The sequence below is a fragment of the Thalassotalea litorea genome, from assembly GCF_005843925.1.
GTDB classification, from domain to species: domain Bacteria; phylum Pseudomonadota; class Gammaproteobacteria; order Enterobacterales; family Alteromonadaceae; genus Thalassotalea_A; species Thalassotalea_A litorea_A.
Genome location: NZ_VCBC01000019.1, coordinates 1 through 49,690, shown reverse-complemented (window position 1 = coordinate 49,690; position 49,690 = coordinate 1). Strand labels below are relative to the sequence as shown.

Here is a 49,690-nt window from a genome sequence, read left to right as displayed (position 1 = left end):
CATACGATTAATATTTCGAAATTGTCTGACGGTGTAAAATCTTTGCAAGCTATCGCTTACGATACGCAAGGGAATAGCACAGAAACGGTGGAAATGAGCATCCGCACTGAGCGGTAAATAAACACCCGGTTCAAAACCAAACCGATATACAAAAGCCCCGCAAGGGGCTTTTTTTATGATCGAAATACATTAAAAATGGCTGTGCAAGCTTGTGCCAGTATTATTGCGCTCGACACCAAGACACCAAGACAGCAAGTTTTTACGAATTGAATTGAAATTAAATGAGCGGGTGTAACATGCGATTGCGCCACGCCATGGGGCACGGTATTTATTATCACCACTCATCCCTTATAACTTTTCTGACACATCTTGATAATAATTTACTTTGTAAATTGTTGTTATTGCGATTAAATTGCAATAACACACCTTTGAAGGAGCGAGTGCGTGTCAGTGCCATCAATTGAACAAAACATGATTAAGTCCTATGTCTTGAAATTAACCTGTCCAGACAGGCTTGGGGTTATGGCAAAAATCACCGGGCATTTATATCACCACGGTGCCTTTATCAACAACGCACGCCATTATGCCGATTCAGATAAACAACGATTTAATATGCGTATCGAATTTGATGATCGCCAGCTATCGTGCAGCCCAGAAAGGTTTGAGAAGGATTTTGACGACTTTGCCCAAGCCATGCAAATGACCTATCACCTCAGATGTGCCAAAACGCGGCCTAAGATAATGATCATGGTTAGCAAGGATGATCATTGTCTTAATCTGTTGTTAACGAAATGGCGCTCAGGTGTACTCAAAGCGGATATTTGTGCCATTGTTTCGAATCATCAAAATGCGAAAGACTTGGCACATTTTTATGGCATTGATTTTCATTACCTGCCGGTAGATAAAACCAATAAGCCGGAGCAGGAAGCGCAATTGTGGCAATTATTCAGTCAATATCAGGCCGATCTTTTGGTACTTGCTCGCTACATGCAAATTCTCTCCGATGACTTATGCGCAAAACTTATTGGCAAAGCCATCAATATCCACCATTCCTTTTTGCCGGGGTTTAAAGGCGCAAAACCTTATCAACAAGCCCATGATCGGGGCGTGAAGATTATTGGCGCTACGGCGCATTATGTGACCAAAGATTTGGATGAAGGACCAATCATTGTTCAGGAAGTCAAACCGGTAGATCATGCAACAACCGTGCGCGATATGATAGAAATAGGGCATGACATTGAAGCCACAGCACTTGCTCGCGCAGTACGTTGGCATGTTGAAGACAGGATATTGTTAAATGATCATCGCACCGTGGTATTGTAATACCAATCACATTAAATTATTGCTCACTCAGTGAGAATTTAAAGGCTTTTAGACAAGGCTTTGATTGCAGAGAATGGTTATTCCGCTCTCAAAAACAGCCAAAATCAGCCAAAATCAGTAACGCAGGATAAACGCCTTTAAAACTCACCCGTTGTAACTGAACCTCTGCCCTAACTCTGAATTGTGCACAAACTTAATGTGATTGGTATAAGAGAAAATTAATACAGGCGGATATCGATTAGGGCTCTTGAGGTTTTGATAAGCAGCGCGTACCATCGCTGAAAACAAAAACCACAGGATTGCCTTTATGACCTGGCTGAAAACCCTATTTTTTACTTTAATCGCACTTTTCATCGCGGTACTTCTTCTTTTAAAACCCATTGCTGGCGTATCACCCATGTCGCTTGGCGCTGCAGCCGATGTTGCTACTGGGCTTGGGGCTAAGATTGCATGCTCCGGGCGCTATATTACGGGTCTTGATGATAGCCAGGTGATGGCTGATTTGGCATCTTATTCGCCGGCATACTCATTGGTCGAAGTTGACTATGACGATAAACAGAAAAAAGCTTATGCAAACCTGTTAGGTTTGTCGCCAATGAGCGCTACGTTTCGAGACGGCATTGGTTGTACGCTGGATATTGGTGATACGAAAGCACTTGATGAGGTAAAGGTTGTTGCCATTAAAGCCTCTGAGCAATCCTGGCCAGAGGGTAGTGCGCTCAATGATATCGATGCCGATCTACAAACTCGTATTGAAGAACTCGTCGCCGAAGATAATGCCCAGGGGTACCAAACTCGTTCATTACTGGTTGTTAAACATGGGAAAGTGGTGAGTTACGCAACCCAAGAAGGCTTTGAACAACATACACCTCATCTTGGTTGGTCAATGGGCAAAAGCTTTACCGCAATGATGGTTGGTAACTTAATATATCAGCAGCAGCTTGCACTAAACGAAAATCAGTTATTTGCAGCCTGGCAACACGATGAGCGTCGCGACATTGACCTAGAGAGCTTATTGCAAATGTCATCGGGGCTTGATTTTGATGAGACCTATGCGCCAGGCAGTGATTCAACCCGCATGCTGTTTTATACCTATTCTGCATCAGATATTTCGATTCAAAGCCCATTAATATACCCACCAGGTGAACATTTTTATTACTCTTCCGGTACCACTAACCTATTGTCCAGACTGGTTTTTGAAACCTTAGGTGGCAGTGTTCAACAGCAAATGGACTATTTGTATGAGCAATGGTTTGAGCCGCTTAATATGGCGCAATCGACATTCGAACCGGATCCAAGCGGTGTGTTAGTGGGTAGTTCATACATCTACGCCAGTGCCCCCGATTGGGCAAAACTCGGTCAGGTCATGTTAAATGGCGGCGAACTAAACGGTTCGCGTTTTTTGAGTAAAGAGTGGGTTGCTCAGGCGCAATCCGCAAATTCATCGAAAAATGATCCGCGCTATGGTTATCAGTTCTGGTTAAATGGTGGCGGCAGTGAATTACGTTGGCAGGATTTGCCTGAAGATGCGTATGCGATGTCAGGTAATCGGTCGCAGATAGTGATGATGATCCCGTCTCAAGATTTGATTATTGTTCGCCTTGGCTGGAGCGCTGAGCCATATCCTACCTCAGAAAAACTGGCCAAAATAATTTCAATAACGAACTAAATGGAATACCAATGATCAGGTGCTGGTGTTATCAGTACCTGATGTTGTAATCCTTTCAGGCATTGTTCAAACCTTATCATTATCATTATCATTATCGATGTGACGTGGTTGATATTCCTTTATTGCCCCATAAAACTCTGGTTTGATTTCCGCATCAGGCCTCACAATAGCCATAGAGTGATTTTTAACCAGATGCGGGGTGAATATATTGTCATTTTTATCGATAGAAAGATCCGGCTTTTTTGCCAAATCTATCGCCAGTTGAGTTGCGCGTTCAGCCATCTTTTTAATTGGAGTATGTATGGTGTGAAAGTTTGGAACGGTCATTTTACTATATGTTGAATCATTAAAACCGATTACAGACACCTCTTGAGGAATCGATATCCCTTGCTTTTGTAAGAAGTTAATTGCGCCATATGCAATCGCATCATTGAAACAAATTACGGCAGTAAATTTTTGGCCAGATGCTAATAAATTATAAATCGCATCTTGCCCTCCTTGTATAGTGCCATCGGTTTGCTCAATGAGTCCTGCTGAGAGTTTAATACCCCTGGCTTTTAAGATTTGTTTAAAATATGAAAAACGTCTACTTGAATGCAGTAACGAATGCGGTAAATCAAGTATGGCAATATGTTGGTGTTGGAATTTAACTAACTCGTCAACCATTAGTTGCGCCGCAACTTGATCGTCTAACCAAATACATCGTTGCTCAATCTCTTTGATTTTTCTGTCAAAAATGACTAATCCTGGGACTTTGTCCGTGTACTCTACGATCCGCTGATCGCTGATAGATGTGGAGAAAAGAATAACCGACTGGTAACGTTGCTGTATTAACGTATTTAACGCGGCTAACTCTTTATCTTGATCAAAAGAAGAGGAGTTTAACACAATTTGAACCTCATTATTTGAGGTGACGTTTTCAATACCACTGACAATTGATGAAAAGTAGGGGGTAATTATATTTGGTAAAATTACGCCAATTGCAGACAAATTACCTTTATTAAGTGCTCTTGCATTTTGGTTGGGGTAGTAGTTCAGTTCGTTAATGGCCGTTTGGATTTTCTCTCTGGCGAGCGTACTAACGCCAGGTTTGTTATTCAGTACTCTAGAAACCAACGCCGGTGAAACGCCAGCTTTTAAAGCAACATCCTTAATTGTTTTCATTATGAGGGCTCACTATCGTTTGAGTGCTCGAACGGAGCTTCAAAACTGGAAAGTATTGGTATCCCGATTCGTTAAGATTATTTTGTTGGGATATTATATTCCATGCAACTTCTACTGCTTTTCTGGCCATGATGTTGACGGGGTAATGAATGGTAGTTAATGGCGGTTCACATTTTTGTGCGATGACTAAATCGTCAAAACCAACCACCGATATTTGTTGAGGTATACATATGCCAGCTTGCCTTAGCTTAGCAATGACTCCAACAGCCATCGAATCGTTAAAGCATAATACGGCGCTAAACGTCTGCGTCTTTTTCAATAATTGTTCCGCACAACTATAGCCTCCCCAAAAGTTACTTTCACCATATTCAATATTGGTTTGGTTTAATTGTCGTCGATGCTTTTCGAACGTACTTTTAATGCCATTTAATCTTTTTTTGGCGTCTACAGGTTTATTATTTGCAGATACAATCGCAATATTTTGGTGACCATTGGACAGCAAATATTCCGTAGCCAAGGCAGCTCCTGCCTGGTTATCAAAACTAAGGCAACGGCTAGCGATATCAGAGATAAATCGATTTAATACAATTAATCCTTTTACCTCTTTACTTAACTGCAAAAGTTCCAGGTCTGAGAGCGCAACACTGTAAATTATGACTGAGTTGCAGCCGTCAGCTTGCAGACGCAGTACCGCCTGAATTTCTTTGCTTTTATTACTGCAACCCGTACTTACCAATACCTGAATACCTAATTGCCGGGCGAAGTGTTCTACTTCATGAACTATCGTCGCATTGAACGGATCGGATAACTCAGACAGTACAACGCCAATCATGACCTTGTCGTCTTTGACTAATTGCCTCGCATTGGCATTTGGAATGTACTTAAGGTCCACAATGGCTTGCTGGACCTTCAATTTAGTTTCAAGCGTTACATGTTCTGGGGTGTTTACTACCCTGGAAACGGTCGCAGTCGATACATTCGCCAATCTTGCAACGTCTTTAATTGTCGGCATAGATTTATCATTACTTAGGTATTTCGATAACTCTAGAACAAATCAAAATCAATGTAAAACGTTTACATTGATTTTGGGTTAGTTATGATTTTTATGGTGTTGTAAGTTATTGAAACTCCCGACTAGCCCTGTCTTTTCGCTTTTTATATGCGGTAAATGCGGAGTTTCTAGAAATTACATCTGCATTTTTCTTGTTTGATTTGTGTGCTCCGTTTACATTGATTGTTAACAATTAACTTTTCTGTGGTTTGTTGTATAGCTACAACGCATTAAACTCAATGGGATAGTTATATGCCGTCGGCGAACTATAAAAATATGAAAAATGCCGACAATAAATATAACGGGGCGATTAAATGAAGAAACTGAAATGGATAACATTATTGACTGCAGTTGGCATCGGGGGAGTACCTGCCTATGCGAATCAAGTAAAGGTTGATGTAAACTTAAACATAAAACATGAAGTAAATGGAGTCTCAGACTTCAACCGTAAAAAACACATTACGGTCCACTCTTCGTTCACTGAAAGTGATTGGCACAACGAAGCAGAGACGATGAATTACCTTATGAATGACCTTGATGTATATTTTGGTCGTGATAACGGTATGGCAACATGGATATTTAAAGCGACCGCGCAAGATCCAAACACCCCAGGCAAGCCTCATATTGAAGACTTGGCTAATTTTGGTCAGTGGCATAAAGACAATATGTATGACAACTTGCCAGAGTCATTACGTGCTTATGAGAACCGAAGTGATGAAATGATCATGGGCATTACACCTCATGGTCCTTTCCCAACCCAGTCATATTGGGAAAAAGACTTAGCGGGCAAAGACGATGAAGCTGGAAAATATGTATTACGTCATATAGAAGACGGTGCAGAATGGGTCGGAGAATATTTAGATCAATTCATGCGCAAATCCGGTGAGACAAGCGGCGTGTTAATGCCCAAATACTGGGAAGTGATTAACGAACCCGATATGGACATTAATGTCGGTCGAACCTTTGTTATGTCAAGTTTTGAGCAATTGTTTGAATACCATAATTTAGTTGCTGATCAGATCAAAACAAAACTACCAGAAACCGAGCGCCCTTTAATCGGTGGTATGACATGGGGTTTACATGATTTAGAAAATGGCGATTTGTCAGAGCGTTTTCCGACTCAGGATAGAGCGGTTCGAAGTCGTTATGCGTATGAAGAGGGCGATTTAGAAGACTTCTTGCAAGCCATAACGACCTCTGAGTATTGGGTAACTCAAGACGATAAATACTTCCAATGGGATGCTATCTGGAAAGGCTTCATGGATGCATCTGGTCACAATATGGATTTTTATTCTCTTCATTTATATGACTGGGCCCACTTAGGCGAAGATCCTCGTCAAGGCAGTACGTTCCGTCGAGGTATGAAAACAGAAGCCATATTAGATATGGTGGAATGGTACGACGCACAAGTTAATGGTGCGGATAATCTTAAACCCTGGGTGATCTCGGAATATGGTGCCATAGCGTCAAAACACGGAAAATTAGAGTTTCTTGCAAATGATTACCGATACTCTGACTGGTTACACCTGAGAACATTCAACCAAATGTTTATGCAGATCTTAACTCGGCCATCGCAAGTGGTTAAGTCTATGCCATTTGCGCCTATCAAAGCCAAATGGGGATTATTAACCGGTCCAAATGGAGAAGCTATTCGATACGAAGCGGCGTTAATGCACACAGACGAAGCACTCTCTGCAAACTACGACACGGCTGATTGGTATGTTACCGACAAAATTCAGTGGTATGAGTTATGGTCAGATGTGAAAGGTACACGGATTGATACCCATTCAAGTGATCCGGATGTACAGGTTGATGCTTATGTTGACGGCAATCATACCTATCTTATTTTAAACAATCTCGAGTGGTACAACATTCCGGTAGACCTTTCATTTATTGGCGCAAATAACAATAATGTCGTAAGCGTCAATATGAAACATTCCTATTTAGCCGAAGGGTTAAGCCCAACCAATTTAGGCCGACCCATTTTAGCAGAGGCTAGAATGGACGCTCTGCCTGAGTCTGTGACATTAGAACCAGGCTCAACCATTATTCTTGATATTGAATATCATGATGAAATCTCTATCACTTCTACAATGACAGAGAAGAAGTTCTATGGGGAAAGTTTATCGGGGGCCGGCAAAGGTGAAGCTGCAAAGGGTCAGGTACATCGAATATTAGGTACAAATATGACAGGCAACATTAATAATGTCGTCGTACCTAAGTTTGGTGAAGCTCGATTAAGAATCGCAGCAGAATTTTATCCTTTCCATGCGTCAAAACCGGCTAACAATACATTTACCATAAATGGTAATACGATTGAGGTGCCAACTCAGGTTAATGCAAATGCCAGTGGTTTAATGACTGAACATTATGACTACATGGGCCCAGAAGTTGATGAAACTAGTGTTTCTTTAAACTTGATAGATATCCCGATTCCATTAGAGTATTTACAAGAAAACAATGAAGTGACGGCATCCGTAGCTTCTGCACGTGCATTTACTGCGATCAGTTTATCAATTTGGAGCGCTGAACAAGAAATAGTTCGTTCTGCAAATGAAGCGTGTGAAACCGCATGCACAATACCCTATGAATTGACGATAACTGGGGAGTCGAGCGTTTTATACGGAGAAACGATCAAGCTAACGGCAAACGTTTTGCCATTAAATGCAGAAAATAAAAACGTTATTTGGTCTACGTCTGACGTTAAAGTCGCTGCCGTAGATCAAAATGGTTTGGTCACTGCTACTGGCACTGGCTCTGCAACCATTTCCGCAATAACTGCGCAAGGAATGTTAGAGTCAGTACATCAAGTGAATGTCATTACTGTTGCTCCAACACACATTGAAATAAACCCTGTCAGTGTTAATTTAGCGCTGAATGAAACGTTAAAGCTTAATGCAACAATCACTCCGAATAATGCCACGATTAAGGCAATAACATGGCATTCATCCAATGATGAAGTGGTGTCGGTTGATAACAGCGGTTTGATAACCGCGTTAGCAAACGGCGTTGCGGATATTACAGTTACTACCGTAGATGGCAACATTACAGATGTCGTAACAGTATCTGTTGCAAGTATTCCTTTAGAGTCCATTAATTTGGCAAGTAATGCGGTAATTGTATTGCCGGGCACGTATCAAGCTAAGGTTGATTTTATCCCAAGCAATGCCACAGACACGTCTGTAACATGGCAGTCCGATAATTATACGATTGCAACGGTTGACGCAGATGGTTTGATCACTGCTGTTGCACCAGGGGCGACTACGATAACGATTACTTCGACAGATGGAAATCACAGTCAAGATATTATCGTAAATGTAATAGAGGCATCGTCAATTCCATCTGATGGTTTTGTTGTCGAAGCCGAAACCATGACAGCAACCGGTGGTACCTATGACGGTTTTACCGCAAGTTCCGTGGGTATTAACAATAATCAGTCTGGCGACTGGGCTGAATACCAAGTTAACTTCCCTGAAGCGGGTGTGTATCAATTAACATTGGATGCCGGAACACCAACAGCACCAGTTAATGGCGCGTCTGTTTATGTAAACGGTGTATTTTCTGGCTCTGCAGAGATACTTACGTCTGGTGACTGGGATGTCATGTTAAGTAATGTGATAAGTCAAAATGTTCTTATTTCATCTGCAGGTACACATACCATTCGTATTGAAAGCGTCGGGGCTGCAGGTAAGTGGCAGTGGAACGCGGATAAATTAACCTTTGCGTTGTTAAGTCCACTGGATCCTGAGTTGGCACCCGAGCTCGAACCCGAGTCTCCGACGGATCCTGACGTACCGGCATCACTCACTTTGCACAATGCACAACAATATCTAAACACGGATTATATTGTCGGAGATGTTCTTTCGGTCTCTGCGGATTACCATGCGGGTACGAATCAAACGGTAACGTCCGAAAATGGTGGGGTTAAGTTTTATCTTCGTGAAATGACTTCTACCTGGAGTTTGGTTAATGATTACGAGGCATTTGATGCGTCCGCTATTGATAAAGAATCTGGGGTAGCAAGTGCGAATATATCTTTAGCAAACTTAACGCCTTCAGCCGAATTGCCTGCTGGAAATTTCTACTTCCTGTTTGCAAGCTTTGTCTCTAGTGACGGACAAACCTACAAAATTCCAGGTGTGAGTCCCATTACTATATTGGCGGACGGTGAAAATGAGCCAGAAGAGCCAACGGAACCGACGGATCCTGAAATCCCATCTGAACCTGGATTTGGTGTAGACGATGTAAATAAATATTTAACCAGCGTTTTTGCAATAGGTGGCAACATTGACTTAACCGCGGTTTACTCAGCGGGTACTGGCAATACGGTGGTGGAGAGTGCCTTTGGAGGCGTTAATGGTGGATTATTATTTATCATTCAAGAGTTAAGAGCGGATGGCTCCCAAGTTAAGCGCGTCGTGGTTGGTGATTCAAGCTCTATTGGTCAACAAAGTGGCACACTCAATATTAGTCTACCGCTAGTTCACCCAACCCAGGGCGATTTAAAATTAACCTCTGAATTAAACGCAGGGCATTATTACAACCTGACAGCTCGTTTTAAATCGAGTGATGGTAGTACGCAAATTCTACCGGGTATTTCTCCAATAATTATTGGTGAAGTTGCTTCGTCACCGGATCCAGAAGACCCAACAGATCCAGAAGAGCCAACCGATCCTGACACACCAACGGATCCGGAAGAGCCGATTGACAATGGTGACCTTGTCGACGGTGATGCGTTCACTATTGAAGCAGAATCCTTTAATGAAACTGGCGGACGTGTAGCTGGCGTTACTATCGGCGAGCGAGGCATCCCAACAGACAGACGTATAGTGACTGACAGTAACCAAAACGGTGACTGGGTAGATTACTATATAGAATTTCCAAGTGATGGCTTCTATCGCATCGAAATGGTCGCTTCTAGTCAAAATATTAATTCACAGGCTGCAACCTATGTTGACGGAGTCTTGATAGACGAAGTTCCCGTACTCACTGGAAATCAAGGGGTATTTGATAGTTTTGTACTTGCGGATCCTGTGTTTGTTACGGCAGGGGTTCATACGGTTCGTATCGAAGCGACTTCAGCTGCTGGCAATGGTTGGATGTGGTTCGGTGATACGGTAACGTTCACGCATTTAATCGCTGATACACCGAATGTGGAATCTAGCTTTAGTTTTGCAAATAAGCAGGCGCTAATCTCGACGGTTTATACGGTTGGTGGCGAGTTAGTTGTTGAAACAACCTTCGAAGCAGGAAGTGACAATGTCGTTTCTGATGCGTTTGCTGGTATCGAATACATGTTAATGGAAATGACCGCTGATCTTGATGTAATGAATACGGTTTCTGTCTATGACGGTGATGCTATCGGCCAACAAACGGGTACCTCAACGGTGACAATGTCTTTAGCTGGTTTAACGCCTTCAAATGCGTTATCGAGTGGGAATTATTACTATTTATTTGCTCGTTTTGATAGAAGTGTTAATGGTGAACAGCGCCTAGAAGGTATTTCACCAATCATCATAGAATCAGATTTTGACCAAGATGGAATTGCTGACTCTTTGGATGCCGATGATGATAATGATGGCGTTGAAGATTTAGTGGATAGTTTCCCAATGGACGACACTGAATGGATTGATACTGACGGCGACGGTACAGGTAACAATGCTGATACAGATGATGACAATGATAACGTTGATGATGTATCTGATGCGTTTCCTTTAGATGCTTCTGAGTCACTAGACACGGATAATGATGGCCTTGGAAATAATGCAGACTCTGACGACGACAATGATGGCGTTGCAGATATATTAGATGCTTTCCCTTTGGATGATGCAGAGTCGGCGGATTTTGATGGTGATCGAATTGGCGACAATGCCGACACTGACGATGACAATGACGGCGTAAAAGATGACTTTGATGAACATGCTGGTGTGGTGAGCGGAAATGTTTTTCTTGAAGGCATTGATACTGGCATCGAAGATCGTGTGAATGCAAAGGGTGTACCGTTAAGTGTTGAACTTAACCAGTTATTAATCATCTGTGAAGGTAAAAACGCGGCAATAGATATGGGTTGTGGTATGAGCAACTTGAATAAATTGCGTAAAGAAGGCCGTATAAGCAGTAGTGAAGTACACCAGATCAATCGTGTTTTAATCACACTGAAGCGAAATTAAAATCACAATTATTAACCATTGCACAAAAAGCCTACTCTACCTATCAGAGTAGGCTCTTTTTTTTCAAATAGAACAATGAATTAAAATCTAGACCAAGACAAAAAGCAGGACAACAACAATGAGTAAGACAGTAACTCGACGTGATACATTTAAATTTATTGCCGCTGGGTTAGCAGCAACGAGCGTAGCTTGTTCAACAAAAACCGTTAAAGCACCCACAACAAGACCTGTATTGCTTAACCCGATTAACGATCGCTGGAGTAACACTCATGATAGAGTTTGGTTAGGTGGTGAATACTGGGCGAATCCAATGGAAGATTGGCGAATCAGCAATGGCGCGGCAGAGTGTGTCACTACCGGCGGCCAGCGAAGTGTGCACGCTTTACAACATCAGTTGGTGGATACTTCGAAAACCTTCAAAACTTCCGTTCGCGTTAAATTACTCGAAACGGGTAAAGAAGATGGTGGTGTTGCTATTCGGTTAGGTGTGCGCAGTGAAATCAACGAATACCGCAGTAATTGCTTTGTACAACAAGGGTTGGATATTGGTGTCATTAACAATCAAATCGCACTGGGCAGTAAACGAAAATCACTGACAAGAGCCATCAATAATGACGAAATTGACATAATCATTACGGGCTCTCCTCAAGCTCAGTTAGTTGCGCTTAATGTGGAAATAATATCCGTTTCTAGCGGGGAGTCACTTGGTCAAATGGAGGCATTGGTAGGAACTGAAGAGTTGCTAGGCAATATTGCTGTCGTGAGTAATTTTAATATTCCTTCTTTTGATTCTGGACCGAATCAATCACGTAGCGATGCTGGTCGATATCAATTTAGCAACTGGCATATTGAAGGTGAAGCGTTTAGCAATAACGTAGAGCAAAAATTTGGCCCAATCCTCTGGACAATGTATACCTTAAGCGATAGCAGAAGTGATGAAGGATTCATTATGAAGCTTAGCGCGCTTACCGGACCTTTAGGAGAAAAAGATTCAAAAGACGTGGTTTTGCAAGTACGTAAAAATGGCAAGTGGGTAGAAATAAGTAAGGCGGATCTTGATACCGATGGGTGGGTCGCTACTTTTAGAATACCTAATTGGGACGAAAGCCAGGCAACGCCTTACCGAGTCATATACAAGGAAAGTCAGGTTGATGGTTCGTTAAAACCCGATGTGTATGAAGGCACCATTAAAGCAAATCCGGCAGGCAGAAAAATGCGTATGGCGGCGCTTACTTGCCAAAATGATTATGCGTTCCCTTATGAGCCCGTTGCGAAAAATGTCGCCAAATTAGATCCCGATTTAGTCTTTTTCTCTGGTGATCAACTTTATGAATCTCATGGCGGATTTGGCATTATTCGCGTGCCCGCTAAAATGGCAATTTTAAATTACCTGCGTAAATACTATCAATTTGGGTGGGCGTTCAGAGACGCAATGCGGAATGCGCCTACCATTTGTTTACCTGATGATCATGATGTATTGCAAGGCAACCTTTGGGGAGAAGGAGGCGCGGCAATGCCAATGGCGGCACATGATGAGAATCGTGTCGATAAAGCTGGTGGCTACATTGAGCCTATTAAAATGGTTAACGTGGTTCATCAAACGCATACTGCGCATCATATGGAACCCATTGAGCCAAATCCGTCGAAACGAGGCATGAGTGTATACTACGGTGAATTGATTTATGGTGATGTTAGTTTTGCTATTGTTGCGGATAGACAATGGAAAAGCGGCCCGGAAAGACTAAACGTTATTGTTGGAACATCGGGCAATGACGAAGAACCTAATTTTATTAACCCCAAATGGAACTCAAACGATTTACATTTATTGGGCGATCGTCAGGAGCAATTTTTAAAACGTTGGGCACAAGATTGGCGAGGACATAAATTAAAGGCGTTGTTATCACAAACGATTTTTGCCAGTTTAGCCACTCACCAGATGAATCCGCAACACTATTTAAAATATGACTTTGACGCCAATGGATGGCCAGCTTCCGGCAGAGATCGAGCGATTTCAGCAATAAAAGGCTCAAAAGCGTTACACATTTGTGGTGATACTCACCTGCCTAGTGTGTCTCAATATGGACTAGAGCAACAACGCGACAGCAACTGGGCATTTTGTACGCCGGCAATTGCGGTCGGTTGGCAGCGTTGGTGGCGCCCAGATGATATCGGCTTAAATTATGCAAATCGACCACAACACGGCATGCCTAATACGGGCGAGTATTTAGATAGCTTTGGTAATAAAAACTATATTTATGCGATAGGGGATCCTGAAGTTAGTCGCTCTAAAAACAGATATGTTATGGCCCATGAAAAATGCAGTGGGTTTGGGTTTATCACGTTTGATAAGGAAGAAATGACTTACAAGATGGACGCGTATAGATTTATGATTGACGCAACCGATGGTAAAGCTTCAAATCAATTTGAAGGTTGGCCATTAACGATCAAGCAATCGGATAATCAAAGCGCTTAATTTTATGAGTAAAACTAAGAGGGAGTTATGTCCCTCTTAGTGAATTATAGTCATCAATTTGTCGACAGCCGGCCATTTTTGGGTAGGTTCGGGAAGCGTCCACGTCGGTATCTCTATTGTATTCATCTACTTCTGTTTCTGCTCCTACATCTACATCTACATCATTAATGTCATAAGTAGATACGTCGTTTATCCGTTGCGTAATACCCAATACCCAATACCCAATACCTAATACCTTGACCTTGCTGAAATAATTACATAGCGACTGACGCACTGGCGCTATAAAGCTTTCGGCTATTCCTATTGCGATACTATTTTTATTTCACAAGTTTCCTCTATGGCCGATTTTAATTTTAACGCTATTCGCTGCAAGTGTTATAGGAATGCTGTGTTTACGCTCGACCCGCATGTAAATGGGTCATCACAGTGTTACCTTGCAAATCTTACTAATTAAGGGGAGGGGGCTTGGCTGTCGTACTGCTTGGCAACTTGCGTAGTTGAAATTAATCAGACTAAAACGAAAAAAGCAGCCATCAGGCTGCTTTTCGGAATATGTTTGGTACGACCGAGTGGACTCGAACCACCGACCCCTACCATGTCAAGGTAGTGCTCTAACCAGCTGAGCTACGGTCGTACTGTAAAGTGGTTAACCGCGTGGTTAACGACTCAACGGCGGCTATGTTAATGGCAGATATGATTCCATGCAAGTGCTTTTGTGAAGATTTTTACAAATAAGCGTTTGTTTGCGTAATTCTTCGACAACTCACCTCATAAATGGTTAATTCGTCGTCAATAAACCCAGCTTGGCACGACGTTGAATAACCTTTAAACGCCAGGCGAGAAAAATCGCCGCGTTAGTCAAACCGAGAATAAAACCAATCCAAAATCCGGCCGGTCCCATTCGTGGCACTATCCAATCCGTGACCCCTAAAATCATCCCTAAAGAAAGACCCACGACCCAATAGGAGACAAAGGTGATATAGAGGATCGATTTGGTGTCTTTGTAGCCTCGCAAGGCGCCCGCCGAAATGACCTGAATAAAGTCGGAAAATTGAAATAATGCCGCCAGAAACATCAGATTGGCCGCAAGAGACACCACCGCAGTTTCCGTGGTATAAATCAGAGCGATTTGCTCGCGAAATACTATGGTGCCCGTTGCAGTAACGATTGCAATAATAAACCCCAACCACATACTGGTTGTACACATGTGCTTTGCGTCGTCCAGCTTGTTTTCACCGACGGCAAAGCCGACTTTAATGGTGACTGCCATCGCGATGGACAATGGCACCATAAAAATCATCCCGGAAAAATTAATGGCAATTTGATGACTTGCCACGACCTCGGAACCAAAAGGGGCGAGTATGATCGCCACCACAGAAAAAAGTGATACTTCAAACAGTAATGACAGAGCAATGGGTACTCCGAGTTTCAATATGCTTAACATTTGCTGGATATCGGGCCAGGTGATCGCACTGAGTAAAGAGATTTTCCGCAGTTTCTTTGAAAGCCAGATATAAACCAACATACCGAAAAACATTGCCCAATAGACAATCGCAGTGGCGATACCACAACCGGCGCCGCCTAATTCCGGGAAACCAAATTCGCCGTAGATAAACACGTAATTGGCAGGAATGTTAATCAACAAACCGATAATAGAGATGATCATTGTTGGTTTGGTATAGCCCATACCTTCGGCGAAGTTTCTTAATACCACATACAAACAAAATCCGGGGCCACCCCAAACGATATAGCTAAGATAGTCCAGCATGAGTTGCTGAAGCTTAGGCTCCAGAGTCAGATGAGGTTCGATGATTGGTCTTAAGCCATAAAATAACCCGATCACCAAAATTGAAAGAATGACGGCAATCCAGCCGGTTTGAATGGTTGAACGGGCAATGCCAGAGTGATCTTTGCGACCAGAATATTGAGAAACGATTGCCGATAACGCCATAATGACGCCATAAATGGTGAGAATGATGGGCAGCCAGACACTACTTGCAACCGCCACAGCGGCCATATCGGTGGCGCTGACCCGACCGGCCATCACCGTATCGGCAAAGCTCATTAAGTTTTGGATCAACTGCGCAATTAAAATTGGGTAGGCCAATTTTACTAAGGAGCGGGTGTCGGTAAAAAATTTATCTAGAGTCATTCGGTTAAAGATAAGATAATAACGGTAAGTCAGGAATGAGGATCATATATGTTTACAGGAATTGTGCAAATAAAAGCGCAAGTTAGTGATGTTGAACACCGCAACGACTTTCGGCACCTACAGGTTGCCGTACCGCAATCGTTTGCTGAAAATCTTGAACTTGGGGCAAGCGTTGCATGTAATGGGGTTTGTCTGACTGTTGTTAAAATTCAGCCCTGCGAGCAAGCAACCACAATGTTACATTTCGATGTGATTGCTGAAACCTTGCGACTTACCAATCTTGGTGAGTTAACCCGTGCAAGTTGGCTCAATCTTGAGCGCTCAATGCGTTTTGGCGATGAAGTTGGTGGACATATCGTTAGTGGTCATATTCACGATTTGGCGACGTTAAAATCGATTAACGAAACCGATGATAATGTACAGATGACATTTTCCTTTGACTCGCGCTGGCGTCCTTATATCCATCGCAAAGGGTTTATTGCGGTTAATGGGGCGAGTTTAACGCTCGGAGATGTCAGCGAAGATACGTTTGACTTGCATTTGATCCCGGAAACGCTGGAACGCACGAATTTGCGTAGCTTTCGTGTCGGAGACCAGGCCAATATTGAAATTGATCAGCAGACCATTACCATCGTTGACACGATTGAACGTATCATGGCTGACAAATTAGACGCAGAATAAACCCGCAACATTTTCGCGGTGTTCAGAATATTTGTTCGTCGTCGCTGTCGATTTTTAGTTTTATCGTTTGCCGATAATCGTCAATATGCAAATTCATATGAATATCGTTGCAACAGGTGGGACAGGACTCGTAGTAGTTTTGATCCCCCTGGGTAGTGTCCAGAGTGACATCAAGGTGATGACCACAATGGGGGCATTCGATAATCTTTCTGCTGATATTCTGTGGCATGAGTGCCTCCTACATCTCTACATTCAAGCATCACACAAACTCAATACAATTATGGCTCCATTCTCATTAATTTCCCAAAAACATTCAGCCCATTTTTAGAATTTTGGCAACAATATCTTTTGCCTGTTCAATGTATATTCCCCCGAATAAATTGGCATGATTGAAAATGTGATATGCGTTATAAATTGATTTGCGATTTTGGTAGTTTTTCCGTAACGATGAAATACTCTCGTAGCCTTGATAAAACGCCGCTGGAAACTGCCCAAACAATTCGCTCATGGCGATATCCACTTCCCGATCACCGTAATAACAGGAAGGATCGTAAATACAGGGCCCTTTCGAGGTAAATCCAACATTGCCCTGCCATAAATCACCATGCAATAGGCAAGGTGTAGGATGATGGTGGCTAAGCAGTTGCTGACAGTGCGCGACAAACGCATCGATATTGGTTAACTGAATATCGCGGTTGGCGAGTTCTTGTAATTGCACGCCAAGTCGTTGCTCCGCAAAAAACGTACTCCAATTTTTCTGCCAGGGGTTGGCTTGAGCTGTCTTGCCAATAAAATTGTCTTCACTCCAGCCAAATTCGCCTTGCTGATTATTGTCATGCATATGCGCCAGCGTTTTCCCCATAGCGAACCAGGGGTTATCACTTGCTTGTTGGGGGTTGTCTACAGGGTGGGGCAGTAACTCCAGGTATTGCAATACCAAATAGCTGGCGTCTTCTGTCAAACCGCAACAGATAACGTCCGGTGTCACAAATTCACTGCCTTGGCTTAAATGTTCGAGGGAATACATTTCCGTTTGAAAATTTAGCAATTGTGACGGTGTATTGGTTTTAACGAAAAACTGTTGATCGCCCGCGGACAATCGAAACGATGCGTTTATATCACCGCCAGTCACTTTTTCGGGCTCAGAAAAGGATAATTCTACCTTAAGGGTTTGCGAAATTTCATCAGTGATGGCGGACCACATACATACTCCGTTGAGATGACTTGGTTATCAGCGAAATTGATTCAATTATAGAAGAATTCCGCTACCGCCCTGCAGTATTTTTTAACAAAATAGCCCTTTTACATAAGAAATCGTCGGAGTCCTGAGATCTCTTTTCTGCTTCTTCTTTTAGGTACTGAAAAGCGGCTAATTCTCCGTTATGTTGAAATTGATCCAACCATTCTCGCCCAAGGCTTTCGTCAACGCCGAGATAAAGTGACGCATTAAGCATCGAATCTCGATAGAACGCATCGCTCAAAGCGTCAATTTCTTGCTCAATTTCCTCAATTTTTTTGTTATTTTCAAGGCGTTTATGAATTTCTTTTTGCAAAGACTTGGCAAACATTTGATCCATAAATGTATAGCTTGCATTTTCCATTAATGCGCCAACCCGAAGACATAGATCTGAATGTAAGTTGGCATTTTCTGATGTAACACACAACGATAACAGATGTTTCCAGCCAACGGCTTTTGCTGCTTCTGTGCCGATAGCGTGAATCAAATTATCATTAAAGTTTGTTAGCCCAGAGTGGTCTACTGTGTCAACGAAACGACGAATGTTGGCGATATATTGATTGGTTGAATAAGGCACTTGTAAAGTCTTATGATAAGCCCATTCAATTTTATCTAAATCCTGATGAGCAGCAAAATATAAGATTATATTGAGCCATAGCGCATCATTGTTAGCCTCTAATTGTGCGACATTTTCAATAAGTTCATAACTACAGCGGAGATCTTCAGGGAAAATACTGCATTCTCGCACTAATTCGCACAGGACGTTCGTATTCAAAGGGTATTGGTGATGAAATGATAATAAATTGTCTAACCGAGTTTCATTTTCACCGGCTCTTCGGTAAAGCACGGATGCGAGTTTATCATCAATATTTTCACTAGAGGCTAATGAATTTATGTATGCATCCAGAGTATGCTGATATTCGTCGGACGCGAGTGCATTTGGATCTGTTGATGTGCACTTTGGATCAGTTTTGCTCTCGGGGATAGCGTTATCAACAGCAAATTTGGAAGCTTGTTGTGGCGATTGAGCGTTTGCGACGAGGACGTTGCTAACCTTTAACGAAGGTTCATCAGGTTGTTTGATCTCTACAACCACTTTTTGTGCCAGATCAGTATCCAAGACTAAATATAGGCACACTGTCGCGACAATTAAGCAGGTTGTGACAAAAACAGCGGTACGCATTCCTTGCATAATCATAGTGTTTTGTTAATTCGAAGGGTTAAAGCCAGCATAAATGCTTTATCGATTCCATTCAACCACCGTCAATTTAGACGAGGATTGTCTCTGTCGTTTGTCGTTATCACTCAGCACTACCGTTGTTTTGCTCACTGACGGTTTTCAAATTATTTAAACTTTTACTGATGAGCACTAAAAATATTTCATTACTCAGCCAGGCTGGGAGACTGCCGCCAGGTTGAAAGTACCCCAAATAATCGATCTCAACACGTTTTTCGTCGGTTTGTTGGACCTGCCATTGCACATCAATTTGCTTGACTCGAATACGGGCAGGGTTGAGTTTCAGGTACTGATTATTGTCCTGCACCTTGAGGGTGAATTGATTAGCAGAATCTAACAATATGTTGGTTGTCAGCATTTCCCGGGGCTGTACTGGCCAAACGGGATCTAATATCGTCAATTGCACGCGTGTATTTTCGGTTTTTTGCAAAACCACGATACGTTTAACCCCTTCAACCCAGGTTAGTACGGCTTGAGTATTGGTGAGTAAATGACGCACCGATGCCAAATCGGTATTTAACATCAGGTGAGCCTTTATTTCGACAAAGCCGGTAATTGGATTGTCTCGGTATTGAATTCTGACCCAATCGTTTTGTTGCTGGATATTCCAAGGTTGTGGGAGTTGTGTTTGTTGATGCGATTGGGTAATCGATTCGCTGGTGGATTCAGCATGAGCAATTGTCCCAAGCAGATTACCACAAAGCACTGAAGCTGCGAAAACCATTAACGTTGGATGTTTCCATACGCCTTGCATCATAATTTCATTCTCGCTTTGTATTGCGGATATTCACAGAGATATTAAAACCGGCAGCGCTTACCCGCGGTCGATTTTTTATGTTTGCTTCAGCTTATGCTGCCAACTTACCTATAATGCGGGTGATCAAGGACTCACGATAAACGGTTAAGGTTAGTCGTTATCACAGCAAAGTCGTTGTCTTTGATTGCAAATTAGTGAAAATTCCCCTATATTGCTGGCCTTATGGAGTCCGCTGACCGTTCGATAACAATGTAGGTTTATCGATACCAGGTCTCCAAACAAATTTTCTCGTATCCAATGTCTTACGCTTTGGATGCATTGTTATTAATACAAGTGGCATTACGTAGGTGCCACCACTGTAAAAGGAACTATTGTGCCAGTAATTACTCTTCCTGACGGCAGTCAACGCAGTTTTGAACAACCAGTCTCTGTTATGCAAGTTGCCGAGGACATCGGTCCCGGTTTAGCCAAAGCCACGATTGCCGGTCGTGTAAACGGCGAGTTAGTCGATGCATGTGAAGTCATCGAGCAAGATGCAGAACTTCAGCTTATCACCAGTAAAGACCAGGATGGCGTCGAAATCATTCGCCATTCTTGCGCGCATTTACTAGGGCATGCCATTAAACAATTATGGCCGGATACGAAAATGGCGATTGGGCCAGTCATCGATAATGGCTTTTATTATGACGTTGATCTAGAACATTCTTTAAATGATGAAGATCTGGTAAAGCTTGAAAAGCGGATGATGGAATTGGCCAAGACCAATTATCCGGTGATCAAAAAACGCGTTAGCTGGCAAGAAGCCCGCGATGCGTTTGAGCAACGTGGCGAATCTTATAAAATAGAAATTCTTGATGAAAATATCGAGAAGAGTGATCGTCCTGGCTTATATCATCACGAAGAATACATGGATATGTGTCGTGGTCCTCACGTGCCAAGCATGCGTCATTGCCATCACTTTAAATTGATGAAAGTTTCTGGTGCGTATTGGCGTGGCGATAGCGACAACAAAATGTTGCAACGCATCTATGGCACAGCATGGGCCGATAAAAAGCAACTGAAAGCGTATATCCAGCGCTTGGCAGAAGCAGAAAAACGCGATCACCGTAAAATTGGTAAAACGTTAGATTTATTCCACTGGCAAGAAGAAGCGCCAGGCATGGTGTTTTGGCATAATGATGGTTGGACTATCTATACCGAATTAGAAAAATTCGCGCGTGAAAAGTTGCACGAGTATGATTATGACGAAGTAAAAGGTCCATTAATGATGGATCGTGTACTTTGGGAAAAATCCGGTCACTGGGACAAATACGCAGAAAACATGTTCACTACTGAATCGGAGAAGCGTGAATACGCGATTAAACCGATGAATTGTCCTGGACATGTACAGATTTTCAACCAGGGTTTGAAATCATACCGGGATTTGCCGCTGCGTATGGCGGAATTTGGTTGTTGTCATCGTAACGAACCCAGTGGTGCATTGCACGGCTTGATGCGTGTGCGTGGCTTTACCCAGGATGATGCGCATATCTTTTGTACCGAAGAACAGATACAAGATGAAGTCAGCGAATGTATCAAGATGGTTTATGATGTATACGAATCCTTTGGCTTTGAAGATATCCTCGTAAAACTATCCACTCGCCCTGAAAAGCGTATTGGTAGTGATGACAGCTGGGATAAAGCGGAAGAAGGTCTTGCCAACGCATTGAAAGCCAATGGTATTGAATTTGAATATCAACCGGGTGAGGGCGCATTCTACGGTCCTAAAATTGAATTTACTTTAATGGATTGCTTAGGTCGTGCATGGCAATGTGGTACAGTACAGTTAGACTTTGCTTTACCGGGTCGTCTTGGTGCCACCTATGTTGGCGAAGACAATGAGCGATATGTGCCGGTGATGATTCACCGTGCTATCCTTGGTTCACTAGAACGCTTTATCGGTATTTTGATTGAACAGTACGCAGGATTGTTTCCAACTTGGTTGGCGCCAACTCAGGCCGTTGTGTTGAATATTACCGATAAACAAGGCGATTACTGTAATCAAGTTGTAAAAAAATTGAAAGAAAGTGGTATTAGAGCCAAAGCTGACTTGCGTAATGAGAAGATTGGCTTTAAAATCCGCGAGCATACCTTAAAACGTATTCCATACTTACTTGTTGTAGGTGATAAAGAAATGGAAAATGGCGAAATCGCCGTACGTTCACGAAAAGGTGATGATTTAGGAAAACTGTCGGTGGATGATTTCATTAAACAATTAGATAATGAAGTTAAATCACGGGCGCAAGCATAGTTCTTTAGGAGGAACCGACTATTAAAGGTGGTCAAAGAGGCGGACAAAAAGAGCCGCAACACAAATTGAATGGTGCGATTACAGCACAGGAAATTCGTTTGATTGGTATTGATGGAGAAGCACTTGGTGTGGTTTCTCTGAATGAAGGTATCGATAGGGCAGAAACTGCCGGTGTCGATCTGGTTGAAATCAGTCCTACAGCCAAACCACCCGTATGTCGAGTAATGGATTACGGTAAGTTTCTTTATGAAAAGAGTAAAGAACTTAAAGAACAGCGTAAAAAGCAAAAACAGATCCAGGTTAAGGAAATTAAATTCCGTCCTGGATCTGATGAGGGCGATTATCAGGTCAAACTACGCAACCTGAAACGCTTCCTCGAAGGTGGCGACAAGGCCAAGGTAACGTTACGTTTCCGCGGTCGTGAAATGGCACACCAGGAACTGGGTATTGAACTTCTGACTCGCGTTAAAAACGATTTGGAAGACATTGCTCAGGTCGAATCTTTCCCTAGACGGGTAGAAGGTCGACAAATGGTGATGGTCCTAGCCCCTATTAAACGATAATAACTGGTTTGAAAGTATTGCCAGCTTGCTGGCAATCACCACTATTATCGAATCACTGGTAACCGAGGCATACAAGTAATCGTTTTTCGATTCGCCCCAGGTTACTTTACTATTTGGCATAAACAATGCGGAGTTATTTCATGCCTAAAATGAAAAGCAATAAAGGTGCTGCGAAGCGCTTTAAGAAAACTGCTTCTGGTGGTTTCAAATGCAAACAAGCCGGTCTACGTCACATCTTGACTAAAAGACGTACCAAAGTTAAGCGTCACTTACGTGCAAAAAGTATGATTGCTAAGTCTGACCTTAAGTCAGTCGTATCAATGTTACCTTACGCTTAATTAGAGGAGTAGACACAAATGGCTAGAGTAAAACGCGGTGTTGTAGCACGCGCACGTCATAAAAAAGTTCTTAAGCAAGCGAAAGGTTACTACGGTGCTCGTAGTCGCGTATATCGCGTTGCTTTCCAAGCTGTAACCAAAGCTGGTCAATACGCTTACCGCGACCGTCGTCAACGTAAACGTCAATTCCGTCAACTTTGGATTGCTCGTATTAACGCGGCAGCTCGTCAAAATGGTTTGTCTTACAGCAAATTCATCAACGGTTTGAAAAAAGCGTCGATTGAAATTGATCGTAAGATCCTTGCTGACATCGCCGTATACGATAAAGCAGCTTTCACGGTTTTAGTTGAAAAAGCACAAGCTTCTTTAGCTTAATCGTAAAGACTTTGACAGATAAGGACGCTTCGGCGTCCTTTTCTATTTGTTGGCAAAGCGTTTATAAATTTATAATCGACAAATATTATGAATATTTTGCCAAAAAATAGAAGATTCATTGTCGTGTCTTTGATTCGACATTTTAGTTAGGAAAACTCGATGAACCTTGCCGATAAAGTTTTAGCTGTAAATAATGATTTGCCCATTCGTACCGATGCGCCTGTTCACAGTGGTAAAGTACGCAGTGTCTATTGGTTAACCGCAAAAGATTCTGCGCGTTTGATCCAAGAAAAAGGCTACGCTGTTCCTGCTGACACACCGCTTGCCATTATGGTTATCTCTGACCGTATCTCTGCATTTGATTGCATCTGGCACGGTGAAGGCGGTATTCAGGGCGTTCCAGGCAAAGGTGCGGCATTAAATGCTATCTCGAATCATTGGTTTAAGTTATTTAAAGAAAATGGTCTGGCTGACAGTCATATTCTGGATATCCCACACCCTTTTGTGTGGATTGTGCAAAAAGCCAAACCGGTAAAAATCGAAGCGATTGCCCGTCAATACATTACAGGATCCATGTGGCGCAGTTATGAAAAAGGCGAACGTGAGTTTTGCGGCATCGAAATTGCGGAAGGTTTGGGGCGCGATCAAAAACTACCAGAGCTTCTGATCACGCCATCGACGAAAGGGATACTAACCGGTATCGAAGGGGTTCCAGCCCAGGATGATGTCAACATTACCCGCGAAAACATCGAAGACAATTTTTCGGCATTCAATTTTGCAACCGCATCGGATATTGGTCTTTATGAAAAACTGTTAAAAGATGGGTTTTCATTAATCAGTGGCGAATTAGCCAAACTTGATCAAATATTTGTCGATACCAAATTTGAATTTGGTTATGTCAAAGACGTTAATGGTAATGACAAACTGATCTATATGGATGAAGTCGGGACTCCGGATTCTTCGCGTATTTGGGATGGCGAGCAATATCGTCAGGGCAATATTGTCGAGAATTCCAAAGAGGGCTTCCGTCAATTATTGCTCAAGCACTTCCCGGATCCCGATATTTTGTTGAATAAAGATCGTATGGATGAGCGAGAAGCCTTGGCACGAGATAATGCGTTACCAGCAGAGGTGTTGATGCAGGTGTCAAAAACCTACGTGGGCATTGCCGAAAAGATCACCGGCGAAGATATTATTATTAGCGATAACCCTAAAGCGGAAATTGTCGAAATATTGAAAAAAGATTACGGACTAATCGATTAGTCACTGCTTAATACATCGTGGTTAATAACGTTATTGACGCATGGATTATGTTGCGGCAAGGGCGTTGACTAATTTGTGACAGGCAACATTGCCTGTCACGCTATGTTTTGCTATCCCTTCACGTCTATTTATTCTGTTTTACCGGCACCGTCATCATATAACGGATTCTCGTCCCCAAATTGTCCTCGTCCGCGAGTCGTCCTCGTCCGCAAGTCGTCCTCGTCCGCAAGTCGTCCTCGTCCGCAAGTCGTCCTCGTCCGCAAGTCGTCCTCGTCCGCAAGTCGTCCGCGTCCGCAAGTTGTCCGCGTCCGCAAGTTGTCCGCGTCCGCAAGTTGTCCGCGTCCGCAAGTTGTCCGCGTCCGCAAGTTGTCCGCGTCCACAAGTTGTCCGCGTCCGTAAATTGTCCGCGTCCGCAAGTTGTCCGCGTCCGCAAATTGTCCGCGTCCGCAAATTGTCCGCGTCCGCAGATTGTCCGCGTCCGCAGATTGTCCGCGTCCGCAGATTGTCCGCGTCCGCAGATTGTCCGCGTCCACAAATTGTCCGCGTCTGCATGATAACCAAGAGTGTATTTTATAATCTATTGGGAAGATGATCGCTTTTTTGAATGTGCCCTTTAGCACGACGATTCAACGCTACCATTCATTAAAATATAAGACGATACTGCCGCCGCTTACCGCACTACCGTGGTTGATGTTAATTCCTATCCCGACATTTTCCACCAAATCCGTGGTATTGCGAATATCCCAGAGAATGCCAAACCCCAGTTCATAGTAATGATGAGTCCCTAACGATGATACGGTATCGCCAGAAATATCGACACGGTTGGCCTTTAGGTAGAAATCGTTGGCAAAAAATTTGGCCTCGGCAAAAGTGTTTTTCAACTTAAAACCATTGATGATACGCCAACCGTTCGGGGCGGCATATTTACCATCGGCAAGACGAGACGTACTTCTGCCTTGCATATAATGAAATTCGCTTTTAAATTCCCAGCTACCCCAGTCATTGTCTTTTAGATAACTAAATTCAACTCCAGGCTCAATAACATAGGCATTGGTCTTACTGTTATATAGCAACGCGTCTAACTGTTCCTGTAACGACTGAGTTTGCTCACTATTGTATGAATGGGTATTTTTATAATGTAAAAAATAGGTGGAAAGCATTGGCGTGATAGACCAGTTTTTATCGATAAATAGTTGCCTGCCAAGACTGACGTTTATGGCAAAGACTTCTTCTTTGTCATGATCCGGGGTAAGCATTTCATCTAATGAAATATCACCTTCTTGCTTGATGTATGCAAGTTGCAGTTTTAAGTAGTCCTGATACGTTTCTAAATCTGAGCCGAGTTCAATTGTATACGGAATTGAGAAAACGGATATTTGATTACGTAAATCGATGGAGTCAGTATCAATATTGTTGTTATGAGATTGTAGGATCTGTTCAGGATCAAAATTTCCTACGCCAAAGCTAAGGGCATCGCTATCCATTAATACCACGGATGCAGCATAGATTTGCGAGAACTCATCAGAAGGCGAAAACAGTGCTTCCTCAGCGACTACTGCGCTCGATAAACTGAGTAGTATGAAAGTATATAAACCGTTGGATTTTCGCATTACGCTTTCTTTTCGCTGGAAAAACCTTAAGACATTGATGATAAACAGTCTAGTTGATTGGACGAGGCTATACTCTTCATCGCAGATAAAAATATTCGGAACTTACCATGAAAATTGTACTTTATGAATATGCACCAACTCGTAGCGCTCGTGTCCACTGGGTTTTGGCGGAGTTGAAAATTCCTTATGAAAGTAAAAATGCGAAAGCATTATTTGGTAGTGAAGAGCTAAGGAACGTCCATCCATTAGGGAAAATTCCGGCGATGCTGGTCGATGGTGAAGCATTGATTGAATCGGTTGCGATGTGTACGTTTTTGGCGGACAGCAAACCCGAAGGGAACTTGATCCCTGCGACAGGAACGTTTCTTCGTGCGCAACACGAGCAATGGTGCGCGTTTATCCTGTCAGAAGTTGAAGCACACCTTTGGAGCGATGCCCGCAATACCTTTGTCTATCAAGAAGAACGTCGAATACCCGCAATTTTCAAGCAAAACAAATTCGAATTATCTCGTTCTTTAGAGGTTATTGAGCAGCACTTAAAAAAACATCCATTTATGCTGGGCGAGCAGTTTAGTGTGACAGATATTATCGTCAGTTTTACCACGCTATGGGCTGAGAAAACCGGACACTGTGAGCCATTTCCTGCAATTAAAGCGTATCATCGCAAACTCCTTTCGATGGAGCATTGTCCTTATACACCACCAGAGTAAACATCAAGGGGTCAGAGTTGTTGAAAGTTAACTATCATGGCGTCATATCAAGGGGTCAGAGTCGTTGATTTCTAAATTTCGCTGATTTTCTATCTCCTCCATGAGTACTTCTATCAACAGCTTTCCCCAGCAAAGATGAAAGTTTTGTTTTGAATATGGCACTGCCCAAGACGCTATCTTTATTTACAGATTTGCGAATTAGTTGTGTCTGTTCATTGTCAACTGGAGCATTCACAAACAAACGATAGACTTTCTTTCTCTGCTCTTTCGTTTGCGCTAACCCTTCGTAAAGTGGGTGCGGTGTGATTAATGCTATTTCCTTATTTAACCCATTCGCGTGATATGAAGACCATGCGTATTGTTCCGGTGAACTGCATATATTGGCTCTGACGGGGTTTAGCTCAATGTAGCGGCTCACTTCTAAAAAATAATTTTCACTGTCTACTAAACAAGATTTGTATCTTCCTTCCCACAGGGTTCCAGTTCTTTCATAAGATAGATTAAAGTAGCGAACATAGCACCGACCTATGGATTGCATCATTTGGCTTACACCACAAGAACTGCTGGGAGTGAGTAATAAATGCACATGATTAGACATTAATACGAAAGCGTGCACAGATACATCGAATTTATCTGCATATTCTTTTAGTAGCTTTAGATAATAAGCAAAGTCACGCTGATGGAAAAAACAATTGATTTTGTTGTTTCCCCTTTGAATTATGTGTTGTGGTATATCCGCTAAATTAAGACGAGGTTGACGTGCCATCCTTGGCTCCTGTTGTCATATTCTGTTGATGGAGAACTCTGATTATAGAAAATAATCCAAAGGATTTAGGAACAATTATCAAAGGGTTGAGTTTTTTAAAGTTTTAAGCGTTCAATGACTCTGACCCCATGATCTTTAGCTCGATTGGCTATGTTTTGTCAGGTACCAAGTCGCCATGTATCCGGAGTTCTATCATGCTCACTCATTAAGTGTAGTAGGGCAAATCGAGCGGAAGAAAACGTTAGTTTTAAAGTGATGAAGCCGCCGCTGACTCGGTTCAGCGTGAATGACAAAACTACCTTTAGTTTTAGAATCAAGGGGTCAGAGTTGTTGATACAATATATTATTTCAACAACTCTGACCCCTTGATCAAAAAAAACGGCTGGAAGCCGCTTTTTTATTGCTAATACAAACCTTAGATAGACGTGATATTTACTGATAATTTCAACATTTGGCCAGGTTGTAAGTAGTTCTTACGGCTCAATTTGTTCCACTTTTCAATATCGGCAATTCTCACGTTAAACTTGCTGGCAATGCGTGCAAGCGAGTCTCCTGACCTTACACGATAACGAATATTGCGCATGGTTTTGCTGTTGCTAGCGCTGATTGAACTTGCCTGAGACAACGCCGATGGTGTGTATATCACCAACTTTTGCCCTAAACGCAGGGTGTCTTTGGGACCAAAACCATTCCATTTGGCAATGTCTTTGCTACCGACTTTATACAAACGGCCAATATCCCATAGGGTATCGCCTTTTTTGACCGTGTAAGTCAGTTTATTGCCAGAGCCTTTCTTGCTCGCCTTAGCAATCGCAACCTTCTCCAGCGATTTGTAACGATCCAAAGATTTTGTCGCCGTCGGGATCAATAAGTATTTACCGGCCCGAATATTATTGTCGGAAAGCTTATTCACCTGCTTAATGACCTTGCTTGTGGTATTAAATTTATTGGCAATCACACTTAAACTGTCGCCAGATTTAATCTGATAACGTTGCCAGGTAAGGCGTTTGTCATCGGCAAGTTCGTTCAAATCATTTTGAAATGCTGCAACCCTGTTATTGGGTATCAGTAGATAATGCGGGCCATCTGGTGCCGTCGCCCAACGATTAAAACCTGGGTTTAAGGCGTGTAATTCTTCAATGGTTAACCCCGCCATATCCGCCGCGAGCAGAAGATCCAATTGCGAGCCAATTTCGACTTTAGAAATGACCGGTTTATTGGCGATTGGCTTAAAGCTGATATTGTATTTTTCCGGCTCTTTTAACAGGGCAGTCAATGCCAGTAATTTTGGTACGTAATCACGGGTTTCTTTGGGAAGATCTAAGCTCCAAAAGTCGGTCGGCAATCCTTTTTGTTTATTGCGCTTCATCGCACGGGATACTCGTCCCTGACCAGAATTATAGGCCGCTAGCGCTAATAACCAGTCACCGTCAAAACGTTTGTTTAGGTATTTAAGGTAATCAATGGCAGCTTGCGTTGAGGCGGCAACATCACGTCGACCGTCATACCACCAATCTTGTTTAAGTCCGAACTGCTTGCCAGTACCAGACAAAAATTGCCACATACCAGCGGCACTGCCGTGGGAATAGGCGAATGGGTCATAGGCACTTTCAACGATGGGAAGTAATACCAACTCCATCGGCATATCATGCTTTTCAAGCTCTTCGGTAATGTAATATAGGAACGGCTCTGCGCGCTTAGCGACGCGATCAAGGTAACTTTGATGTTTTGCGTACCAGTTTCTGTGGGTAACAACGCTGCGGTTTTCCGGTACTTCAAACATTAACTGGCCGCGAATACGCTCCCAGATATTGTCACTGGCCAACATATCGTCATCACCAAGCGGAATATCAACATCCGCGATTGGATGTATGACATCGGCGGTTTCATCGACGATAAGGGCTTGATAGATATCTATATTATCAGCAACGTTCGGGGTGTTTGATAAATCTTTTTGAACAGACTGTTGTTCGGTCGTTTGACAAGCAGCAAGCAAGGAAAACGACAGTGGTAGTATTAGTTTTTTCATAACAGCTCTATTTGTTATTGAATGCGCACAGGATTACCCCGATTTATATAGCGCATCATATCTTTTTCTTAAGCAATAGAAAATAAATTAAAAGTTATCTTTTAGTAACCGAGTGGCGGCAAACACTTCAACATTACTGGAATAGGATTCTCCACAGAGATGTTGAACCTGTGCTTTTACCGTATCGGTATGGCTGCGTAGAAACGGATTTATCTGCGATTCAGTAGCAATACTGGTGGGGATAGTCGCAATGTCCGAGTTTCTAAGATTTTGCACTTTTAATTCGTATTCAATAAGTTGACTGTTTTCTGGTTCAATAGTTCGCGCAAAATGTAAATTTGCCTGAGTATATTCGTGGGCGCAGTAAACCTTTGTGGAGCCGGGTAGAGCGACAAGCTTGTTTAAGCTACTCAGCATTTGCTCTGCCGTACCTTCGAATAATCGCCCGCAACCCCCAGAAAATAGTGTATCTCCACAGAATAGCGTGCCATCTTGAAAAGAATTGTAATAGGCAATGTGGCCACGGGTATGTCCCGGGACGTCGATAACAGAAAAGCTTTGGTCAAGGTAAGGAAGACTGACCCGATCTCCTTCGTTAACATAATGGGAAATGTGCTTAATGTCTTCACCGGCTGGTCCATAAACATCAACTGCCCAGCCTCGTTGCTTGGCATAGCTTAATAATTGTTCGACACCACCGGTGTGATCGCGGTGATGGTGGGTAATTAAAATACTGGCAAGTTGTAAATTTTCACGCTGTAAAAATGCCAGACAGACCTTGGCGTCTCCAGGATCAACCAAAGCACAAAGGTTTTGAGATGGGGCAGTGGCGTGAATTGCCCAAATATAATTGTCGGAAAACGCCGGTATCGCAGAAACTTGCATAAAAAGCCCTCAGGCAGTCGAACGTGCAAGTTCTATTATAACGACAGTATTTAGAAAGAAAACTGCCCGATTGGTCGCTTGTCGATTAAAAGGTAAAGACTAAGCCTAAAACCGGGCCGTGGGTCACGGTGTCATAGGAAAAATAGCCTGGTTCACCGGATGTGCCATCTTCATAATCGACCCAGGTTGCCATATATTTGACATCCAGTGTCAGTAATTCAGTCATTTGCCACTGAACGCCAACTTTCACTTTTGAAGTAAATTCCGAGGCAAAGTCTAATCCGCCGATGTCACCATACAATTCAAATGTCCAATTTTCGCTTAAGTGAGAATACCAGCGTAAACCGACAATAAAATCAACCCAGTCTTCTTCAACCGATGCGGATAAACGTTGCTCGAGGTTTGGTAAATCCACATCAAGATCGATGTCATTGTCCCACCAACGGACACCTGCGATGTAATCGATTGAGGCATTTTGCAAGTGATTGCGATAGAAAATTTGCGCTTCCAATACCCCTTGTCTGACGCCTGCATCTAATTCCTGACCGGTTTCAAAATTTCTACTACCTCCTAAGTCCATAAACCCATAATCAATGGCAACACCTACGTTGCCCGGACTTATGGCCTCCATATGAATCATGCCAGCCATGTCGAGGTTATCTAAAATGGTACCAAAATCGACGTCCACTTGTGCTTGATCAATCCGTCCAGAACCAAAATCTCCTTCAATGTTTGTGCCCATTAGATAGGGTTCGATCATAAATTCCCAGTCTTGGGCGTGGAGGTTTGAACAAAGGAGGAAACAAGAACTAAACAGGCTGGCAAAGGTGAGTCTGGATGCGGCATTCATAATTTTTACCTCTTATGATACTTCTTACTGAAAACATGCTTTTTTAGACAGGTAAAGTATAGTCAAGCTATTTAATTTTATAGGTCATTGCAAAAAGTGGTTATAATCCAAATTGTTATGGAAATTAAATTTGGCGTTTGCACGATATCATCGGTATTCTTTACATAACTCAACAAAAGAAATACGATTTTGATGAAACCCGCATTAGCATTTAAAGACCCTGAAGTTCCCATTAAATGGGAAGATATGCCTAATGGTGTGCTTGTTGCGAATGCAATTAGTGAATCGATGCAACCCTGGTGGCCGAGGATTTTTGGCTATCACTTACTAAAACTCGGCAGCCTTAGTGCCCAGTTAGATACGTCAAAAGCGATGATCAAACATCAGGTGAACGTTTGTCATTCCCATCCGTTTGGCGATGTACTTGCTGAAATTGACGATTTGCCGTTTCAATTACATAGCGTTGATGCGTGTGTGTTGGCCCATAGCCTGGAGTTTGCCCTCGATCCCCATCATATATTACGTGAGATTGATCGCGTGCTTATTCCCAATGGCCACTTATTGATCAGTGGTTTTAATCCTAATTCGCTGGCGGGCTTAAATCGTTACATACCTTTTCGGCGCAATGCGATCCCCTGGCAAGGGCGATTTTTTACGCCAATGCGGATCAAAGATTGGTTAAACCTGCTCGGTTATGAAATTCTTGCCGATGATCGCTTTTTGCATTCTTCTTTAGTAAATCCGCTAGATCAGAAAGGCTGGCTGGGAAAACACTGGCAAAAATTCGCCAGCAATTATTTGCGTATGTTTGGTTCTGTATTTCTAATCGTAGCCAAAAAACGGGTGCATCCATTGACGCCGATCCGCCCAAAATGGCAACTGCGGCCTAATTTTCAGCCCGTAAAAGTGACCTCAATGCAGGGCCATAGCCGACAACAATGATTTTCTGTTAGTCTTAAAAACATTCAACAAGTGCATGGAATACGCTTTTGAGCCAATCGCCTTCAGATAAAACGCTGTTCGCCAGTATCGACTTTGGCAGCCAGTCAATTCGCGGTTATCTATATGGACTGCAAGGCCAGCTTGTTTATCGCACCCTAATCGAAATGGACATCACTTGTGCCAGTGTGTATCCATGGCAAAGCGCTCCAAAACAGCTCGCCGATGTTGTTGAAACCTTAATTAATGAATTATTGCGGCAGACCATCGAAGGCGAATGGAAAGGATATACGGTGGCAGCCATTTCTTTGACCTGTTTGCGCAATAGTTTTGTTTATCTAGGCGATAAGCAGGAGCCTATTTTACCGGTTTTGTATTGGTATCAGGGTCGACGAGCGACGGTTGTGCCAGATTTGCCCTGGTATTGGCGCGTTGCGTTTGCCATCGTAGGACAGAGTGCAACGATTCACAAAATGCAGCACGAAGCCGCGGTAAACTGGGTTGCAGAGCATCACCCAGAAAGCCGGTTCAATACCCATCAAATATGCCAGCTATCCGGGTATCTGCAAGGAACGCTTTGTGGCAACTACACAGATAGTTGGGCTAATATGATCGCACATTTGCCCTTTAACTTTAAATATCGCCGATGGTTAGCGCCATTTGCCTGGCAATGGTCAGCGCTCGCCATCCATAAATCCTGGCTCCCCAAATTATGTGCACCGGGAACCATTCTGGGAAACTATCGAGCACAAATTCATGATGTTGAAACAGAAATTCCGGTAGTTGCAGGCGCTGCAGACAAAACCTGTGAATTGCTCGGTGCCGGCGTTAATGACAGCGAAACCCTGTTTGTAAGCTTAGGCACGGCAATTACCGTCAATTGCCTGATCGAAAAATTTAAAGGGCCGAAGCGATTCTATCCGGCTTATCCCACATTTAGTCAAAAGTATTATCTCGCGGAAGAGATGTTAGAATCCGGTTGCCGGTTATTGTGTGAATTTGTCGCCTGGAAACGAGAACATATGCGTGATGATGAGGAGTTGTGCTCAGACACCCTATCGGAATCGAAATTAGAACAATGGATTTGTACGCATCTGATTCAATTGACTTCTCAGCAATCCGTAAGGCAACAGGCTGAGCATATTTGCGCGGATGTAACAATTGCCGAAACCGTAAACCTCAATGAATCCTCCATATCCGAGGTTTTTCTTTGGTCTGGAAGTCATTTCTCAAATCGCGACAGCGAACGTGAAACAGTAACGCAAATTGCGATTGAGTATTTGGCGTTATTGACCTGGCTGGCAACACAGGTCGCCGATGCGAGGCTGCGACTCGAAGCCCGTCAACAGCGCACCTTTACTCGAATGGTTATTAGCGGAGGAGGCCAGCAATCGCAAATTTTGCAGCATTTGTTGGCGGATTTTACAGAGCTTACAATTCATCCAAGCAGTCAGGTGCATACTGGAGGTCGCGGGGCTGCTATCATCGCCGCCGTGGGGAGCGGCTATTATCCAGATTACGATACTGCCGTTACAAAAATGTGTCGCTAAATCAGTTTGAGATAAAACATCGCGACAGGATCCAGCCAGTGGTTAGTGTACTAAGGTTGCCACACGCTATTATCTTCATTGTGTATTGAGCTATGTGTATTGAGCTATGTGTATTGAGCTTTGTGTATAGCGAAATTACTTTTTACTTAACATTTAGAAACACTTAACTCAAATTAGCGGCTTGTCGACTGGCGTCACCCTTGCTATTGTGCGCTTTTATTCAATTACCACAATTGGCATTTAACACTCTAAAACCTCGAACCGAGTGAATGAAAAGGGAAGAACAATGAGAACAATCGGCAATTTGATCTGGTTTTTATTTGGCGGGCTCTGTATGGGGCTTGCCTGGTGTTTTTTCGGGATATTGGCATTTGTTAGTATTGTTGGTATTCCCTGGGGACGGGCATGTTTTGTGATGGCCGGCTTTTCGTTTTTCCCATTTGGCCGAGAAGCCATTGGCCGAGATGAGTTGACTCAATCTGGCGACATTGGAACCTCAGATTTAGGCATGTTGGGAAACATTGTTTGGTTTGTGTTTGCCGGGTTTTGGCTGGCGTTAGGGCATTTCTTCTCTGCCATCGCTTGTTTTGTTACCATTATCGGCATTCCATTTTCGATTCAGCATTTAAAACTTGCCGGGATCTCCATTGCGCCAATCGGTCAGACAGTGGTTTCTAAAGAGCTGGCTGCGGCTGCACGCAATGCAAGTGCCGAAGTGGAACTCGATCACATTCGTTCACGATAAACGCTTTGTTCTTGCTAAAGGGCTAGTTAGCAATAATCGCTTGGTACTTAATAAGAGTTTGGTTATGCGAAAAACAGATAAAAAACTGGATAATGAGATCCGAAAGGCGCTGACGCAAGCTTGTGAGATTGCGCTGGAGCAGCATACGGGATTTCAATGGCTGACACATATAGTCAACTACGATAACTTTCCAGCCTCGCTTCGGGTGATTTGCGTATTTGCGACGAACCAACAACTGCTGGCGGCGAATAAAACTGAGATCACCAACCTTATTACGACTAAGCTTGGCAGTATTAATGTTCCATTAAAAACCCCCAGTAAACATATCTCTTTTGATAGCGAAGAAAATTGTTCAGTCAATCACAATGGTAAATGGGGCGACAGGCTTCATTAAGCAAATTCGTGGTCGAATATAAACAGCGAGTGAGTCCTAAAAGATAGGTGCGTGTTATGCAGGTATTGCAAAGATTTGCTTGCTACCCGTTTCCTTATTTCATGATATTATCTTTGCCATAAACACCCTTCATTACCGATAATGGTTGGTAATTTTATTCGAGATAGCGCAATGCAAGGTAAGCAAGGTATGCACCGCCAACAATTTGAAAAGATTTTAACCGATATATTACAACCAGAGCGCATTAAAGACTTTTGCCCGAATGGCCTGCAAGTACAGGGCTCTGATACGATTAATAAAGTGCTGACAGGTGTAACAGCGAGTTACGCGTTACTGGATTTGGCCATTAAAAAAGGCGCCGATGCCATTTTAGTGCACCATGGCTATTTCTGGAAAAATGAAGCCTACCCAATTGTTGGCATGAAGCACAAACGTATCAAAGCATTGCTCGAGAACGACATCAATTTATTTGCCTATCATCTGCCATTAGACATTCATGAGACGTTAGGTAATAACGCGCAACTTGCCAAACTGTTAGATATAGATATCACCGGACCTTTAGAGCAGGGCAACCCCGTCAGTGTTAGTTTAACCGGAGAATTAGCTGCGGCTGTAGACGGCGAAACTTTGGCAACTCGTATTCAGGAAAGTCTTAATCGTGAGGTCTTGCATATTCCAGGCAGTACGAATCGAGCGATCAAAACGGTTGCCTGGTGCACCGGTGGTGGCCAAGGCTATATTGATTTGGCTGCAGAGCAGGGCATTGATGCCTTTATCACCGGAGAAGCCAGCGAGCAAACGACGCATGTTGCCAGAGAAATGGATATCCATTTTTTTGCGGCGGGGCATCACGCTACCGAACGTTATGGCATTAAAGCGCTTGGCGAATATCTGGCCAGAGAACACGGTTTAGATGTTGAGTTTGTTGATATCGATAATCCCGTTTAACCGATAAACCCAGGAGATTCTCATGGCAGCAAAACGATACCCATTACCCAAAAAATTAAGTGTTGGGCTTTCAGAAAAAGCCTATGAGAATCTTCGTGACCTAAATGGTCAGTATCATTACTCCAATAACTACCTTTTAACCATTTTGCTTGAGAATCTCGATACCCTTGTCGATGCTACCGCATTAGAACAGGTTATGGCAGATTTCAAAGCCGAATATGGTGCACCGGCACCAGGCGGCATGTCTCACAATGCCTGATTCTCTTGTCCTTGGTAATTTGATAAAAGCAATACTTAACTCTCTTTGTCAGTTATTGTTGAATGAACCTTTTGCATTAAGTGATCTCTGTCTATTGGGCTCAATGTGCCGGATGAATGCGTGCCGATAACATGGGTATATATCTGAGTGGTTTTAAGATCATTGTGACCCAGGAGTTCCTGTACAGTTCTAATGTCAGAGCCATTTAGCAATAACTGAGTGGCAAAGCTATGGCGAAAAGTATGGGCGGTCACGTGTTTAGTAATACCACTATCAATTACGGCCTTGCGCAAGATTTTTGTTAATGTTGTCCAATGCAAATGATGGCGGCAATAGTAGCCATCTGTTGGGTGCTTACAGCGATTTGTCGAAGGGAAAAGGTACTGCCATTTCAACTCGGTAATTGCGTACGGATATTTTCTTGCTAAACCGGAGGGCAAACTTGTTTTTCCCTCTCCCTCGGCAATATCCTTTTGATGTATGCTTTCCACTACCTTAATTTGCGCTTTTAGTTTAGGGATCAGCGATTGAGGCAGCATGGTAACCCGGTCTTTTTTGCCCTTACCCCGAAAGATAAAGATTGAGTTATTGTCAAAATCGATATCTTTTACCCTTAACCTCAGTAATTCTGCTTTTCGCAAGCCACAACCGTATAAAATTGAAAACATTAATTGATAGGGGCTGGGCATTAAAGAAATTAACCTTATCGCTTCGTCGCTTGATAGTACAACCGGCACACGCTTTGGGGCTTTTGCTCTGATCGCATCATCGAGCAAAACCAACTCTCGATTTAATACATGTTTGTACATAAACACAATGGCACACAGCGCCAGATTTTGCGTTGATGACGTGACTCTTCGGTTTAACGCCAGGTGGGTGAGAAAGCGGTTTACTTCCTCTTCCCCCATGTCTTCAGGGTGGCGCTTTTGGTTAAATAAAATAAACCTTTTGATCCAGGTAAGATACGTTTTTTCCGTTTGAATACTGTAATGCCTTGTTCGTAATACCTGGCGAATATTTTCTAAAAATGGGGATGTTTTCATTACACCACGCTCTAAACTGTATATATATACAGTTATAGGTGCCGCTGTCAATTTTTACAATCATCCGTGTATAGATATTAATGAGAAAGCTATGTAAAACACTAGGATTGGCAAGAGAATAACATTAACTAATTGAATAGATTGATATTAATCAATTGTAACTAGGGTTTTACTAAGTCCTATCCATAATTTTTAAGCAAAAAATAAGTTTGCTCTGGCACCTGATTGATTATGTTCATAAAACTTAAAAATTTTTAGCGTCTATTACTTCAACTTCTCAGTAATGGACGCTAAAACCCAGATGCTATCTCGTTAAGCGATTGAATTTTCCTATAAAAACAAAAAAACACAAAGAGATTACTATGACTTCTTAGTAATCCCTTTCGGCATTTTCTATTTACTAAGACTTCTTAGTAAATCCGGAGGAAAAGCAGTATGGGTCCTCTAATACTCTGAAACTATTGGTGAAACCTTAGATCGATAACGCGATTACCAAGGCTTCTCAGTAAGCTCTTCCGGCGTTTTCCATTTACTAAGACATCATAGTTATACCGGAAGAAAACCAGCATGGGTCCTTTAATACTCTGAAAATATTGGTGATATTTTTGAAAGCGAACGTGATTACTAAGGAAGCTCAGTAATAAAATGGCGGAGTTAAAAACTGACAGTGATTAATAATTTTAACGGCTTGAATTTGTGAATATTTCTGGTAGGTTATGAAGGAATTCGTAGGCGAGATTACTTAGTTGTCTACATAATAAGCTGTTATAAGCCTTTGGCATGGAGTTCTTAACTAATATGGATATATCCTTAATTACCAGAACAACCATTATCGTATTAGCTCTTTTTTCTCTCAATTCAAATGCAGCTGATTCTAAAATTAGCTGTAATCAAATTAAAGAGTTTCAGCCCAAGTTAATTGAATTCGATAAAAAATATAGATCTACTTCTAAAGAATATCTCGCCATTAAAAGAAGTAGTGATGGGTGGGTAATGGAAGCATATTTATTTGTAGGTGAACACAATGGAAAATATGTCGTTTCGGGTTTAGGAAATCAAGCTAGTTCTAAAGAAGTCACAATACCTCAAAAAGAATTTGCTTCCTTCATAAATAAGTTTCAGGCTTTACTCAAAGATGAACAATTTAATACAACTTCAGACACTGAGCATAATCACTGTACTCAATTGATAATTAAAACACCTTCTTTAAATTATGACCAAACTAAATTAGGGCTATCAAATAACCTATCTTTTAATCGTGTAGTCAGGGAGTTAGACTACTACATATTTTTGTAATAAATCAGGCTTATAACAAGTCACTTAAAAGGACAAATAACAGTTGGTTTTTGCTCCTTCGTCGCTTATTTTAACCAACTATTATTTGCCTCTTAGTGAGGCGTTAAGTGGCTTAGATAGTAAGTGTAAGAATCATAGATTATGGAAGATAAAATAGTTTCAGCAGTGAAAGACTTTGCTAACTCGATAAATTCGGGAGGTAAAGTGGTGGCTGATATGTCTTCTCTAATTGATGTGACTTCTCAGCTACCTCTTAATAGTTTTGACTATTGGGAACGCTTAATTCGGTCGGAATTTTCCTTGGCATTAAGGGAGTCAACTCCACCAAAGTGGAAAGTATGGTCTAAACCTAGTGAACTTCTGACTTGGTTAGATTTAATAAGTTGGGATGGTTACAAGCGAGAAAAAACTTTACGAACACTGTCTGGCGCTGCTCCAAACACTTTCTTTTTTTCACTTGCCATTCGTAGGCTTAATGATTGGGTGCCTCAAGTTCGTGAGGCCGCAAGGGAAAATCTTCCTGAGATTGCAAAGGCGACTAACCCAGAATTTGTTGTTGAAGCGCTTTGTATCGCGCTATCTAATTGGAATTCATGGGGGAGGATTAAGGAAGAAGATAAAAATGTTCTCTTACAAATAATTTGTGACGAAGAAATAGCTGAATCACTAAGATCGAAGTTAATTTCATCCACCTCTGGACCAATGCCTTCTCTATTCTCTCAACTTGGTCGCACACCGATTCTTGATGAAAACATTGAAAATATTGCGAGTAAAGCCGCTCAGCCTACGGTTCGTGCTAAAGCTTACCGTAGTTTATTTGAAGGCAAGATTTCATGGATTGAAGGAAGAAAATGGGAATGGACAGATATAAGGTATTGCGAAGGTAGGCTAAAACCTATCGTCGCAGAACGGGAAGTAAATGTTCAAACATCATTGCTCACTTTACTCAACCTCTCTTCGGAAGATAGGTCTTCAATTGTAAGGCGTATTTCAGCAGAGATTTTGATACGAGATCTATCAAATATTGGAGTTATTGCTAGGGATTATGCTGAAAAGTTTGCATCAGATAAGTCCCAAGCAGTATCTGAAAGAGGACGGTTTGCTTTAAAGAAACTAGAAGAGATAGATCGTGCAAATGCCACTTAACAAGCAGCAGCAACGGACTCGTCAAACTGTCACTTGTTTTGCAAAACCCCGCAAAACAAGCGCCAGTTTAACTCACCGCTGTGCTGGGCGTTATATTTACCACCAGCGATTTATCGCAGAAACCAGGAATGGTTGAAATGTCAGGGAGTGGCGTAGGAACATAAGTAAATCCAATCCGCACATCAATTCCCAGGCAACGTAAATATTCAGCGTACATCTTCCGACATGGCGTATAAATATCGGGATAGCGGAAGTCAAAAATAGTACATAGAACAGGGCAGCGTTAATTCCTAAAAAGTGGAAATATAACAAGTGCCTTAAAATCGGACGTAAAAAGCTTGGCTACGTTCGACAAAAATTATAGCCAAGCATTTTCCGCCGTTTAGGCGGGCGTTATATTTACCGCCAGCGATTTATCGCAGAAACCAGGAATGGTTGAAATGTCAGGGAGTGGCGTAGGAACATAAGTAAATTCACTCCGCAGATTAATTCCCAGGCAGCGTATATATTCAGCGTAAGTTGCTCGACATAGCATATAAAAACCGAGATAGCGGAAGTCGAAAATAGTGCATAGAATAGGGCAGCGTTAATTCCTAAAAAGTGGAAATATAACAAGTGCCTTAAAATCGGACGTAAAACGCTTGGCTACGTTCGGTGAATATTATAGCCAAGCATTTTCCGCCGTTTAGGCGGGCGTTATGAGTATTACATGAAGTATTTATCAATTGTGACCTTGGCTGTCATTTTATTTAGTTTCCCTTCAAGAGCTGAGAGTTGCTTATCGAGTTCAGATTGTTTTCGCGCTGAAGTTCTTAAGATTTCTTTTTTGAGGTTATCCATAAGTGGGTATGCTGATCCTCACTACGGTGGTGATGGACTAATTATGATCTTGGCAAATTTAAATACTGATTATGCAATATCTAAATTAGTTGAACTTACAAATTATTATGCGGGAGACTTACCTGATGATACGTTGTCTTACTCTGTTACAGCAATTACAAACAGGAAGAAGCTCGTAGGCTCTTTGGAGGCTGAATTATTAAAACCACCATATTGTGAGCCTGAGTTCCAAAAATTATGCAGGGGTGCAGATGATAAGATAGTGCTTATCAAATATTTATTAAAAGGCTTGGCAAAAAATACTCATAACAAGTCGTTAAAGCAGGACAAATAACAGTTGGCTTTTGCTCCTGCGTCGCTAATTTTAGCCAACATATTATTTGCCTCTTAACGAGGCGTTATACATACAAGGATAGTTATGAGTTTGCGAATAGTAAGTGTTCTTCTGATATTTAGTTTTTTAAGTGCGTGTGTTAGTCAAATAGCAACTATTGATGAACATGTAAGTAGTTATATCGGGAAACCTATTTCTCAGGTTCAAGAACTCTATTTAACACCCCAGAGAGCTTCGATCGGCTTTTTCGAAAGTAAAGTATTTGCGTGGTCCGAAGAACAGAAAAAATTTGAAAATGGTGACACACTTTATTCATATACTAACCCATACAAAGATTGTGTAATCAATTGGGTTGCTGACAAGAATAATATCATTATTAGTGGTTCATATCTTGGAGACGGTTGTGGCTAAAGTATGTATAACAAGTCACTCAAAAGGACAAATAACTGTTGGTTTTTTCTCCTTCGTCGCTTATTTTAACCAACTGTTATTTGCCTCTTAGTGAGGCGTTAGATGAAATAAAGACCGGAGATAAATTTGAAAATGGATGATTCAATAATTGAATATCTATATATAGATAACCCTCGGCTTGATAGTTATTTTGAGCAAATATCATCTCCTGTCATGTATGAAAAAGTACCTGTATGGAAAGCGGTCTTTGGGTTAGCTGGTCCAAAGGCAGAAGCAACCCAAATCAGGCCTGGTAGGCCATTTACAACTCATGAAAAGGTAAAGGTTTTTCATGATTACTTGAGAAAGAAAAAACTTGTTATTGAAAATAGGCCTGCAGCCCCCTTTGATGACGAGCTGCTAAATGACTCCCAATCGCCTAAGCAATTTAGAAAAGAAGTAATGAGCGCACAGCGCGTTCGACTAGACAAAAATGAAGGCCTAAATATATGGGTTTCAACAGAACCGGACAAACAAAGTAAGAACAACAGAAGACCAGTAGGGGCTCTGTTTTTAATTGAAGATTTTTCAGGTAAAGAAGACCGAATTGTAACAATTTCTGCATTTAGTAGTTTATGGGCGCTTATACAGGAAATGGAACCTATTATTGAGAAAGCTAATTCTCACATATTTGAACATGCCAAAAATATGGAGGACAGGTTCGGAAGAGACCCGGTTTCTGTGTTAAAGCAAATAGGAGCTAAATTTGGGCCTGTGCGACGGATTCAAGCCACATACCGCATACGGGTATGTGGTATGGAAATGGGCGCGAATGGAGCGACTACTACAATTGGGTACCCAATTGTCATTAGTGCGGTATAGCAGCTCATCTAACAATTCAATCAACTTCGCGCCTTCGGCGCCGGACGCGCTAAAGCGCGCCGGTTATTGAGGCGTTAGGTTGTTAAAGGAGAGTGTCATTGAGTACGGATAAATCAGAGAATATGTTTTGGCCTGATATCTCAACATTAGAAAAAGCCGAAGGGGTTGCAAAAGGTTCTTGTGGTATACCTATTTTTGTCGCAAGTATTACTATTCTTGTTGTGCTTTATGGGTACTTCTTTAGTCCTATATTAGGAATAACTCCTTGGGCATTAATAGATGCCTCAATATTTGGATTAATCGCTTATGGTATGTTTCGAATTAACCGTTTGGTGTCGATTCTCGGTTTGATTTTTTATATTTGGTCTCAGGTAGATATGTTAACAACTCAAGGGGCTGGTTTTAGTGTTCTAGCTGTTTTCTTCATGATCTTTTGGTTTAACGGTATTCGAGGTGCTTTTAAATACCATAAGCTAAAAAAGCAAGCTGATAGTGTAGAGCAAGTAACAACATAACAAGCAATTCAAGCGGGACTTTTTACAGTTTGCTCGGTTCCGCTTCGCTACACATTTTAGCAAACTATTAAAAGCCCCTTAATGTGGGCGTTATAAACCTTTATGAAAAAGTTAATTGCTCTTACATTATGCTTTCTTTCATATTTCACCTTTGCGAGTGAATATGTGAAGGTTAGAGCAGATCTACTGTTTATTACAAATACAAATGTGGAATCTGGAAAGCTTTGTTTTGGAGATAGTGAGTGCACAACTTACTCAACTTTCTATCTGTTCAACGCTAAAGTCCATAACGTTATTTTAGGGGATGTGATGGATGGTTCTTTTAAAGTGATTTACGGTCAACACGCATTAATTGAACAGGATATTAACGATGTTGTTTTGACCCTAAAAGAACTAGACGAAAATAATCAATTTGGGGCTCTATACCAAGTTGTAAGTATTGAGTAGGCGGGTTATAACAAGTCAATCAAGCAGGACAAAAAACCGTTGGTTTTGGTCATTCGTCGCTTATTTTAACCAACTATTTTTAGCGTCTTAATGAGGCGTTATAAACCAAGGAGAGTCCGTGGAAAATTTAAATAATGACGCTTTAATAGTATATGGATTGTTAGCCCTAGGTATAGTGATTGAAGTTTTCTTAATGTATAAAAATCACATGGCTAAAAATTGGAGCCAAACTCAAGGAGAATTGATCAGTTCAGAAGTAGGTATGGAACAATCAGGTAATTCCTTTGGATTAGCGGCTAAAGTAAATTATAAATACACCGCGAATGGTAAAGAGTTTCAGTCAAATCAAATTGCATATGCCACATTAGGTAGTGGTTTCGCTTTGTTCAAAAATTTTTATGTTAAAAATAATAATTTAACTGTTTTTTTCAACCCGCTAAAACCTGAGGTTGCGGTTATTCTTCCGGGTATTCGTCTATTTCATGCTTTGGATATAGCTTTTATTCTTGGTATCGCTTATTACCTTTATGGCGTATTTGGTTTATAACAAGTCATTAAAGCAGGACAAATAAAGCTTGGCTTTTGTCACTGCGTTCCATATTTTAGCCAAGCTAATATTTGCCCCTTAGTGTGGGCGTTATAAAACACGAGAGATTTGTGGAAAATTCAGAGGTTGATGTTAGTTTTAGGTTTCTAAAACTAGATAAATTGCAGGCATATACTTTAAAACATGAAGTAGCTAATTCATCGTTTAGAGAGCACCACAAAAATAATTGCTACGTTGGAACTGTTCTACTGTCTGAAAGTTGTATAGATGAGATTAATGACTTTTATGTTCGACAACAGGTTTCATTAGAAGATTGCGATATTTTTGTATCGATAGTTTCTGAAATTGATAGCAACATAGTTGATGTTCCAACTATCGTAAATCGCATGCTGAAATACATTGACTGCAAATTAACTTATTCATTCACTGTAGTGTAATGTGTTTTCTAACAAGCCAATAAAGTTCGGGACTGCTAAAGCTTGGCTCTTTTCCGCTTCGCTACACAAGTTTAGCCAAGCATTATCAGCCCCTTATTGGGGCGTTAGCTTTACCTCTGGTTAGGGTATGTACAGAAAGACCTTAAAAACATTATTTTTATCTGTTTTCATAGTAGGTGTAGGCTTTACTTTATTCCCTTTTATGAAATCTTTAGAACCTAATATTTCCCAAATCAGTAAATTACCATACGTAGATGTTTCGGGAATGAAAAGTGGTGAAACCAAAGTATTCACCTTTCAATATGCAAAAATCATAATAACGAAGGAAGTCGGCACAACAGAAAAATATACGGCTCTTTCTATTCCTTTTCAAAATGGAGAGTATTTCTTACCTGAATTCGATTGGTCTAGGCCTGCACTAGGCTGCGAATCCTTTATTCAAAAAGATGGATATTACTGCTTGGATATCAATGAATACGGCTTTCTATGGTTTGACTTTATGAGGTGGGATTTAAAGGGTAAATATATAGGTGATAGCTCAAAATTTGGGGTAATACCAGACATTAAATCAATAGAGTTTGAACAAATGCCAGATCAACTTCTATTGTTGGAAATGTAAAGCTAACAAGTACATAAAGTTATGGACGTAAAACACTTGGCTGGCGTTCGTTCCTCACTAATTTTAGCCAAGTGTTTTATTGCCTCTTAACGAGGCGTTAGCTTTAAATGGAAATCGACAACGGAATGAAATCAAAGACATACATTTTTATAAGCATAACTCTAGTCTTCACAGCGTTTGGTGGAGGTACCTATTTCGGTTTTAATGCCGGGATACAACACTACTATCACCTAGAAAATGTGCATTCAAGCAATATAGATGTGTTAAGGTCGCATGACTTGCGAGGCGGCAGCGAGAAAGAGCTTAAGCATATTTATTGGGAATATGAGATGTCTATAAATAGCGCTCTAGATTCATATATATGGTACCAAGAGTCTGGTAATCATACATTTGCTAAAGTATTTCTGTCTGGTCACCTCAAGCATCTCGATAAGTCGATTGCTAATATCGCTAAGTATCGAAAAGCATATCCGGTTCAGTACGATACTGAGAGCCTCCTTTGCAATTTACCAGAATCAAATTCCGAAAAAGAAACTTGTGTAAATATGCTTAAAAAGAGGCAAGAGCTAATTAACGGTTATGGATCAAAAAGCTAACAAGGCAATCAAAAATCGCCAGCAAGCTGGCTGGACCTCCGCTTCTTCGCTTGTTTTGTGGCTTATCGCTACGCTGCCACAAAACAATAAAATCAGCTCCGGCCTTTTATTGAGGCGTTAGGCGCTATGAAAATTTTCTTAGTATGGGGATAAAATGAAAAAATCACTCCTTCTCATCACATCAGCTATGATTGCTTTTTCTGTAAGCGGAGCTTCAGTAGAAGATGGTTACGAAGAAAGAAAAACATTTCGAGAATTATTATCTTGCGCTAATTTAAGTCAAACATTAGCCCTAATTAAAGATGAGAAAAAAAAGCTAGATCTTAATAGCTTTAAACAACACCCTGATCACCGAAGGTATTTACATTACTTAAATATATCTAACACCTATGAAGCCAGCATTCTAAGTAAGGGTTACTATCAACCAGTTGATATATCCTATGAGCGAGGAAAAGCTACAGGTTTCTCAAAAGGTATCCTCGAGGCTTATAAAATTAATTTCAGCTCTGAACTGTTTTCATGGTTAAAAGACAAAATAAAGCAATGTGAGAGTAAGTTCGGTAGTATTAAATAAGCAGCGCCTAACAAGCTGTTCAAGCGGGACTGTGCTCTTTCGTCCCTCAACATTTTAGCAAACAATTTTTTGCCCCTTAGTGGGGCGTTAGGTAACCACGAATGGAATCAAATGTTTTTGCCCCACCAAAGTCAGAACCTAGTGAAGAGATAAAAAACGAAGACAGGAACGTAACTCTGGGCAAAGTTTGCGCTTTGATAAGTATATTGATGATGTTTTCACTGTACGGATTTATGTCGGCTATTTGGCAGTTATTTGAAGTCTTTCAAAATATCACGTTGACTGGTACAGGTGATCCTAAAGTAATGGCGGGTAACATAAGCCAAGCATTGGTCCCAACAGTTACATCATTATTTTTTTCTGTGCCTGCAATTTTGTTTGCATTGTTTTCAATTTATTTTTCATCATATCGTTCTAGTACCATTTATAAGCTATGGTCACTTTCAGCGGTTGTGTTGGTTATATCATTTCCATTTGGTACTGCATTTGGATTTTTATTCGGATTAATATTGTTTTTTAAGCGTAATCAATTTAAAAAGGTTACCTAACAAGCCAATCAAGTCGGACGTATAACAGTTGGCAGCGTTCGCTTCGTTCACAATTATAGCCAACTATTATTCGCCGCTTATTGGGGCGTTAGGTGTTCAGCATGTACGCATCATTTAAAGAAATGCCGTCAGTTTTAAAATTCCTAACAGGAATGGCAATTTTCTTTTTATTGCTATTTTTGAAAGCCACGATACCCGGCATGTTTGGCACTTTTAGTTACAACGGTGAGGTTTTAGAGTTCGATGAAATTTGGGAGCGTGGATTTGGTATACCATTGATTCTAATTGGTCTTCTCGTGCCAAGTTCTGGCATATCAATTTTATTGAAACAAAAATATTCTCGCCAATTTTACTGTCTTGCCTTAGCGATTGCAGTTTCAACGCCTGCAATAGCAGAGAAAGATTTTTACGCGTTAGCATTTTTCTTAATTATTCCGGTTGCTGCCGCCCTCTATCTTTTTTCTTCCAAAGGAGTTCGGCGGTATTATGGCACCTAACAAACCAATCAACACACTCGCTCCGCTCGCTGGGACGCCTGCTCGCTGCGGCTTCGCCATTTTCGCAGCAAGTAGTCGCCCGTTATCGGGGCGTTAAATGTCTGTAATTATGAAATGCACTACTAAAGCAAGAATCCGAATACTAAAAGGTGGCTGGCAAGTAGCGGAGGACGATGATGAATCGAAATATGTCAAAAACCTCGCTGTTAATTTATCCATAGTTGGCAATGAGAAAAATGGTTATCACTTGCTCATGGAGCCAGAAGGGTGCTTTGTTGCTGACTCTCACTATGAAAGTATCGCAGAAGCAAAAGAAGATGCGAGTGATTCATTAGGTGTCAAAGACTCCGATTGGGTGTAGGTAGTGAGTATGAGTTTAGCATTTAACAAGTTTATCAACGATCGCCCAACGAAAGGGCTGTTGGACCGGAGTAAAGGAAAGGCGTTATATTGCACAGGGAGGTTCAGTGAATATCGTACAAAATATTGAAAAATCATTTCATCCTGAAATTTACTCTGAATCAATGCCTATCAAAAATGATCTGAGTTTATGCCTGTATAAGAAGTCAGGCTTAGCTAGGTATGTTTTAGCAACCTTAAACTTTGATTCAAACTTAGATATTAGAACTCAAATCGCAAACGCTCGTAAATTAATTCAGCAGCAAACCTCTGCTATGTGGTTATTCAAAGAAATTGGTGCCTACATTGTCTTTGTTTGCGATGAACTCCCTGATTTAGCAGAGTCTCAATTAGAAATAGATCGTACTGGCTTTCACGCTGTTATCGTTCAAGGTGTTCATTTAGTTTCCAAATCAGGCGCTCACTTATATAGCCATAGTAAGTGGTTAAATAAATCATTCGGCGGCACTGAAAGTATTGCTTCTAGGTTAGTGGATAGTGCAATATAACAAGCTAATAAATAAGGACAAAAAACAGTTGGCTGTTTTCGTTCCTCAACATTTTAGCAAACAAGTTTTTGCCCATTAACAGGGCGTTAGGCGTACCTAGAGGGAGTTGCAATTAAATGCCGTTGGATGATTTAGCAGAAGGTTTCTTTCGTGGTCTTTTTCGCTTCTTAGTGAGTATATTTGTTGAGGTAGTCATTGAGATCTTAATTAAGGGTCCTGGATATTTTATTGTAAAATCTTGCTCTAGTAATTCTCCTGATTCAGATAGTTTAAGAGTTGTACTTGTTGGGATTCTCTTTTGGGTTTTAATCACTATCGGTGGGTATTCCCTGCATCACCAACTAACAAGTCAAGTATAAAATACGCCTAACAAGGCGCTCAACAGGAAAAATAACAGTTGGTTTTTGCTCTTTCGTCGCTTATTTTAACCAACTACTATTTGCCTCTTAGTGAGGCGTATGTTTACAAGGAAAGTTAGGTGCAATCTAATAATAAATTGAGCGAAACTCTTATCACGCTTTTAGGCATTTGGTTAATTGTTTCTCCACTCCCTGATTTTTTCGCAAATATCTTTGCCATTAGTTCATACGACTATGGTGAATCAGGGAACCAAATGCGTTGGCTATCAATCATCCACCTTGCTACAAAAGTATTTTGTGGTTTTGCTCTTATATTTTCACGAGCAAAAATTGTTAGTTATCTTGGCTTAAATATAGACTCACCATCGGACTCGCGTAATTTATTATCAGCGGGTATATTTTTGCTCGGAGTGTACTTTTTTCTAAACGGTTTTGTTGCTCTAGGTCAGCACATCGGTACGGTTCAGTCTCCAAATACAAGTAATCCCTATTTACTCTGGCAAGCTTTATTTTCTATTGGCTCTGGTATCATAGTCGCTCTAGTTTCGTCACGCTTAGGTAAGTTTTGGTGGGTAATAAAGCGTACGTAAACATAACAAGCTGTTCAAACGGGACTGCTAACGTTTGGCTCGGTTCCGTTTCGTTTCACATTTTAACCAAACATTAATCACCCCCTTAACAGGGCGTTATGGCTAAGTGAAATCATGAAGAAATTTAATAAAAATAAGATTTCCTTCGAGTATCCGGAAAGCTGGAATATCGCAGATGAGGAATGGGATGATGATATATCTGCATTAACCTTTGAGGATGGAGAGGGTATCTTTATGATTGATATTTATCACTCCACAAATGGCCCTGAATTGGAGAATTATGCAATCAAACACTATCAGTGCTTCAAACAGGAATTGCCGTTTTTATCTAAGGTTATTTCAGGCCCCACCTATGAAAGGATTGATAGCGGGATAATGCTTGAATTTACTACAAAGACATACTTAATTTTAAAATCAGATTATTTAAATCCTGTATTTAAGGTTCAATGTGAAAATAGCGTTAGTTACATATCGGGCCAATTTGAAAAAAGAGATGGGCTAAATAAAGTCGATCACTTACGAAAGGTAGTTGGGAGTTACAGTGCAGCGTAAAAATGAGCAAAGCCATAACAAGGCGCTGCAACCGACTGCCAAAAGCGTCACTTTCGTCAGCGGCTGAGCGCGGCGTTATATGCAAAGGATGCACATGTTCAAACTGATAGTTTTGTTTTCTTTCCTTATAGTTTCAATCTTT

General features: G+C 41.6%; 47 protein-coding genes and 1 tRNA gene. 34 read left to right on the top strand and 14 right to left on the bottom strand.

The genetic code is table 11. From position 1 onward, the window contains the following. Window positions 1–444: 444 nt before the first annotated feature. Window positions 445–1,323 (top strand): formyltetrahydrofolate deformylase, encoded by an 879-nt coding sequence (gene purU / locus FE810_RS15785; RefSeq protein ID WP_246037080.1) that lies wholly within the window; start codon window positions 445–447, stop codon window positions 1,321–1,323. 307 nt (window positions 1,324–1,630) lie between these two features. Continuing rightward, a complete protein-coding gene (locus FE810_RS15780) occupies window positions 1,631–2,992 on the top strand; it encodes a serine hydrolase domain-containing protein (RefSeq protein WP_138321416.1) in 1,362 nt (453 codons plus the stop codon). A gap of 66 nt (window positions 2,993–3,058) precedes the next feature. On the opposite strand, the gene FE810_RS15775 is transcribed toward FE810_RS15780, so the two are convergent. Together FE810_RS15775 and FE810_RS15770 are read right to left on the bottom strand one after the other, a co-directional pair. Further along, on the bottom strand, window positions 3,059–4,156 hold the full coding sequence (locus tag FE810_RS15775; protein WP_138321414.1) for a LacI family DNA-binding transcriptional regulator: 1,098 nt from the start codon (window positions 4,154–4,156) through the stop codon (window positions 3,059–3,061). After that, complete coding sequence (locus FE810_RS15770; protein WP_138321413.1) at window positions 4,143–5,168, bottom strand: LacI family DNA-binding transcriptional regulator; 1,026 nt, start codon at window positions 5,166–5,168, stop codon at window positions 4,143–4,145. The genes FE810_RS15775 and FE810_RS15770 overlap by 14 nt, the downstream gene beginning before the upstream one ends. 353 nt (window positions 5,169–5,521) lie before the next feature. Between FE810_RS15770 and FE810_RS15765 the strand changes: the two genes are divergently transcribed. Both FE810_RS15765 and FE810_RS15760 read left to right on the top strand, forming a co-directional pair. After that, window positions 5,522–11,377 (top strand): Ig-like domain-containing protein, encoded by a 5,856-nt coding sequence (locus FE810_RS15765; RefSeq protein ID WP_138321411.1) that lies wholly within the window; start codon window positions 5,522–5,524, stop codon window positions 11,375–11,377. Window positions 11,378–11,495: 118 nt separating this feature from the next. Then, window positions 11,496–13,850, top strand: coding sequence for an alkaline phosphatase D family protein (locus FE810_RS15760; protein ID WP_138321409.1), 2,355 nt, complete (start codon window positions 11,496–11,498; stop codon window positions 13,848–13,850). 557 nt (window positions 13,851–14,407) lie between these two features. Here FE810_RS15760 and FE810_RS15755 read toward each other — a convergent pair. Further along, window positions 14,408–14,484: transfer RNA gene (locus tag FE810_RS15755), tRNA-Val, on the bottom strand. A 144-nt stretch (window positions 14,485–14,628) separates the two neighbouring features. Next, complete coding sequence (locus tag FE810_RS15750) at window positions 14,629–16,002, bottom strand: MATE family efflux transporter (RefSeq protein ID WP_138321407.1); 1,374 nt, start codon at window positions 16,000–16,002, stop codon at window positions 14,629–14,631. A gap of 48 nt (window positions 16,003–16,050) precedes the next feature. Here FE810_RS15750 and FE810_RS15745 point away from each other — a divergent pair, with 48 nt between their 5' ends. After that, complete coding sequence (locus tag FE810_RS15745; protein ID WP_138321405.1) at window positions 16,051–16,683, top strand: riboflavin synthase subunit alpha; 633 nt, start codon at window positions 16,051–16,053, stop codon at window positions 16,681–16,683. A 22-nt stretch (window positions 16,684–16,705) separates the two neighbouring features. Here the strand turns inward: FE810_RS15745 and FE810_RS15740 are convergent, their stop codons facing one another. The 4 genes from FE810_RS15740 to FE810_RS15725 all read right to left on the bottom strand — a co-directional run bounded on the left by FE810_RS15740 (window position 16,706) and on the right by FE810_RS15725 (window position 19,914). Continuing rightward, window positions 16,706–16,912: a CPXCG motif-containing cysteine-rich protein gene (locus FE810_RS15740; protein ID WP_138321403.1), complete on the bottom strand. Its 207-nt coding sequence runs from the start codon at window positions 16,910–16,912 to the stop codon at window positions 16,706–16,708. Between the two features lie 84 nt (window positions 16,913–16,996). After that, complete coding sequence (locus tag FE810_RS15735) at window positions 16,997–17,887, bottom strand: fructosamine kinase family protein (RefSeq protein WP_138321401.1); 891 nt, start codon at window positions 17,885–17,887, stop codon at window positions 16,997–16,999. A gap of 61 nt (window positions 17,888–17,948) precedes the next feature. Then, entirely contained in the window at window positions 17,949–19,103 is a 1,155-nt protein-coding gene (locus FE810_RS15730) for a hypothetical protein (protein WP_171022397.1), read from the bottom strand. 118 nt (window positions 19,104–19,221) lie between these two features. Beyond that, window positions 19,222–19,914, bottom strand: a complete 693-nt coding sequence (locus tag FE810_RS15725) for an SRPBCC family protein (protein ID WP_138321397.1) — start codon at window positions 19,912–19,914, stop codon at window positions 19,222–19,224. A gap of 373 nt (window positions 19,915–20,287) precedes the next feature. On the opposite strand from FE810_RS15725, the gene thrS reads away from it, so the two are divergent. The 5 genes from thrS (at window position 20,288) to FE810_RS15700 (ending at window position 24,743) form a co-directional block, all read left to right on the top strand. After that, complete coding sequence (gene thrS, locus FE810_RS15720; protein WP_138321395.1) at window positions 20,288–22,204, top strand: threonine--tRNA ligase; 1,917 nt, start codon at window positions 20,288–20,290, stop codon at window positions 22,202–22,204. Window positions 22,205–22,224: 20 nt separating this feature from the next. After that, window positions 22,225–22,767 carry a translation initiation factor IF-3 gene (infC, locus tag FE810_RS15715; protein WP_138321393.1) on the top strand — a complete coding sequence of 181 codons (543 nt, stop codon included), beginning with the start codon at window positions 22,225–22,227 and terminating at the stop codon, window positions 22,765–22,767. Between the two features lie 140 nt (window positions 22,768–22,907). Next, window positions 22,908–23,105 carry a 50S ribosomal protein L35 gene (rpmI, locus tag FE810_RS15710; protein WP_138321391.1) on the top strand — a complete coding sequence of 66 codons (198 nt, stop codon included), beginning with the start codon at window positions 22,908–22,910 and terminating at the stop codon, window positions 23,103–23,105. An 18-nt stretch (window positions 23,106–23,123) separates the two neighbouring features. Further along, complete coding sequence (gene rplT / locus FE810_RS15705) at window positions 23,124–23,480, top strand: 50S ribosomal protein L20 (protein ID WP_138321389.1); 357 nt, start codon at window positions 23,124–23,126, stop codon at window positions 23,478–23,480. Window positions 23,481–23,639: 159 nt separating this feature from the next. Then, on the top strand, window positions 23,640–24,743 hold the full coding sequence (locus FE810_RS15700) for a phosphoribosylaminoimidazolesuccinocarboxamide synthase (RefSeq protein WP_138321387.1): 1,104 nt from the start codon (window positions 23,640–23,642) through the stop codon (window positions 24,741–24,743). Window positions 24,744–25,375: 632 nt separating this feature from the next. On the opposite strand, the gene FE810_RS15695 is transcribed toward FE810_RS15700, so the two are convergent. After that, window positions 25,376–26,353 carry a Solitary outer membrane autotransporter beta-barrel domain gene (locus tag FE810_RS15695; protein WP_138321385.1) on the bottom strand — a complete coding sequence of 326 codons (978 nt, stop codon included), beginning with the start codon at window positions 26,351–26,353 and terminating at the stop codon, window positions 25,376–25,378. A gap of 107 nt (window positions 26,354–26,460) precedes the next feature. On the opposite strand from FE810_RS15695, the gene FE810_RS15690 reads away from it, so the two are divergent. Further along, window positions 26,461–27,063 carry a glutathione S-transferase family protein gene (locus FE810_RS15690; RefSeq protein WP_138321383.1) on the top strand — a complete coding sequence of 201 codons (603 nt, stop codon included), beginning with the start codon at window positions 26,461–26,463 and terminating at the stop codon, window positions 27,061–27,063. A gap of 55 nt (window positions 27,064–27,118) precedes the next feature. On the opposite strand, the gene FE810_RS15685 is transcribed toward FE810_RS15690, so the two are convergent. The 4 genes from FE810_RS15685 to FE810_RS15670 form a co-directional block, all read right to left on the bottom strand. Further along, window positions 27,119–27,829, bottom strand: coding sequence for a transposase (locus tag FE810_RS15685; protein WP_138321381.1), 711 nt, complete (start codon window positions 27,827–27,829; stop codon window positions 27,119–27,121). A 415-nt stretch (window positions 27,830–28,244) separates the two neighbouring features. Beyond that, window positions 28,245–29,858: a LysM peptidoglycan-binding domain-containing protein gene (locus tag FE810_RS15680; RefSeq protein ID WP_138321379.1), complete on the bottom strand. Its 1,614-nt coding sequence runs from the start codon at window positions 29,856–29,858 to the stop codon at window positions 28,245–28,247. Between the two features lie 87 nt (window positions 29,859–29,945). Then, window positions 29,946–30,743: a hydroxyacylglutathione hydrolase gene (gene gloB / locus FE810_RS15675; protein WP_138321377.1), complete on the bottom strand. Its 798-nt coding sequence runs from the start codon at window positions 30,741–30,743 to the stop codon at window positions 29,946–29,948. A gap of 85 nt (window positions 30,744–30,828) precedes the next feature. After that, the gene (locus FE810_RS15670) at window positions 30,829–31,593 is read right to left on the bottom strand and encodes a hypothetical protein (protein ID WP_138321375.1); all 765 of its coding nucleotides are present in this window, start codon (window positions 31,591–31,593) and stop codon (window positions 30,829–30,831) included. Between the two features lie 192 nt (window positions 31,594–31,785). Between FE810_RS15670 and FE810_RS15665 the strand changes: the two genes are divergently transcribed. The 6 genes from FE810_RS15665 to FE810_RS15640 all read left to right on the top strand — a co-directional run bounded on the left by FE810_RS15665 (window position 31,786) and on the right by FE810_RS15640 (window position 36,428). Next, a complete protein-coding gene (locus FE810_RS15665; RefSeq protein WP_138321373.1) occupies window positions 31,786–32,535 on the top strand; it encodes a class I SAM-dependent methyltransferase in 750 nt (249 codons plus the stop codon). A gap of 47 nt (window positions 32,536–32,582) precedes the next feature. After that, a complete protein-coding gene (locus FE810_RS15660) occupies window positions 32,583–34,082 on the top strand; it encodes an FGGY family carbohydrate kinase (RefSeq protein WP_138321371.1) in 1,500 nt (499 codons plus the stop codon). 286 nt (window positions 34,083–34,368) lie between these two features. Next, on the top strand, window positions 34,369–34,827 hold the full coding sequence (locus FE810_RS15655; protein ID WP_138321369.1) for a YccF domain-containing protein: 459 nt from the start codon (window positions 34,369–34,371) through the stop codon (window positions 34,825–34,827). 64 nt (window positions 34,828–34,891) lie between these two features. Beyond that, window positions 34,892–35,221 carry a hypothetical protein gene (locus tag FE810_RS15650; RefSeq protein ID WP_138321367.1) on the top strand — a complete coding sequence of 110 codons (330 nt, stop codon included), beginning with the start codon at window positions 34,892–34,894 and terminating at the stop codon, window positions 35,219–35,221. Window positions 35,222–35,410: 189 nt separating this feature from the next. After that, window positions 35,411–36,169 (top strand): Nif3-like dinuclear metal center hexameric protein, encoded by a 759-nt coding sequence (locus FE810_RS15645; protein ID WP_138321420.1) that lies wholly within the window; start codon window positions 35,411–35,413, stop codon window positions 36,167–36,169. A gap of 22 nt (window positions 36,170–36,191) precedes the next feature. Further along, window positions 36,192–36,428, top strand: a complete 237-nt coding sequence (locus FE810_RS15640) for a hypothetical protein (RefSeq protein WP_138321366.1) — start codon at window positions 36,192–36,194, stop codon at window positions 36,426–36,428. A 35-nt stretch (window positions 36,429–36,463) separates the two neighbouring features. Here the strand turns inward: FE810_RS15640 and FE810_RS15635 are convergent, their stop codons facing one another. Next, a complete protein-coding gene (locus tag FE810_RS15635) occupies window positions 36,464–37,471 on the bottom strand; it encodes an integron integrase (protein WP_138321364.1) in 1,008 nt (335 codons plus the stop codon). A gap of 798 nt (window positions 37,472–38,269) precedes the next feature. Between FE810_RS15635 and FE810_RS15630 the strand changes: the two genes are divergently transcribed. The 17 genes from FE810_RS15630 to FE810_RS15545 all read left to right on the top strand — a co-directional run bounded on the left by FE810_RS15630 (window position 38,270) and on the right by FE810_RS15545 (window position 49,548). Continuing rightward, complete coding sequence (locus tag FE810_RS15630; protein WP_138321362.1) at window positions 38,270–38,767, top strand: hypothetical protein; 498 nt, start codon at window positions 38,270–38,272, stop codon at window positions 38,765–38,767. 141 nt (window positions 38,768–38,908) lie between these two features. Beyond that, a complete protein-coding gene (locus FE810_RS15625; RefSeq protein WP_138321360.1) occupies window positions 38,909–39,913 on the top strand; it encodes a hypothetical protein in 1,005 nt (334 codons plus the stop codon). Window positions 39,914–40,622: 709 nt separating this feature from the next. Beyond that, a complete protein-coding gene (locus FE810_RS15620) occupies window positions 40,623–41,087 on the top strand; it encodes a hypothetical protein (protein WP_138321358.1) in 465 nt (154 codons plus the stop codon). A gap of 84 nt (window positions 41,088–41,171) precedes the next feature. Then, window positions 41,172–41,498 (top strand): hypothetical protein, encoded by a 327-nt coding sequence (locus FE810_RS15615; protein WP_212744524.1) that lies wholly within the window; start codon window positions 41,172–41,174, stop codon window positions 41,496–41,498. 126 nt (window positions 41,499–41,624) lie between these two features. After that, entirely contained in the window at window positions 41,625–42,359 is a 735-nt protein-coding gene (locus tag FE810_RS15610) for a hypothetical protein (protein WP_138321356.1), read from the top strand. 98 nt (window positions 42,360–42,457) lie between these two features. After that, window positions 42,458–42,874, top strand: a complete 417-nt coding sequence (locus tag FE810_RS15605; protein WP_138321354.1) for a hypothetical protein — start codon at window positions 42,458–42,460, stop codon at window positions 42,872–42,874. Between the two features lie 102 nt (window positions 42,875–42,976). Beyond that, window positions 42,977–43,321 (top strand): hypothetical protein, encoded by a 345-nt coding sequence (locus tag FE810_RS15600; protein ID WP_138321352.1) that lies wholly within the window; start codon window positions 42,977–42,979, stop codon window positions 43,319–43,321. Between the two features lie 118 nt (window positions 43,322–43,439). Beyond that, window positions 43,440–43,868 (top strand): DUF3592 domain-containing protein, encoded by a 429-nt coding sequence (locus tag FE810_RS15595; RefSeq protein ID WP_138321350.1) that lies wholly within the window; start codon window positions 43,440–43,442, stop codon window positions 43,866–43,868. A gap of 564 nt (window positions 43,869–44,432) precedes the next feature. Beyond that, window positions 44,433–44,924, top strand: a complete 492-nt coding sequence (locus tag FE810_RS15585) for a hypothetical protein (RefSeq protein ID WP_138321346.1) — start codon at window positions 44,433–44,435, stop codon at window positions 44,922–44,924. A gap of 107 nt (window positions 44,925–45,031) precedes the next feature. Further along, a complete protein-coding gene (locus tag FE810_RS15580; RefSeq protein ID WP_138321344.1) occupies window positions 45,032–45,520 on the top strand; it encodes a hypothetical protein in 489 nt (162 codons plus the stop codon). Window positions 45,521–45,674: 154 nt separating this feature from the next. Continuing rightward, window positions 45,675–46,094, top strand: coding sequence for a hypothetical protein (locus tag FE810_RS15575; RefSeq protein WP_138321342.1), 420 nt, complete (start codon window positions 45,675–45,677; stop codon window positions 46,092–46,094). Window positions 46,095–46,195: 101 nt separating this feature from the next. Next, window positions 46,196–46,642 carry a MotA/TolQ/ExbB proton channel family protein gene (locus FE810_RS15570; protein WP_138321340.1) on the top strand — a complete coding sequence of 149 codons (447 nt, stop codon included), beginning with the start codon at window positions 46,196–46,198 and terminating at the stop codon, window positions 46,640–46,642. Window positions 46,643–46,743: 101 nt separating this feature from the next. Then, window positions 46,744–47,139: a hypothetical protein gene (locus FE810_RS15565; protein WP_138321338.1), complete on the top strand. Its 396-nt coding sequence runs from the start codon at window positions 46,744–46,746 to the stop codon at window positions 47,137–47,139. A gap of 97 nt (window positions 47,140–47,236) precedes the next feature. Next, window positions 47,237–47,500 (top strand): hypothetical protein, encoded by a 264-nt coding sequence (locus FE810_RS15560; RefSeq protein ID WP_138321336.1) that lies wholly within the window; start codon window positions 47,237–47,239, stop codon window positions 47,498–47,500. Between the two features lie 106 nt (window positions 47,501–47,606). Continuing rightward, window positions 47,607–48,047 (top strand): hypothetical protein, encoded by a 441-nt coding sequence (locus FE810_RS15555; RefSeq protein WP_138321334.1) that lies wholly within the window; start codon window positions 47,607–47,609, stop codon window positions 48,045–48,047. Window positions 48,048–48,525: 478 nt separating this feature from the next. Further along, entirely contained in the window at window positions 48,526–48,996 is a 471-nt protein-coding gene (locus FE810_RS15550; protein WP_138321332.1) for a hypothetical protein, read from the top strand. Window positions 48,997–49,110: 114 nt separating this feature from the next. Beyond that, entirely contained in the window at window positions 49,111–49,548 is a 438-nt protein-coding gene (locus tag FE810_RS15545; protein ID WP_138321330.1) for a hypothetical protein, read from the top strand. The last annotated feature ends 142 nt before the right edge of the window (window positions 49,549–49,690 follow it).

Coding starts and splice junctions, on each gene's coding strand:
- FE810_RS15780 (WP_138321416.1), top strand. CDS start 1,631: ATGACCTGGCTGAAAACCCTATTTTTTACTTTAATCGCACTTTTCATC.
- FE810_RS15775 (WP_138321414.1), bottom strand. CDS start 4,156: ATGAAAACAATTAAGGATGTTGCTTTAAAAGCTGGCGTTTCACCGGCG.
- FE810_RS15770 (WP_138321413.1), bottom strand. CDS start 5,168: ATGCCGACAATTAAAGACGTTGCAAGATTGGCGAATGTATCGACTGCG.
- FE810_RS15765 (WP_138321411.1), top strand. CDS start 5,522: ATGAAGAAACTGAAATGGATAACATTATTGACTGCAGTTGGCATCGGG.
- FE810_RS15760 (WP_138321409.1), top strand. CDS start 11,496: ATGAGTAAGACAGTAACTCGACGTGATACATTTAAATTTATTGCCGCT.
- FE810_RS15750 (WP_138321407.1), bottom strand. CDS start 16,002: ATGACTCTAGATAAATTTTTTACCGACACCCGCTCCTTAGTAAAATTG.
- FE810_RS15745 (WP_138321405.1), top strand. CDS start 16,051: ATGTTTACAGGAATTGTGCAAATAAAAGCGCAAGTTAGTGATGTTGAA.
- FE810_RS15740 (WP_138321403.1), bottom strand. CDS start 16,912: ATGCCACAGAATATCAGCAGAAAGATTATCGAATGCCCCCATTGTGGT.
- FE810_RS15735 (WP_138321401.1), bottom strand. CDS start 17,887: ATGTGGTCCGCCATCACTGATGAAATTTCGCAAACCCTTAAGGTAGAA.
- FE810_RS15730 (WP_171022397.1), bottom strand. CDS start 19,103: ATGCGTACCGCTGTTTTTGTCACAACCTGCTTAATTGTCGCGACAGTG.
- FE810_RS15725 (WP_138321397.1), bottom strand. CDS start 19,914: ATGATGCAAGGCGTATGGAAACATCCAACGTTAATGGTTTTCGCAGCT.
- rpmI (WP_138321391.1), top strand. CDS start 22,908: ATGCCTAAAATGAAAAGCAATAAAGGTGCTGCGAAGCGCTTTAAGAAA.
- rplT (WP_138321389.1), top strand. CDS start 23,124: ATGGCTAGAGTAAAACGCGGTGTTGTAGCACGCGCACGTCATAAAAAA.
- FE810_RS15700 (WP_138321387.1), top strand. CDS start 23,640: ATGAACCTTGCCGATAAAGTTTTAGCTGTAAATAATGATTTGCCCATT.
- FE810_RS15695 (WP_138321385.1), bottom strand. CDS start 26,353: ATGCGAAAATCCAACGGTTTATATACTTTCATACTACTCAGTTTATCG.
- FE810_RS15690 (WP_138321383.1), top strand. CDS start 26,461: ATGAAAATTGTACTTTATGAATATGCACCAACTCGTAGCGCTCGTGTC.
- FE810_RS15685 (WP_138321381.1), bottom strand. CDS start 27,829: ATGGCACGTCAACCTCGTCTTAATTTAGCGGATATACCACAACACATA.
- FE810_RS15680 (WP_138321379.1), bottom strand. CDS start 29,858: ATGAAAAAACTAATACTACCACTGTCGTTTTCCTTGCTTGCTGCTTGT.
- gloB (WP_138321377.1), bottom strand. CDS start 30,743: ATGCAAGTTTCTGCGATACCGGCGTTTTCCGACAATTATATTTGGGCA.
- FE810_RS15670 (WP_138321375.1), bottom strand. CDS start 31,593: ATGAATGCCGCATCCAGACTCACCTTTGCCAGCCTGTTTAGTTCTTGT.
- FE810_RS15665 (WP_138321373.1), top strand. CDS start 31,786: ATGAAACCCGCATTAGCATTTAAAGACCCTGAAGTTCCCATTAAATGG.
- FE810_RS15655 (WP_138321369.1), top strand. CDS start 34,369: ATGAGAACAATCGGCAATTTGATCTGGTTTTTATTTGGCGGGCTCTGT.
- FE810_RS15650 (WP_138321367.1), top strand. CDS start 34,892: ATGCGAAAAACAGATAAAAAACTGGATAATGAGATCCGAAAGGCGCTG.
- FE810_RS15645 (WP_138321420.1), top strand. CDS start 35,411: ATGCACCGCCAACAATTTGAAAAGATTTTAACCGATATATTACAACCA.
- FE810_RS15640 (WP_138321366.1), top strand. CDS start 36,192: ATGGCAGCAAAACGATACCCATTACCCAAAAAATTAAGTGTTGGGCTT.
- FE810_RS15635 (WP_138321364.1), bottom strand. CDS start 37,471: ATGAAAACATCCCCATTTTTAGAAAATATTCGCCAGGTATTACGAACA.
- FE810_RS15630 (WP_138321362.1), top strand. CDS start 38,270: ATGGATATATCCTTAATTACCAGAACAACCATTATCGTATTAGCTCTT.
- FE810_RS15625 (WP_138321360.1), top strand. CDS start 38,909: ATGGAAGATAAAATAGTTTCAGCAGTGAAAGACTTTGCTAACTCGATA.
- FE810_RS15620 (WP_138321358.1), top strand. CDS start 40,623: ATGAAGTATTTATCAATTGTGACCTTGGCTGTCATTTTATTTAGTTTC.
- FE810_RS15615 (WP_212744524.1), top strand. CDS start 41,172: ATGAGTTTGCGAATAGTAAGTGTTCTTCTGATATTTAGTTTTTTAAGT.
- FE810_RS15600 (WP_138321352.1), top strand. CDS start 42,977: ATGAAAAAGTTAATTGCTCTTACATTATGCTTTCTTTCATATTTCACC.
- FE810_RS15585 (WP_138321346.1), top strand. CDS start 44,433: ATGTACAGAAAGACCTTAAAAACATTATTTTTATCTGTTTTCATAGTA.
- FE810_RS15580 (WP_138321344.1), top strand. CDS start 45,032: ATGGAAATCGACAACGGAATGAAATCAAAGACATACATTTTTATAAGC.
- FE810_RS15575 (WP_138321342.1), top strand. CDS start 45,675: ATGAAAAAATCACTCCTTCTCATCACATCAGCTATGATTGCTTTTTCT.
- FE810_RS15570 (WP_138321340.1), top strand. CDS start 46,196: ATGGAATCAAATGTTTTTGCCCCACCAAAGTCAGAACCTAGTGAAGAG.
- FE810_RS15565 (WP_138321338.1), top strand. CDS start 46,744: ATGTACGCATCATTTAAAGAAATGCCGTCAGTTTTAAAATTCCTAACA.
- FE810_RS15560 (WP_138321336.1), top strand. CDS start 47,237: ATGTCTGTAATTATGAAATGCACTACTAAAGCAAGAATCCGAATACTA.
- FE810_RS15545 (WP_138321330.1), top strand. CDS start 49,111: ATGAAGAAATTTAATAAAAATAAGATTTCCTTCGAGTATCCGGAAAGC.